The 56,078-nt window shown below is 28.3% G+C and carries 50 protein-coding genes, 1 tRNA gene and 4 pseudogenes; 48 read left to right on the forward strand and 7 right to left on the reverse strand.

Annotated elements, in window-relative coordinates; translation table 11 throughout:
- Positions 1–83 precede the first annotated feature (83 nt).
- The 6 genes from HMPREF0216_RS05715 (at position 84) to HMPREF0216_RS05740 (ending at position 7,062) form a co-directional block, all read left to right on the forward strand.
- A tRNA-Asn gene (locus tag HMPREF0216_RS05715) sits at positions 84–157 on the forward strand.
- Between the two features lie 242 nt (positions 158–399).
- Positions 400–1,764, forward strand: coding sequence for a Trk system potassium transporter TrkA (gene trkA, locus HMPREF0216_RS05720; RefSeq protein WP_005212311.1), 1,365 nt, complete (start codon positions 400–402; stop codon positions 1,762–1,764).
- Complete coding sequence (locus HMPREF0216_RS05725; protein WP_005212313.1) at positions 1,764–3,212, forward strand: TrkH family potassium uptake protein; 1,449 nt, start codon at positions 1,764–1,766, stop codon at positions 3,210–3,212. The genes trkA and HMPREF0216_RS05725 overlap by 1 nt, the downstream gene beginning before the upstream one ends.
- Positions 3,213–3,373: 161 nt before the next feature.
- Positions 3,374–4,753: a TldD/PmbA family protein gene (locus tag HMPREF0216_RS05730; RefSeq protein ID WP_005212315.1), complete on the forward strand. Its 1,380-nt coding sequence runs from the start codon at positions 3,374–3,376 to the stop codon at positions 4,751–4,753.
- Between the two features lie 12 nt (positions 4,754–4,765).
- Positions 4,766–6,118, forward strand: a complete 1,353-nt coding sequence (locus tag HMPREF0216_RS05735) for a TldD/PmbA family protein (RefSeq protein WP_005212317.1) — start codon at positions 4,766–4,768, stop codon at positions 6,116–6,118.
- Positions 6,118–7,062, forward strand: coding sequence for an NAD(P)/FAD-dependent oxidoreductase (locus HMPREF0216_RS05740; protein WP_005212320.1), 945 nt, complete (start codon positions 6,118–6,120; stop codon positions 7,060–7,062). Before HMPREF0216_RS05735 ends, HMPREF0216_RS05740 begins: the two co-directional genes overlap by 1 nt.
- A 125-nt stretch (positions 7,063–7,187) precedes the next feature.
- Here HMPREF0216_RS05740 and HMPREF0216_RS05745 read toward each other — a convergent pair whose 3' ends face one another.
- Both HMPREF0216_RS05745 and HMPREF0216_RS05750 read right to left on the reverse strand, forming a co-directional pair.
- Positions 7,188–7,760 (reverse strand): GDSL-type esterase/lipase family protein, encoded by a 573-nt coding sequence (locus tag HMPREF0216_RS05745; protein ID WP_005212325.1) that lies wholly within the window; start codon positions 7,758–7,760, stop codon positions 7,188–7,190.
- 14 nt (positions 7,761–7,774) lie between these two features.
- The gene (locus tag HMPREF0216_RS05750; protein ID WP_005212327.1) at positions 7,775–8,419 is read right to left on the reverse strand and encodes a RusA family crossover junction endodeoxyribonuclease; all 645 of its coding nucleotides are present in this window, start codon (positions 8,417–8,419) and stop codon (positions 7,775–7,777) included.
- 335 nt (positions 8,420–8,754) lie between these two features.
- On the opposite strand from HMPREF0216_RS05750, the gene tsaD reads away from it, so the two are divergent.
- From tsaD to HMPREF0216_RS05765, 3 genes are all read left to right on the forward strand, one after another.
- On the forward strand, positions 8,755–9,765 hold the full coding sequence (gene tsaD / locus HMPREF0216_RS05755; protein WP_005212329.1) for a tRNA (adenosine(37)-N6)-threonylcarbamoyltransferase complex transferase subunit TsaD: 1,011 nt from the start codon (positions 8,755–8,757) through the stop codon (positions 9,763–9,765).
- Positions 9,766–9,876: 111 nt separating this feature from the next.
- A complete protein-coding gene (locus HMPREF0216_RS05760) occupies positions 9,877–10,869 on the forward strand; it encodes an alpha/beta fold hydrolase (protein WP_005212330.1) in 993 nt (330 codons plus the stop codon).
- Positions 10,870–10,994: 125 nt separating this feature from the next.
- Positions 10,995–12,203 (forward strand): S1C family serine protease, encoded by a 1,209-nt coding sequence (locus HMPREF0216_RS05765; RefSeq protein ID WP_005212332.1) that lies wholly within the window; start codon positions 10,995–10,997, stop codon positions 12,201–12,203.
- 105 nt (positions 12,204–12,308) lie between these two features.
- Here HMPREF0216_RS05765 and HMPREF0216_RS05770 read toward each other — a convergent pair whose 3' ends face one another.
- Complete coding sequence (locus HMPREF0216_RS05770) at positions 12,309–13,412, reverse strand: glycosyltransferase family 4 protein (protein ID WP_005212333.1); 1,104 nt, start codon at positions 13,410–13,412, stop codon at positions 12,309–12,311.
- A gap of 124 nt (positions 13,413–13,536) precedes the next feature.
- On the opposite strand from HMPREF0216_RS05770, the gene HMPREF0216_RS05775 reads away from it, so the two are divergent.
- From HMPREF0216_RS05775 to HMPREF0216_RS05785, 3 genes are read left to right on the forward strand one after another with little or no spacing between them, the layout of a single operon-like run.
- Entirely contained in the window at positions 13,537–14,532 is a 996-nt protein-coding gene (locus HMPREF0216_RS05775) for a CotS family spore coat protein (protein ID WP_005212335.1), read from the forward strand.
- A 12-nt stretch (positions 14,533–14,544) separates the two neighbouring features.
- Positions 14,545–15,285, forward strand: a complete 741-nt coding sequence (locus HMPREF0216_RS05780; RefSeq protein ID WP_005212337.1) for a hypothetical protein — start codon at positions 14,545–14,547, stop codon at positions 15,283–15,285.
- An 11-nt stretch (positions 15,286–15,296) separates the two neighbouring features.
- Positions 15,297–16,325 carry a CotS family spore coat protein gene (locus HMPREF0216_RS05785; RefSeq protein ID WP_005212339.1) on the forward strand — a complete coding sequence of 343 codons (1,029 nt, stop codon included), beginning with the start codon at positions 15,297–15,299 and terminating at the stop codon, positions 16,323–16,325.
- 68 nt (positions 16,326–16,393) lie between these two features.
- Here the strand turns inward: HMPREF0216_RS05785 and HMPREF0216_RS05790 are convergent.
- Positions 16,394–17,517 (reverse strand): annotated as a pseudogene (locus HMPREF0216_RS05790) (glycosyltransferase family 4 protein).
- Positions 17,518–17,621: 104 nt separating this feature from the next.
- Here HMPREF0216_RS05790 and HMPREF0216_RS05795 point away from each other — a divergent pair.
- Positions 17,622–18,619, forward strand: a pseudogene (locus tag HMPREF0216_RS05795) (CotS family spore coat protein).
- 67 nt (positions 18,620–18,686) lie between these two features.
- Here HMPREF0216_RS05795 and yabG read toward each other — a convergent pair.
- Entirely contained in the window at positions 18,687–19,568 is an 882-nt protein-coding gene (gene yabG, locus HMPREF0216_RS05800) for a sporulation peptidase YabG (protein WP_040419094.1), read from the reverse strand.
- Between the two features lie 256 nt (positions 19,569–19,824).
- On the opposite strand from yabG, the gene HMPREF0216_RS05805 reads away from it, so the two are divergent.
- The 11 genes from HMPREF0216_RS05805 to rho all read left to right on the forward strand — a co-directional run bounded on the left by HMPREF0216_RS05805 (position 19,825) and on the right by rho (position 32,645).
- On the forward strand, positions 19,825–20,061 hold the full coding sequence (locus HMPREF0216_RS05805; RefSeq protein WP_040419106.1) for a Veg family protein: 237 nt from the start codon (positions 19,825–19,827) through the stop codon (positions 20,059–20,061).
- A gap of 377 nt (positions 20,062–20,438) precedes the next feature.
- Entirely contained in the window at positions 20,439–22,007 is a 1,569-nt protein-coding gene (locus HMPREF0216_RS05810) for a DUF3794 and LysM peptidoglycan-binding domain-containing protein (protein WP_005212359.1), read from the forward strand.
- A gap of 140 nt (positions 22,008–22,147) precedes the next feature.
- On the forward strand, positions 22,148–22,981 hold the full coding sequence (locus HMPREF0216_RS05815) for a cyanophycinase (RefSeq protein WP_005212360.1): 834 nt from the start codon (positions 22,148–22,150) through the stop codon (positions 22,979–22,981).
- The gene (cphA, locus tag HMPREF0216_RS05820) at positions 22,965–25,586 is read left to right on the forward strand and encodes a cyanophycin synthetase (protein WP_005212361.1); all 2,622 of its coding nucleotides are present in this window, start codon (positions 22,965–22,967) and stop codon (positions 25,584–25,586) included. The genes HMPREF0216_RS05815 and cphA overlap by 17 nt, the downstream gene beginning before the upstream one ends.
- A gap of 123 nt (positions 25,587–25,709) precedes the next feature.
- On the forward strand, positions 25,710–26,555 hold the full coding sequence (gene ispE / locus HMPREF0216_RS05825; protein WP_005212362.1) for a 4-(cytidine 5'-diphospho)-2-C-methyl-D-erythritol kinase: 846 nt from the start codon (positions 25,710–25,712) through the stop codon (positions 26,553–26,555).
- 69 nt (positions 26,556–26,624) lie between these two features.
- Entirely contained in the window at positions 26,625–27,263 is a 639-nt protein-coding gene (gene spoIIR, locus HMPREF0216_RS05830; protein ID WP_005212364.1) for a stage II sporulation protein R, read from the forward strand.
- A 19-nt stretch (positions 27,264–27,282) separates the two neighbouring features.
- On the forward strand, positions 27,283–28,272 hold the full coding sequence (locus HMPREF0216_RS05835) for a DUF814 domain-containing protein (protein WP_005212366.1): 990 nt from the start codon (positions 27,283–27,285) through the stop codon (positions 28,270–28,272).
- A gap of 8 nt (positions 28,273–28,280) precedes the next feature.
- Positions 28,281–28,697, forward strand: a complete 417-nt coding sequence (locus HMPREF0216_RS05840; protein WP_005212368.1) for a YwiB family protein — start codon at positions 28,281–28,283, stop codon at positions 28,695–28,697.
- Positions 28,698–28,826: 129 nt separating this feature from the next.
- Entirely contained in the window at positions 28,827–29,120 is a 294-nt protein-coding gene (locus HMPREF0216_RS05845; protein ID WP_005212369.1) for a hypothetical protein, read from the forward strand.
- Between the two features lie 146 nt (positions 29,121–29,266).
- Positions 29,267–30,865: a CTP synthase gene (locus tag HMPREF0216_RS05850; RefSeq protein ID WP_005212371.1), complete on the forward strand. Its 1,599-nt coding sequence runs from the start codon at positions 29,267–29,269 to the stop codon at positions 30,863–30,865.
- A 328-nt stretch (positions 30,866–31,193) separates the two neighbouring features.
- A complete protein-coding gene (gene rho, locus HMPREF0216_RS05855) occupies positions 31,194–32,645 on the forward strand; it encodes a transcription termination factor Rho (RefSeq protein WP_040419097.1) in 1,452 nt (483 codons plus the stop codon).
- Between the two features lie 154 nt (positions 32,646–32,799).
- On the opposite strand, the gene rpmE is transcribed toward rho, so the two are convergent.
- The gene (rpmE, locus tag HMPREF0216_RS05860; protein WP_005212373.1) at positions 32,800–33,006 is read right to left on the reverse strand and encodes a 50S ribosomal protein L31; all 207 of its coding nucleotides are present in this window, start codon (positions 33,004–33,006) and stop codon (positions 32,800–32,802) included.
- 188 nt (positions 33,007–33,194) lie between these two features.
- Here rpmE and HMPREF0216_RS05865 point away from each other — a divergent pair, with 188 nt between their 5' ends.
- The 24 genes and pseudogenes from HMPREF0216_RS05865 (at position 33,195) to mreB (ending at position 54,973) form a co-directional block, all read left to right on the forward strand.
- Positions 33,195–33,782, forward strand: a complete 588-nt coding sequence (locus tag HMPREF0216_RS05865; RefSeq protein WP_005212375.1) for a thymidine kinase — start codon at positions 33,195–33,197, stop codon at positions 33,780–33,782.
- A gap of 14 nt (positions 33,783–33,796) precedes the next feature.
- Positions 33,797–35,554 (forward strand): peptide chain release factor N(5)-glutamine methyltransferase, encoded by a 1,758-nt coding sequence (prmC, locus tag HMPREF0216_RS05870; RefSeq protein ID WP_005212377.1) that lies wholly within the window; start codon positions 33,797–33,799, stop codon positions 35,552–35,554.
- Between the two features lie 92 nt (positions 35,555–35,646).
- Positions 35,647–36,732, forward strand: coding sequence for a peptide chain release factor 1 (prfA, locus tag HMPREF0216_RS05875; protein ID WP_005212383.1), 1,086 nt, complete (start codon positions 35,647–35,649; stop codon positions 36,730–36,732).
- A gap of 212 nt (positions 36,733–36,944) precedes the next feature.
- Positions 36,945–37,370 carry a hypothetical protein gene (locus HMPREF0216_RS05880; RefSeq protein ID WP_242824715.1) on the forward strand — a complete coding sequence of 142 codons (426 nt, stop codon included), beginning with the start codon at positions 36,945–36,947 and terminating at the stop codon, positions 37,368–37,370.
- Between the two features lie 17 nt (positions 37,371–37,387).
- Positions 37,388–38,437, forward strand: coding sequence for an L-threonylcarbamoyladenylate synthase (locus HMPREF0216_RS05885; protein WP_005212387.1), 1,050 nt, complete (start codon positions 37,388–37,390; stop codon positions 38,435–38,437).
- Positions 38,438–38,501: 64 nt separating this feature from the next.
- Positions 38,502–38,951: a ribose 5-phosphate isomerase B gene (gene rpiB, locus HMPREF0216_RS05890; protein ID WP_005212389.1), complete on the forward strand. Its 450-nt coding sequence runs from the start codon at positions 38,502–38,504 to the stop codon at positions 38,949–38,951.
- Positions 38,952–39,020: 69 nt separating this feature from the next.
- Positions 39,021–39,650 carry a uracil phosphoribosyltransferase gene (gene upp / locus HMPREF0216_RS05895; RefSeq protein ID WP_005212391.1) on the forward strand — a complete coding sequence of 210 codons (630 nt, stop codon included), beginning with the start codon at positions 39,021–39,023 and terminating at the stop codon, positions 39,648–39,650.
- 222 nt (positions 39,651–39,872) lie between these two features.
- Positions 39,873–40,370: a deoxycytidylate deaminase gene (locus HMPREF0216_RS05900; protein ID WP_005212393.1), complete on the forward strand. Its 498-nt coding sequence runs from the start codon at positions 39,873–39,875 to the stop codon at positions 40,368–40,370.
- Between the two features lie 280 nt (positions 40,371–40,650).
- Positions 40,651–41,832 (forward strand): acetyl-CoA C-acetyltransferase, encoded by a 1,182-nt coding sequence (locus HMPREF0216_RS05905; protein WP_005212395.1) that lies wholly within the window; start codon positions 40,651–40,653, stop codon positions 41,830–41,832.
- Between the two features lie 633 nt (positions 41,833–42,465).
- Positions 42,466–42,837, forward strand: a complete 372-nt coding sequence (locus HMPREF0216_RS05910; RefSeq protein WP_005212397.1) for an ATP synthase subunit I — start codon at positions 42,466–42,468, stop codon at positions 42,835–42,837.
- Positions 42,838–43,521 carry a F0F1 ATP synthase subunit A gene (locus HMPREF0216_RS05915; protein WP_005212399.1) on the forward strand — a complete coding sequence of 228 codons (684 nt, stop codon included), beginning with the start codon at positions 42,838–42,840 and terminating at the stop codon, positions 43,519–43,521. It begins immediately after the preceding gene.
- Positions 43,522–43,534: 13 nt separating this feature from the next.
- Complete coding sequence (gene atpE / locus HMPREF0216_RS05920; protein ID WP_005212401.1) at positions 43,535–43,768, forward strand: ATP synthase F0 subunit C; 234 nt, start codon at positions 43,535–43,537, stop codon at positions 43,766–43,768.
- 34 nt (positions 43,769–43,802) lie between these two features.
- On the forward strand, positions 43,803–44,282 hold the full coding sequence (locus tag HMPREF0216_RS05925) for a F0F1 ATP synthase subunit B (protein ID WP_005212403.1): 480 nt from the start codon (positions 43,803–43,805) through the stop codon (positions 44,280–44,282).
- Between the two features lie 2 nt (positions 44,283–44,284).
- Positions 44,285–44,825, forward strand: a pseudogene (locus HMPREF0216_RS05930) (F0F1 ATP synthase subunit delta).
- 10 nt (positions 44,826–44,835) lie between these two features.
- On the forward strand, positions 44,836–46,350 hold the full coding sequence (atpA, locus tag HMPREF0216_RS05935) for a F0F1 ATP synthase subunit alpha (RefSeq protein ID WP_005212410.1): 1,515 nt from the start codon (positions 44,836–44,838) through the stop codon (positions 46,348–46,350).
- Between the two features lie 38 nt (positions 46,351–46,388).
- Entirely contained in the window at positions 46,389–47,237 is an 849-nt protein-coding gene (atpG, locus tag HMPREF0216_RS05940) for an ATP synthase F1 subunit gamma (RefSeq protein ID WP_005212412.1), read from the forward strand.
- A gap of 15 nt (positions 47,238–47,252) precedes the next feature.
- Positions 47,253–48,647 carry a F0F1 ATP synthase subunit beta gene (atpD, locus tag HMPREF0216_RS05945; protein ID WP_005212415.1) on the forward strand — a complete coding sequence of 465 codons (1,395 nt, stop codon included), beginning with the start codon at positions 47,253–47,255 and terminating at the stop codon, positions 48,645–48,647.
- Positions 48,648–48,657: 10 nt separating this feature from the next.
- Positions 48,658–49,053: an ATP synthase F1 subunit epsilon gene (gene atpC / locus HMPREF0216_RS05950; RefSeq protein ID WP_005212417.1), complete on the forward strand. Its 396-nt coding sequence runs from the start codon at positions 48,658–48,660 to the stop codon at positions 49,051–49,053.
- Positions 49,054–49,263: 210 nt separating this feature from the next.
- Positions 49,264–49,902: a hypothetical protein gene (locus HMPREF0216_RS05955; RefSeq protein ID WP_005212418.1), complete on the forward strand. Its 639-nt coding sequence runs from the start codon at positions 49,264–49,266 to the stop codon at positions 49,900–49,902.
- Between the two features lie 21 nt (positions 49,903–49,923).
- A complete protein-coding gene (gene murA / locus HMPREF0216_RS05960; protein ID WP_040419102.1) occupies positions 49,924–51,186 on the forward strand; it encodes a UDP-N-acetylglucosamine 1-carboxyvinyltransferase in 1,263 nt (420 codons plus the stop codon).
- Between the two features lie 208 nt (positions 51,187–51,394).
- Positions 51,395–52,447, forward strand: a complete 1,053-nt coding sequence (spoIID, locus tag HMPREF0216_RS05965; protein ID WP_005212421.1) for a stage II sporulation protein D — start codon at positions 51,395–51,397, stop codon at positions 52,445–52,447.
- A gap of 137 nt (positions 52,448–52,584) precedes the next feature.
- Positions 52,585–53,418: a M23 family metallopeptidase gene (locus tag HMPREF0216_RS05970; RefSeq protein WP_005212424.1), complete on the forward strand. Its 834-nt coding sequence runs from the start codon at positions 52,585–52,587 to the stop codon at positions 53,416–53,418.
- A 110-nt stretch (positions 53,419–53,528) separates the two neighbouring features.
- Positions 53,529–53,768, forward strand: a pseudogene (spoIIID, locus tag HMPREF0216_RS05975) (sporulation transcriptional regulator SpoIIID); the annotation flags it as partial.
- Between the two features lie 170 nt (positions 53,769–53,938).
- Entirely contained in the window at positions 53,939–54,973 is a 1,035-nt protein-coding gene (gene mreB, locus HMPREF0216_RS05980; RefSeq protein WP_005212427.1) for a rod shape-determining protein MreB, read from the forward strand.
- Positions 54,974–55,026: 53 nt separating this feature from the next.
- Here mreB and yyaC read toward each other — a convergent pair whose 3' ends face one another.
- Positions 55,027–55,557 (reverse strand): spore protease YyaC, encoded by a 531-nt coding sequence (gene yyaC, locus HMPREF0216_RS05985; RefSeq protein ID WP_005212429.1) that lies wholly within the window; start codon positions 55,555–55,557, stop codon positions 55,027–55,029.
- Positions 55,558–56,078 lie beyond the last annotated feature (521 nt).

Below are 56,078 nucleotides of genomic sequence, written 5' to 3' on the forward strand. Positions count from 1 at the left end.
GACTGATACTAATAGGTCGAGGGCTTGACCAAAATATAAAATAATTCATATGCAATTTTCAGAGAATAAATCTCTTAGAATAATCCGCGATAGCTCAATGGAGGAGCATTCGGCTGTTAACCGATAGGCTGGGGTTCGAGTCCTCTTCGCGGAGCCATATAAGTTAGAATTACAACTAAGTGATTCTAACTTATTTTTTGTTATTAATAAAAAATAAATATAAATTTTATATGAGGTTAGTAGATAAAACATAAATTTACTAATCTTTTTTGTTTATTTAAATAAATAATAACTATATTAAATAAAAATAGGTGAAAAAAATAATATTTTATCATATAATTGATTAATGTGACGATTAAATTAATTCAAATATATTATTACTAATGAGGGGTAAAAAAAATGGAAGTTATAATTATCGGAGCCGGTAAAGTTGGTTATACCTTGGCTAAATATCTTTCGGATGAAGGAGATAATATTACTGTAATTGATAGCAACATTAATGCATTAAATGCTATTATGGAAAAATTAGATGTAATGGGGCTAAAGGGCAACGGTACTAGTTTAAAAGTTCTTCATGAAGCTGGAATAAAAAAAGCTGATGTAGTAATTTCAGTTACAAATAGTGATGAAGTTAATATGTTATGCTCATTAACAGCTAAAAAACTAGGAGCAAAATATACAATTGCTAGAGTTAGAGCACCACAGTACTCTGAAGAAATAATTATGCTAAAGGATGAGTTAGGAATTGACTTAGTTATAAATCCAGAAAAAGAAGCAGCTTTGGAGATAGTAAAATTAATTAAGTTCCCATCTGTAAGAAGTGTAGATACTTTTGCAAAAGGAATGGTTGATTTAGTTGGATTTACTATACTAGAAAGTGATGGGCTAGATGGAAACGCTATATGTCAAATAAAAGCTCTTAAGGATTCTATATTAATATCAGGAGTTGAACGAAATGGTATAGTTTATATACCTACTGGGGATTTTATATTACGTAAAGATGATAAAATATATGTAATAGGTGAACATAAAAAAATAGAAACTTTCTTTAAAAAGCTAGGAAGATTTCAAGATAAAATAAAAAATCCTTTGATAATAGGTGGTGGAAGAATAACACATTATTTAGTTAATATAATAGATAAAATAGGTGTTACTCCTAAAATTATTGAATTTAATATAGAAAAATGTAGAGAGTTAAATGAATCATTACCTGATGCTATAGTAATTAATGGTGATGGAACTGATCATGAATTACTTTTATCAGAAAACCTAGAGTGTTCAGATGCTTTTATAGCATTAACTGGAAGAGATGAAGAGAATATAATAACATCATTATTTGCAATGAATAATAATGTTAAGAATGTAATTACTAAAATTACTAGATTTAATTATAATGTAATTGCTAAAAATGTTGGGTTAGATACTATAATAAGTCCTAAAACTATAACTGCTAATAAAATATTAAAATACATAAGATTTTTAAAGGATAGAAATAAGTGTTCTATTGAAAATGTTTATAAGATATTTGATGAAAAAGCTGAAGCAGTTGAATTATTGGTTAATAATAATGTTAGTTTTTTAAATAAAAAATTAAAAGATGTAAGCTTAATGAAAGATGTGATTATAGCTACTATAGTTAGAAATGATAAAATAATTATTCCATCTGGAGATGATAAAATAGAATTTGGAGATAGAATAATAATAATATCAAAAAAAGATAAAGTTAGTGGCATTAATGATTTAGTTTCTGGAGGATTTAGATAATGAATTTTCCAGTTATATTGAATATATTAGGCCACGTAATAAAGTATGAATTATTGTTATTATTAATACCATATTTTGTAGCAATTTATTATGGTCAAGGAGATGCAAGTGCATTTTTATATACGATATTATTAATGATTCCTATATCTTTAATTTTAACTAAAATAAAATCTAAAAGAAAAGAAATATATGCTAAGGAAGGTTTTTTAACAGTTGGATTAGCATGGATAGTAATTTCTATATTTGGAGCATTACCATTTATTTTTAGTGGAGCAATTCCATCTTTTATAGATGCATTTTTTGAGACAGCATCAGGATTTACAACAACAGGTGCATCTATATTAACAGAAATACAATCATTACCTAAGGGAATATTATTTTGGAGAAGTTTTACCCATTGGGTTGGAGGTATGGGATTTTTAATATTTATTTTAGCTCTAATGCCTTCTTTTGGTGGAAATACTATACATTTATTAAAGGCTGAAAGCCCAGGACCAACTCCAGGAAAAATAGTTCCTAAAATTAATCAAACAGCAAAAATATTATATGCAATTTATTTTGTATTGACTTTAATTGAAACTGGCTTTTTAAAGATTGCTGGTATGTCATGGTATGACTCTATAATTCATGCTTTAGGAACTGCTGGTACAGGTGGGTTTTCTAATATGAATGCAAGTGTTGCTGCTTTTAATAATCCTGCTGTAGAATGGATTATTACTGTATTCATGCTTTTATTTGGAGTAAATTTTGTTTTATACTTTCAAATTATAAGAGGAAATATAAAATCATTCTTTAAAAGCGAAGAATTAAAGTGGTATATAATTGCGGTAATGGCTTCAATAGCAATTATAACAGTGAATATAATACCATTTAATACAGGAGATGTAGTAAAATCTATAAGAGATTCATCTTTCCAAGTAGCATCCATAGTAACCACTACAGGATATGCAACAGCTGATTTTAATTTATGGCCAACACTTAGTAAAATGATTTTAGTTATGCTTATGTTTATGGGAGCAATGGCTGGTTCTACAGGTGGAGGTATTAAAACTGTAAGAATAGTAATAGTTTTTAAAGCAATAAGAAGAGAAATAGATAAAATATTACATCCTAGAAGAGTTAAGAGTGTAAAAATTGATGGAAATGTAGTAGAAGAAGAAACTATATCAGGTGTATTTTTATTTATATTTGCATATATAATCATAGCGCTTATAGCTATATTTATAGTATCTTTTGATAATTTTGATGTTACAACAACTGTTACATCAGTAATAGCTACACTAAGTAATATAGGTCCAGGACTTGAAATGGTAGGTCCTACAGGAAATTTTGCAGCATTTTCAGGATTAAGTAAGATAGTATTATCTTTCTGTATGCTTGCAGGTAGACTTGAGATATATCCAATGCTTATATTGTTTAGTCCATCATTATGGAAAAAGAAATACTAATATAAAAAATGATAGTTTATATAGAATAAGAGATACTAAATTATAATAGTATCTCTTATTTTTTTATTAAAAATCATAAGATATAAATTTATAGTAAATAATAGGATTTATGGTATATAATTAATAATATATAATTCATTATATAAAAGGAGGAGTGGCATATGTTATCTCGTGAAGTAGCACAAAGGGTGCTTGGAAGATGTTTAATAACTGGTGGAGATTTTGCTGAAATTTTTGAAGAAGATACTATAGATAATTCAATAAGTATACTAAATGGTAAGGTAGAAAATTCTGTAGGAGGAAGAGCTTACGGAATAGGTATAAGAATATTTAAAGGCTTGAAGAGCGTTTATGCATATACAAACAATAATAGTTTAACATCACTTTTAAATGTTGCCCAAAAAGCAGCATTAGCATTAGGTGAATTAAAGGAAGATAAAATGATAGTTTTAAATGAAAGAGAGACTATAAGCTTTAATCCTATAATAATTACTCCATCAACAGTAGAGTTAAATAAAAAAATTGGCGTGATGAAGGTTGCATATAATGCTGCTAAAAATTATCATAGTGAAATAGCTCAAGTTGGAGTAGGATACCTAGATAAAGACCAACATGTTTTAATTGCAAACACAGAAGGATTGTATACAGAAGACAGAAGAGTCAGAACTAGATTGACTGTAAATGCAATTGCATCAGCAAATGGGGAAAATCAAACAGGAACTGAGGGGCCTGGTAGACATATGGGATTTGAAATGTTTAAAGAAATAGATCCAGAGTATTATGGTAGAGAGGCTGCTAAACAAGCTTATACAATGCTACATGCAAAGAATTGTCCTGCAGGAAGAATGACTGTTGCTATAGATAACGGATTTGGAGGTGTTATATTCCATGAGGCATGTGGACATTCTTTAGAAGCTACATCTGTTGCAAAGGGCAATTCAGTGTTTACAGGAATGCTTGGAAAGCAAATAGCATCTACAAAAGTTACTGCTATTGATGATGGGACAATTCCAAATGCATGGGGATCATTAAATATTGATGATGAAGGAAATAAAACTCAGAAGAATGTACTTATTGAAAATGGAATATTAAAATCATATATGATTGATAAATTAAATGGGCGTAGAATGGGTATGGCGCCAACAGGAAGTGGTAGAAGACAAAGTTATAAATTTGCACCAACTTCTAGAATGACTAATACTTATATAGCTAATGGTGATGATAATCCAGAAGATATAATTAAGTCAATTAGTGATGGATTATATGCTAAAAAGATGGGCGGGGGTTCTGTAAATCCTGTAACAGGAGAATTTAACTTTGCTGTATCTGAAGGATATTTAGTTAAAAATGGGGTTATACAAGAGCCTGTTAGAGGAGCTAGCTTAATTGGAAAAGGTAGCGAAATATTAATGGATATTGATATGGTTGGTAATAATATGACTCAAGGTCAAGGTATGTGTGGTTCAGTATCAGGAAGTATTGCAGCAAACGTAGGTCAACCAATGATTAGAGTTAGAGAAATAACAGTTGGTGGAAGATAGGAGGGGATATATATGGAATTAGATGTATTTGTTAAGTCTCTATTTAAAAAGGCTAAAGAAGCAGGATTTTCTGAATATGAGGTTTACTATGTAGATAAAGAAAGCCTAAGTATAAGTGTATATAAGGGTGAAGTTGAAAAATATAATTTAAATAACTCATATGGTTTATCTTTTAGAGCAAAGCTTGGAGATAAAATAGGATATTCTTATACAGAAATATTAGATGAAGCTGCTATAGAAATGCTTGTAAATAGAGCTAAGGAAAATGTTTTAGCTATTGAAAGTGAAGATGTTCAGTTTATTTATGAAGGAGATAAAGAATATAAGGATATTAGTACGTATTCTGATGCCTTAGAAAATTTACCAGCAGATAAATTAATTAAAATTGCATTAGACATGGAAAATGAAGCTAAAAATTATTGTGATAAGGTTGAAAGTTTTAGTGGGTGTGCAGTTTCTTATAGCTCAGGTAAGTATGGAATTATTAACTCAAAAGGATTAAATTTACACAACAAATCTAATATATTAACAGCATATGTTGTTCCTGTAATTAAAGAAGGAAATAACATGATTGATGGATTTGGGTATGTTGTTGCAAAATCATTAGATGAAGTTGATGCTAAGAAAATAGCAAAAATGGGAGTTGATGAAGCTTTAAGTAAAATAGGAGCGACTTCTGTTAAATCAGGAAACTATAAGGTAATAATAAATAATGAAGCAATGGTTTCTCTTTTATCAACTTTTGCAGGAATATTTAGTGCAGATGCAGTACAAAAAGGATTAAGTCTTTTAAAAGGTAAAGAAGGAGAAGTTATTGCAGCAAATAATGTTAATTTAGTTGATGATCCACATTTAGTAGATGGATTAGCATCTGTTGCATTTGATGATGAAGGTGTTGCAACTAATAAAACTTACTTAATAAAAGAAGGAACTTTAGAAAGCTTACTTCACAATTTAAAGACTGCTAATAAGGCTGGAGTTAAATCAACTGGAAATGGATTTAAAAATTCATATGCATCACCAATATCAGTAAGTCCTACTAATTTTTATATTGAGCCAGGTTCTAAAAATATAGAAGAATTAATTAATTTAGTGGGAAATGGGTTAATGATAACTGATTTTGCAGGATTACACTCTGGAGCAAACTCAATAACAGGAGATTTTTCATTAGCGGCAAAAGGTTTTTATATAGAAAATGGAATTAAAGTTCATCCAGTAGAGCAAATAACAGTAGCAGGAAATTTCTTTAATTTATTAAAAGATATTAAGGAAATAGGAAGTGATTTAAAATTCCCTATGAGTAGTGTAGGAAGCCCTAGTATTGTGATACGAGAGCTTTCTGTTGCTGGAGAGGGGTCTAATTAATGGATAAATATGATTTAGTTGTAATTGGTTCAGGAGCATCGGGATTATCAGCAGCAGTTTCAGCTTTAAAGTCTGGAATTAAAAATGTTTTAATTTTGGAGAAAGAAGATGTCCTTGGCGGAAATCTAAATTTATTTATTAATAATGGCTTTGGAGAATATTACTTAAATGAAACTGTAACAGGTCCGGAACTTGGAAGTATATTAATCGAGAATTTTATTAGTTTAGGCGGTAAAGTTAAGATTAATACGAAAGTCTTAGAGGTAAATAGGGATAAGGTAATTACTTATGTTAATCCAAGTGAGGGAATTAAATCAATTGAAGCAGAGTCTATAGTTTTAGCTGCTGGTTGTAGAGAAAAATATACAGGAAATATTATAGTTCCAGTTGATAAATTTACAGGAATATTTACAACAGCTTCAGCACATAGATTAATTAATCTTACTGGATATTTACCAGGCAAAGAAGTTGTTATATGTGGAAATGACATATGGACACTTATATTAGCAAGAAGATTAGTAATTGAGGGCGCTAATATAAGAGGATTAATAACTGAAAGAAAGTGCTTTAATAGGGATGAATTAGATATTATTAATGGATTTAATATTCCAATAGTATATCAAAGTGAAGTAGTTGAAGTTGATGGTGAAGAGAGAGTCAACTTAGTTAAAGTAAATAATTTTGAAAAAAATGAAATAAGCACAATAGAATGTGACTCCTTAGTATTATCCATAGGATATTTGCCAGAAGTAGATTTCTTAAGAAAAATGAGTATTATGATGGATGGAGAAATGATTAATACTACAAATAGTGAAACTTCAGTTCAAGGGATATTTGTTTGTGGAACTATGGAGAATGGAATTGAATCATTATTTAATAGTGGAGAAAGTGGACTTAAGGTAGGGAAGATAGCTGCTGATTATTTAAATAAGGTTAAATATTAAATGTTTTAAATTATAAGAAGTGAATTAATATAGGGAGTAAGATGCTATTTATTTAATAGATTAGATAGTAAATTACTCCCTTTAATTAAAGAATAATATTTTTAATAAATAAAAATATTTTAATATTACATTAATATTAAATTTTCAGATTCCTTAAATAATATATCCTGTCCTTTAGGGGAAAAATGAATTCCATCTGAATAAATTTCTAGTTTATTTTTAGAACTTAAAATAGCACTGTAGAAATCTAAGTATGGTAATGAATATTTAGTGCAAAGAGCAATAAGATTAATTCTTAGCTGTGATAAATTTTTTTTACAATATTCATAAGTATCACATTTCATAAAAAGTTCATTTGCAACTTCAGGTATTATAGTTGGGGGAATACCTATTATTACAGAAATATTATTACATAAAGAATCCTTTATCATTAATTCAATATTAGAAATTATAGAATCTATGGATCTATTGGAAAGAAGATCATTAGTTCCACCCATTATAAATAATTTATTAGGATTTAAATCTAATACATCTTCCTGAAATCTAAAAAGCATATCTGTTGTAGTACTACCATTAACTCCTTTATTATAAATACATAAGTTATATTTTTGTTTTAATTTATTTACCCAATTTTCCTTGGGTTTTACACCATAACCAAAGGTTAAACTATCACCTAAAAATACGTAAGTATCATTCATATAATTTTCTCCTTTTAAAAAAGTTTATTAAAACAAGATTTACAAATTAATGTTTTGCCTTTATCGGCAGTTATAAAATTATTATCTTTTAATAAACTATTACATATTGAACATTTATTTTGGGTACTTAAGTTATTAGTAGAAGTTAAAGTTTTATTAGAATTGGTTTTTATTATTTCTTTATTTTTAGCAGTTGATTTTTTTAATGATGAATATAATCTTTGTTCATCCTTAACTTCTTTTTCATTTATAGAATAAGAAATAGAATATGAACTTTCTCCAAAGAGCTCCAATTCAAATCTTGGATTTTCTTTATCATAAAATTCCTCTACTATGATTCTTCTAATTTGAGCATCATTAACGATTAAACCACTTTTTTCAATACCATCAAAAATACTTTTGGTTATATTTGCAGTATCTGGGTGACGTTTTTCACTTTTATAATAAACCTTAAGTATGGCAATAAGTGATTCTTCTAAAATCACATCAGGATTTTGACTTCTAGCATAATAAGCTATTTCTTCCTCATAAAGCGCATATTTATCATGAGATTTTCCAGTATTATAAGGCAATATGGCTCTACCATCTTTATTATGTAATTTAAAATTTGATTTAGTTATAGGTGACCCTAAAACTATTACTTTCGCATAATCTTTCATAAATTTCTCCTGAAAATTTTATTAAAATATAAAAATAGATATAAATAAGATTGAAATTATTAAATAATTATTAATATACTTAAAAAAATATAAAATATAGTAAAAAATAATGAATAAAGTCTATTAAAGGTATATAATACACATAGTATATTAATAATTATATTGTAATACTTATTAATTATAGTATTAGTTGATTGTAATAATTATAAATTGTCAATTATATAAGTAAACTATACAGTAGCATATTGATATAAACAAGCAGTAATTGATTATGATTTATTATTAAGATATAATACAAATTGTTGTTAGAGACTATAAAAAAGAGGTAAAAATAAATGGAAAATAAATATATTTTGGCGATAGAATCAAGTTGTGATGAAACTTCAGCAGCTGTTGTTGTTAATGGAAGAGAGGTATTATCTAATGTAATTGCATCTCAAATAGATACTCATCAAAAGTTTGGTGGAGTAGTACCAGAGGTTGCATCAAGAATACATATAGAGGTTATTAGTGGAGTAGTAGAAGAAGCTCTTAAAGAGGCTAATGTTACTTTAGATAAAATAGATGCAATAGGAGTTACATATGGACCAGGATTAGTAGGTGCTTTATTGGTTGGACTACAATTTGCAAAAGGATTAGCATTTGCTAGTAAAAAACCTTTAGTTGGAGTAAATCATATCGAAGGACATATTAGTGCTAATTATATACAACATAAAGAACTAAAACCACCTTTTGTATCATTAGTTGTATCTGGAGGACATACATTTATAGTGCATGTTAAAAATTATGGTGAATATGAAGTAATAGGGCAAACAAGGGATGATGCTGCAGGTGAAGCTTATGATAAAGTAGCAAGAGCATTAGGACTTGGGTATCCAGGTGGACCTAAAATAGATAAGTTAGCAAAGGAAGGAAATCCAAAAGCAATAGTATTCCCAAAAGCTAATTTCCATGAAGAAACATTAGATTTTTCATTTAGTGGTGTGAAGTCGGCAGTTCTTAACTACTTAAATAAGTGTAAGATGCAAAATATTGAAGTTAATAAAGCTGATGTAGCAGCTTCTTTCCAATATGCTGTTATAGATGTATTAAAAGAAAATGTATTATCTACTTGTAAGAAGAAAAATGTTAAAACTATAGCTATTGCAGGTGGTGTTGCATCTAATTCAAGTTTAAGAGAAACACTTATTAAAGAGGCAAGTAAAAAAGGAATAGAAGTATTATTCCCAGCACCTGTTTTATGCACTGATAATGCAGCAATGATAGGAAGTGCAGCATATTTTAACTACATTAATGGAAAAATTAGTGATTTAAATTTAAATGCAAAACCAAATTTAAAGCTTTAATAAAACAATAAATACAGTTGAATATTACTAAAGGAATATTTGAGATGAATTAGAACTTTAATTTATTTTAAATATTCTTATGCAATAAAATTATAGGGAGAGAATAAAAAAATGAAGTTTTTACCGTATTCAAACGGAGTACGTAGAGCAAATTTAAAAAAGAAAAGAAGCCCTAAGGAAAAGGCAAAATTGTTTTGTATTATATTCATTAGTTTATTAGTTATAGGGATGATTTTTCAAAATATATCTAATTTTATTGATGGTGAAAGAATAAGGGAAAAGGTAGATTATACAACAGTAGATGATTTGAGAATGGATTATAGAATATCAGGAGAAGGAAAATATTCTATAGTATTTGACGGAGCTTTAGGTGCAACATTAGAAGCATGGTCACCTATAGTAGAGCAGTTAAAAGATGATGATGTTCAAACATTTGTATATAATAGAAGAGGATATGGATACAGTAATTCTGGAAGCAGAAGAACACCTGAGGAGCAAGCCCAAGATTTGAAGATATTACTAAGAAAATCAGGAATGTCAGAACCTTATATTTTAGTAGGGGAAGGCTATGGTTCTTTAGTATTAACTAGTTTTGCAGAGCAATTTAAAGATTCAGTAGAAGCTGTTATATTAATTGATCCAATTAATGAGGATACTATAAAATCAAAATCATATGCTAGAAGTCAAGGAATAACCAAATTTAGAAGATTTATAGAAAATATAGGATCTCAAATAGGTGTGACAGCTTTAATGGACAAGCTGAACTTAGATATTAATTTAACAGACTTAGAATCGGCACTGCCAGAAGATACTAAAGAAGAGTTTTTGGCATATAGAACAAAAAGTAAGTATACATCAGCGGTTTATAATGAATTAACTACTTTAACTAAAGGGGATAGTAATAGCCAAAAGGAAGGCGTTTTTTCAGGAATACCGTATTATTTAATAACGAAATTAGAAAATGATCCTTTAGCTAAATTGGGTAGTTCAGATTTAACTACTACTTATGTAACAAAGTGTGAAAAAGACTTTTTAGCTTTGAATGATCAAGATAACGTACTAAATGCAATAAGAGATATTATAAAGAAATTAAATAATAAATAGTAACGAAGGAAACTGTAATGCAGTTTCCTTTTTTAGTCATATTAATATCTAATATTGTCATATAGTTGACACATTAACAGGGTATATTATAACTATAGAATAAAGGTTGAGAAGGAGAGAAATATATGAATAATGATAATATTTATGATGTAGCTTATAGTGAAAGCAATGATGAGAACAGTTCCAGTACAAATGCTAATATTAATGGAGGAGTAGAGGTATATAAAAAACATAACGATAAGAAACCCAAAAATAATGGATTTGCAAAGTATGTAGCAACTGCAATGATATGTTCTTTAGTGGGAGGATTTGCAGGTTCAGGTTTTACTTATATGTTAGTTAAAGATTCAAATGGCGGAACTAATACTGGTAGCACAGCTTCAAATGTTCAAGCGGATCCAGTTTCATTTGCAACTACTTCTGGTGCATTAACGGCAAGCGAAATATATAATAAGGTTGCACCAGCAGTTGTAATAGTATCTACTAAATCAATTCAAAGCTATAATGGCTGGTTTTCACAAGAAGCTGAGGGGATTGGATCAGGATTTATTATCAATGAAGATGGATATATTTTAACAAATTATCATGTTGTTGAAGGTGCTAAAGAAGTAACTGTAACCTTAAGCGATAATAGGGAAGTTAAAGCAAGTATAGTTAATTATGATGAAGCACAAGATGTAGCTATGATAAAATTAAATGAAGATGTAGATGTTCCTGGGGTTGTAGAACTTGGTGATTCTGATGCATTACAACCAGGCGAAGAAGTTTTAGCATTAGGTACACCATTATCAAAGAATTTATCATTTACATTAACTAATGGTATAGTAAGTGCATTAAATAGAAATGTTGAAACAGAAACAGGAACAACTTTGAATTTAGTTCAAACTAATGCGGCTATAAATCCAGGTAACAGTGGTGGACCACTTATAAATACTAAAGGTGAAGTTGTAGGAATAAATACAATGAAGATTAGCGACGGTGCAGAGGGAATAGGATTTGCAATACCAATTAATGATGTAAAAACAAAGATAGATGCTTTATCAAAGCCAATATTAAATTTAGGTATCTCAATAAGAACTGTTGATGAAACATTATCAAAACAGTTAAATATGGAACAAGGGCTTTATATAGTTGAAGTCAATGAATTCTCACCAGCAGAAAAGGCAGGATTAAAAGCTGGAGACTTAATAATAAATGTTGATGGCAAAAGAGTTAAAACTTTTGATGAATTAAAAGAAATTAAGAACTCAAAAGAAGAAGGAGACACAATTAAGGTAGAATTTATAAGAGATGGACAGACAAAAACTACTGAAGTAACTTTAAGTGCAAATTAATATAAAGATAGGATATATCGAAATTTTGTTTATGTTTCGATATATCCTATCTTTTTAATTAATAGTTAAGTAATGATATTTTAAGTTAAATCAGATAATGCCTTTTTAATATGCATTAAGTGTTGCTTTCGCTGTTTTTGTCCAAGTAAATTCTAAACTATTTTTATAGCCTTTTTCACTATATTCCTCAAGAAGACTTGGTGAATTTAATAAAGAAAGAATAGCTGAAGCTAATTCATCTTTATTGAAAGGGTCTATTAATACAGCACAATCATTTGTTACTTCAGGTATAGAAGTTAAGTTTGAAGTAATTACTGGAGTCTTGCAACTCATTGCTTCAAGTGGAGGAAGTCCAAAACCTTCATATAGAGAAGGATATGCAAATAGATTAGAAGCATTATAAAAAATAGGTAAATCATAATCATTAATAAAACCAGTAAAAATAACTTTATCGTCTATAAATAATTCTTTACATAAGTCTTGAAGTTTAGCCCCTTCATCTTTAATAGAACCACATAAAACTAACTTATAATCATTGTTTAATGATTTATATATTTTATTAAATGCAAGTATTAATTCTTTTACATTTTTTCGAGTGCTGAAACCTCCGATATAAAGAATAAAAGGTGATTCAATATTATATTTATTCTTTATATAAGAAATACAATCAGATTTATTTAATGGCTTAAATGTATTATTTGCAGCAAGAGGAGTAACGAATATTTTATCTGAATTTATTGAAGGAAAAAATTTTAATATATCTTTTTTAGAGTAATTGGATACTGTCAATATTGCACTAGCGTTATTTATTATAATAGGCATGCATTTTAAAAATCTATCTAAGTAACCTATACCAACAGTCTCTGGTAATATATAAGGTATTAAATCATGAATAGTAACAATACAGGGAAAATTATAATCTTCATTTAAACCAATACCGTTTTGAGGTATATGGTGTAAGTCTATATTATTACTTTTTATATAACTAGGGTAATAATAATTTTCATAAAAGGCTCCATGCTTTTTTGAAGTAAAGACTATTTTAGAATTATTTTTTTTAAATTCCTTGTAATTATCTCCACACCAAAAAATAGTATAAGTATTTTCATTATCTATATTTAAAAGTTCTTTAAGTAAGTTTTCTGTATAAGTTCCAATACCAGAGCCTTTATATAGAGTTACTCCCCTAGCATCTATGGAAATATTCAAGCCTAGCGCCTCCTAAAAACACTATAATATTATAAATATTATAATACTTTAATTTATGTGATAAGAAACACAAAAAAATATGTAATTTCATATAATGAATGGAAGAAAAGTTTAGGAGTTAGCTATGGATATAGATAGACTAAAGGAAATCATAGAGAGCAATTATTGTATAGATATACACGATATTGAAAAAATTAAAAACACGTATAAGTTAAAAACAAAAGATTGTGACTATTGTATAAAAATAATAAAATACGATTTTCCACATTTCCTTTTTATCATATCAGCAATAAAATATTTACAAAAAAGAGGATTTAAGAGCATACCGCAAATATTGAAAACAAAAAATGATAGTGATTATATTAATTTAAATGAAAATTTTGCTTATTTAACTGAATGGATACCAGCTAGAGAAAGTAATTATGATAATCCAGTAGAATTAATACAAATATCAAAAAAGATAGGAGAGCTTCATACATTAAGTTCAGGGTTTAATTTAACTAGAGATATGAATCCAAGAATAGGATGGTATAAATGGATAAAAGTTTTTGAAACGAGATGTGATGAAATTTTAGATTTTAAAAAAAGAATCTCACAAAAGGCCAATAAATCAGAGTTTGACCATATATATTTAGAAAATATTAATAATGAAATTGAGAGAGGTCAAAAGGCTATTGAAGGTTTAAAAAGAAGCCATTATATAAGTCTTATGGATAAAGAAGTGCTAAAGATGGGGTTTTGCCATCATGATCTAGCACATCACAATATTTTAGTAGATAAGAATAACGAACTAAATATAATAGATTTTGATTATTGTATTTTAGATACTCATCTTCATGACTTAGCGTCACTACTTATACGAGTTATGAAAGATGGAAAATGGAGTACACAAAAGGCAAATTTAATTTTAAATGCATATTGTATAACTAATAATGTATTTGATGAAGAGTTAAGTTTAATTAAGGAGTTTATAAGATTTCCACAGGGGTTTTGGCAAATAGGACTTCAATATTATTGGGAAATGCAACCATGGGAAGAATCTGTTTTTATAAATAGAATAAAAAAATATATTGAGGATATTGGCTATAGGGAAGAATTCTTAAATGAATATTTTAGGTAAAGGGGAGAGTGGATGGACATATTGGAATTTTTAAATGACAATAGAGTTATAGTCGGAGAAAGTACATTTCCAAAAGAAAAAGCAAAGAAAAATATAATTAACACAAATGAGCAAATATCACTGGTTGTAGAAATTCAAAAAATATTAATAGGAAGAAAGACAACAATGCTTCCTAGAATAGAAAGCTCAATAGGAAAAGACATAGCTAATTTTATTGTACAAATAAAAAAGATTGAAAAAATGATTGAAATATTAGATGAAAAAAATAAAAAAAGCAATTTTGATTATTTTATTATAGAGGAAGGAAATAAAGTTTTAGACAGAGCAAAAAATTCTTTAAATAGCTTAAATGATAAAGAATATTTAGAGTTAATAATGAGGAGCATGAATAATTATGAGATATGCTTAGGAAGAGTGGATGAGGGAAACTTAATTAAGATTAATAATATAATTAATATAAGAACTATACGTTATTTATCTTATAATTTATTAGAAAATGATTGTTATAATTATATAAAAAGATTAAGAAAAAAGGGTATTGATATAAATACAGAAGAAATAATAAATTGTTTTTTAAATAAATGGAACTTAGATGATAAAAGTTTAAGATATATTAATGTATTAGCTAATTATCCCATAGAAAGTATGAAGTTATTATTAAAACTAAAATATGATAAAAGTAAATTCACTGAAGAGCAATGGATAGAGCAAATAAATCTATCAAAAAAAATTGATGGTAAAGAACTTTTATAGAGAGGGATTAAATGAATAAATTTAGGTATATAGATAAGAAGGTATTGTGTAGCTATGATTTAAGTGAAGAATTTTTTGAAAAGTTAGGAGTTAATGTTTATGATATTATTCCATTAAGAAAAGTATTTGTTTTATTTACAGACAAAGGGAAAAAAATATTAAAGAGCACCAATTCGACCAATGAAAGAATAAAATTTATAAGCAATGCTTTAGATATTATAAGGGAAACAGATCAGTGTGTATTGCAATATTGCAATAATTCACAGGGGGAAAAGATTACTAGATGGAGAGGAACTGGTTATGTATTATTAGATTTAATAGAAGGACGAGAAGCCAACTTTACAAATCCTATAGAAGTTGAATGGTGTACTAAGGCATTAGCAAATTTTCATAGGGCATCTATTGGAATAGTCGATAAGCTTGATTCTATAGAGATAGAAGAAAATAAGGGGAAAAATTTAATATATGAACAATTAAATAATTTATGTATTATTAATGAAATAGAAAGGGTAGTTAATAAATTTAATTATAAAAATGAGTTTGATTTATTATTTTTAGAAAATGTAGCAAAGGCAAAAAATGATTTAAATGTAAGTATAAATCTACTAACAAAAAGTAGTTATATAGACTTATATAAGGATGATAATAGTAAGGTTTTATGTCATTTAGATTTAGCACATCATAATTTTATTATAAATGATGAAATTGTAAATTTAATTGATTTTGACTATTGTAATATAAATTTAAAAATAATAGATTTATATAATTTTATGTCAAAAGTAATTAAAAATATAGCCTATGATAAAGAAATGCTGGATAATATATTAAAAACTTATAATAGTATAAATGAGATATCAGATGAAGAAATACAGGTACTTTATGCATTATTAAATTATCCTAGAGATTTTGTAGATATAACCATAGATTATTATTTAAAGCAAAAATCATGGGATGAAGAGGTATTTATAAGTAGGTTTAAAGATAAAATAGAAAATAATATATTTAAAAGTGAACTATTATTAAAATTAGAAAAAATCTGAAATTTTTAGAAATAAAAAAATATAAAGCAGAGACTAATAAAATACAGATTAGTTTCTGCTTTATATTTTTAGTTAGAGATTATAGATTCATAAGCCTTTATAGTGTTAATTGCAGTATTTTTCCACGTATATTTTAAGCTAGTTGATAAGCCTTTTTGAATCATTGAAAGTTTTAATAAGCTATCAGATAATACTTTTTCCATTGATAGAGACAATTCATCTATATCATTAGGATCTCTAGTAAGGCAGAATTACAACATACTTCAGGTAAAGAAGTTACATTGGAGGCTATAACAGGTGTTCCACAAGCCATAGCTTCTATTGGTGGCAAACCAAAACCTTCATAAAATGATGGATACACTAAAAATTCACAAGCATTATAGAAAATTGGTAAATCATCTAATGGAATAAAGTCAGTAAATATTACATCATCAGAGATTCCTAATTCAGAAGCTCTATTTATATATATATCATATGAAATTCCTTTTCTACCTGTAATAACCACTTTTAAATTGTGTCGCAAATGTGGATTTAATAAAGAAAAGGCTTCCATAATTCCAATAATATTTTTACGAGGACTATAGCCTCCAACATATAAAATAAAGTTATCTTCTATATTATACTTTTTCTTAATAAAAGATTTGCAATACGACCTACAAATAGGTTTATAAATATCCTCAGCTGCAAGTGGGGTTACAAAAATTTTATTTTTAGGAAAGTTAAATTCTTTAGCGATATCATCTTTTGAAAATTCAGAAACTGTAATTATACCATCACAATTATCCAATATTTTTGGAATTTCATTATTAAAAATTTTTAAATATCTTTCGCTAACAGTTTCAGGAAGTCTAAGTGGAATTATATCATGTAATGTAATAGTTTTAAGGCAATTAATATTATTGGAAAGGCCTACTCCATTTTGAGGAACGTGATATAGTTCTATACTATTATTATTTAAAAAGTTAGGAACTTTTACATCATCCCAAAAATTATTATTAATATTAGGAGATTCTTTAACATATTCTATAAAGAAGTTAGATTTTAAACTTAAATCAGAACCTTCAGGGATAAATGTAAGGTACTGATTGATATCATCGAATTTGCTTAAATTATTTATTAGCTGATAAGCATAGGTTCCTATGCCAGTTCCCCTATACCATTTGGCAGCTCGTCCATCAATACCAATTTTCATCATTTAATCCTTTCAAAATAGTTATAATTTATTATATTAATTTAAATAAAAAATGTTAATAAAAGAAAATATGTGTACATATAAATATAAGGGGGGTGAAGATTATGATGAGAGAATTTGAAATAGAAAGACAGTTTCAAATAAAAATAGATGTTATAAAAGCAAATAAAGGCATTTATTATTTAAAAACTAACAAGGGAGAACGCTGTCTTAAAAAAATAAACTATGGTCCGCAAAAACTTTTGTTTGTTTATGGAGCAAAAGGCATTTAATTAAAAATGGTTTTAAAGCAGTGGACAGATATTATTTGAACATAGATGGAGAGCCGTATGCATTAGTTAATGAAGATTTATATACTTTATCAGAATGGCTATATGGAAGAGAATGTGATTTTCATAACATAGAGGAAGTAAAAATAGCAGCGGCTACATTAGCAAAAATGCATGAAGCTTCAAAGGGATATGATCCACCAGAAAACTCAAAATTAAAAAGTGATTTAGGGCGTTGGCCTAGCTTAATGGAAAAAAGAATAAAATCACTTGATAAGATGAGAGATATGATAAGGAAAAAAGGAAATAAAAGTAACTTTGACTTATTATATTTAAAATCTATGGAATTTTATAAGGAAATGGGAAAGAAGGCATTAAAAACTTTAAATGAGTCAGAATATTACAACTTATGTGAAATAGCTGAGAGAGAGAAAGGATTCTGCCATCATGATTATACTTATCATAATATTATACTAGGTGATAATAATTCAGTAAGTATAATTGATTTTGATTACTGCAAAAGAGAAATAAGAGCTTTTGATATATCCAATTTTATGATTAAAGTTCTAAAGAGAAATAAATGGAATATAGAATTTGCAAATGCTATAATAGAAGCTTATAACGAAGTTTCTGCTTTAGATGAATCTGAATACAGAGTTTTATATGCATTTTTACAATTTCCTCAAAGATATTGGAGATTAGCAAACAGGTATTATTACAATGAGGTTAATTGGGGGCAAAATACATTTGATACTAAATTAGAAAGTATAATAAATGAAAAGCCTGAGTATTTTAATTTCTTGGATGAATTTAAAAAACAGTATAATGTATAAAAAAAAGTCAGCTTATAAAAGCTGGCTTTTATTTAGTTATTGGTCTTAATTACTAATTACCTGTTAATTATAGATATGGGGATTTGGGATAGCCCTCTCTGTATTTTCCGCGTGTTTGTAATCCACCTATACCCTTAATGCCTGTTATTGTATTTTCTAAAATATTAGTTATAGATAATACACTATCTATATTTGTATATGCTATTTTCTCACAGACAAATACAGGATCTAAACAATGAATTAGTACTCTATTTGGAGAACTTGCAAAATTAGCGCCAGCATCTAAAAGACATTCATAACAAGATTGACAGGCTCCAGCAAATATTACTAGTTCATCATAACTAGAATTATAATTTCTTAAAGCCTTTACTGCATCAATATAATATTTTGAATTTCTATAATTATTTAAGTCTAAATAGTCATCACTTTCTTTAAGTACGCTATCGTGACCGGTTAAAACAACTATATCAGGCTTAATTTCTTTAACTAAATCAACTACATATGTGCATTGATCTTTTTCAGATATAGCTCTACCAACGGCATCTAAAGATAATTGTTTATATACTTTAAGGCAAGTTTCTAGATACTCTTTATCTCCATCTATATGAAGTATTTTTCCGGGTCGCCCAAATGCTAATTCGTTTATAGCTGGATGCTTAGATGATTTACTACCTCTAAAATTTATTTTTTCTTTTTGTAATCTGTTAGCTCTAGTTGATATAGCATTTTTTATAGCATTATTAACACGTGTATTTAAAATTTTTTCTTTTTCGCCTATAAAAGAAATATCAACAGGTTCTAAGTCATCTGCAGGGGAATCAGCAATAATTCTTATACTTATACCTTTTAAGATGTAGATAATAGTACCATTATCCTCTTTTATATCAATTATTTTAAATGTGATGTCTTTATCATAAGATTTTCTAACAACAGTATCACCAATTACCATTTTTTTCTCCAAAATCATTAATTACATTTTATAATATGAAATATTAAATAGCTTTGCTAATATTTAAGACTATTACTTTTACAATTTAAGAATAAAAAATAGATAATAATGCCATAATAAATATTAGATGATTAAATAGCAGAGAAAAAGTAAAAGTTTACATTGACAAAGCAAGCCAAAGGTGATAAAATAATTGGTTTTATTTGACAAAAATTCAAAAAAGTATTATAATTATAATTGGAAAGAGGGTGTTTATATGGAAAAGAATAAGACCTTAGCCACCATTAAAAAAGATATAGAGAGTCACGTTGGAGAAAAAGTTACATTAAAAGCAAACGGAGGAAGAAAAAAAATACTAGTTAATGATGGAGTTATAGAAAGCGTACATCCTAGTATTTTTGTTGTTAGATTAGAAAGTGATGCTCAAAGAACAGTAACCTATAGTTACTCAGATGTACTGACTAAAACTGTATTGTTATATTATGCAGTATAAATAAAAGCTTCGATATAATATCGAAGCTTTTATTTATACTAGAATTAATTATAAATTAAATAAAAAAAAGAAAGATGGCGGGTATCCATCTTTCAACTATGGTATAAAAGGGTATTGAGAATTTATGAGAGGTTATATGGTCAATAACCATCTTTATAATACGACATATTTACATATAAGTCAACAATTTATTTAAAAAAAATTAAAAAAAAAATTAGTATGCACCAAAATTCGACATATAAATGTATTTAAATGTAATTTGATGAAAAAAATGATGAATACAATAGATAAAAAATAGTAAACACTTATTAATAATTAGAATAAATATATACTTAGAGAAATATATATTATAGTAGTTATACTATAGGGGGGATAAGATGTCACAGATAGATGTTATTAAAGAAAATGTTCAATATGAAGAATTGCTTAGAGAAAGTACTACTAACAACATTTTGAAGGGAGAATATCTAATAAGAGATTCTCATCCGGATGTACATGAGATATTAGGAGTAGAAGCAAAGGCAACTATTACCAATAAAGAAACTTTAGCAGATAAAGTTATGATAGAAGGACAAATAGCATACTCTGTTATCTATTTATCAGAGGACGAAAGCAAAATTACTAGCATTAATTCAGTAGACTTATCAGAGAAATTTACAGACTATCTTGAACTAGGTGCTGAAGAACATAAAGTCCTTTGTGATGTAGAGTGTGTTATGGAACATATTCAAGCTAGTATTATGAACGAACGTAAAATTGCTATTGACGGTATTAGAGAAACTAAGTGGCAATTATATAAAGTAGGGGAATTTGAATTTGTTAAGGATATTGAAGGAAAAGAAGATATACAAATAAAGAAAAAAAATGAAGAGATAAACCAATGTAAGGGTGAAAAGAACGTTGAATTAATGGGAAAATCTATGATAAAGGTAACGATGGATAAACCTGAAATTGAAGAAATTTTAAAATGTTCATTAAATCTTCATAAAAAGGAAGTTAAGCTTGGAGAAGGAAAAATATATTTTGGATGCTATTGCAAGGTAGAGGTATTATATAAGGGAAAAGATTGCGATGATATATTAGTTTTACAAGATGATGTATATTTATCAAAGGAAGAAGAGTTAGTTGGAGTAAATAGTGATATGATGACAACAAACGATGTAGACATTGTAAACTATGATAGTATAGTTACTCCAGATGATTTAGGAGAAAATAGAATAGTTAATATTGAATTCGTAGTAAAGGGAAATATTAGGGTCTTATCAAAAGAAATAGTTGAATTTATAAAAGATGCGTACTCACCATCATATGCTATAGATTTAGTTAAAAAGAATTATGAAGTAGGTATTACACAAGGTGTAGTTTCTACAGAGATTATTCTTAAAGATAACCTATATTTAAAAAATGAAAATGATAAGATAGGATATATATTACTTGCTTATGGTTCACCTGTAATAACTGATAAAAATGTAGAAGAAGATAGAATTAAGGTTGAAGGAAATATAAAAGTATCAGTATTATATAAGACCTCTGATGACGATAGCAAGATTGATATGTGTAGTGGAGAAATTCCTTTTTCAACAACAGTTGATTTAAAGGGAACTAAACCAAATATGAGTGCTATATGTAAAGTTCATTTAGAAAGTTTAGATGCAACTATAGAAGCAAATACTATAGCTATTAGAGCAACTTTATCATTAAATGTTAAAGTTTGCTATAAAATCAATAAAGATTGGATTGTTGATATAGTTGAAAATAATGAAGAAAAGGTTAGTAAAAAAGCATCTGTAACTATTTACGTTGTAAATAAAGGTGATACCTTATGGGATTTAGCTAAAAAGTATAGCACTACAATAGATTTATTAACTGAAATAAATGAATTAGATAGTTCAGAAAGTTTAACACAAGGACAAAAACTTATAATACCTGGAAAATGTAAATTTTAATAATGCTTAATTTTATAGGGTTGTGCATATTGCACAACCCTTTTTTATATTTAAATTAGGAATTGTGGTAAAAATTAATATTATGAATAAGTTTTTACGTTAGTGGATAAAATAGAAAATGCATGATTTGAGGTGAAGTTATGACTGAAAAAATAAGTGGAAATTTAATAATTATAGGCGGTGCAGAAGACAAAAAGGAAGATAAGGAAATATTAAAAAGAGTAGTAAAATACCTTGATAAGGATAATGAAAAAATATTAATAGCTACAATAGCAACAGAATATCCAGAAAAGAGTTATGAAAATTACTATGAGGTCTTCACAGGCTTAGGAGTTAAAAATATAAGTCAATTGGATATAAGCAGTAGAGAGGATGCATTTAAAGAGGAAAATATTAATTTAATTTCAGAATCAAATTTATTATTTTTTACAGGAGGAGACCAATTAAGGATAACTAGTATGTTAGGTGGTACTCCTATTTATGATGAAATAAAAAAATTATGTGATAGAAATGGATTAATTGCAGGAACATCAGCAGGAGCATCTGTTATGAGTGACACTATGATAGTTCAAGGAGAAGATGATGAATCTCCAAGAAAATGTACAGTAAAAATGTCACCAGGATTAGGGTTAGTAAATAATATAATAATTGATCAACATTTTGCTCAAAGGGGAAGGATAGGAAGGTTACTTACTGCTATAGCACAAAATCCAGAGGTATTAGGAATTGGTATAGATGAAGATACAGCAATAATAGTAAGTGATAAGGGTGTTGCAGAAGTAATTGGTTCTGGAGCTGTTTATTTTGTAGATGGAAGTTCAATTATATATAGTAATGTATCAGAACAATATAGCAATGAAGTTTTAAGCATGTTTAATGTGAAATTACATGTATTAAAAGAAGGAAATAGATTTAACCTTTTAAAAAAGGTACCTTTTGAGGAGGATATAGATTTTTATGAAAATCATAGATAGTACTGTTTATGAGGGAAGAAACATTCATTCTCATAAAAAATGTATAGAGCTTGTAGTAAATTTAGAAGGATATTCAGAAATTCCAAGTAAAGATATTAAGAATTTTAATGAACAATTAATAGAGATGATTCCAGAGCTAAAAACACATAGGTGCGGTATAGATGAGGAAGGTGGATTCGTAAAAAGGCTAAAGGAAGGAACTTATTTAGCTCATATTTGTGAGCATATGACACTTGCTATTCAAAATATACTTGGAATTGATGTAGCTTATGGAAAAGCTAGAGAAATTAAAGGAGATTTATATATTATAGTATATCAATATGAATATGATAGAGTCGGCGTTGAAAGTGCTAGGTTAGCGGTAGACATAATAAATGCACTTATTAAAAATAATAATATAAATTTTAAAGAAAGAATAGTTATATTAAAAGATATACTAAAAAAGGAAATGATAGGTCCTAGTACATTAGAAATATGTAATACTGCAAAGCAAATAGGATTGCCAGTTTTAAAGATTGGCAATAGTGGATTTTATCAAATAGGATATGGAAAACAAGGAAAAATTATTGAAGCTTCTATATCTAATAATACAAGTTGTGTATCAGCTGATATATCTTGTGATAAATTAATAACTAAGGAGTTATTAAGAATTCAAAATCTTCCTATTGCATACGGTGAAAAGGTATTTAACGTAATACAATTGTTAAAATGTGCTGAAGATATAGGATATCCAGTCGTTTTAAAGCCACAATTTGGAAGTAAAGGGAAGGGAATAATACTTAAAATAAAAAATGAAAAAGAGTTGGTTAGAGCTTATCAAAAGTTGAGCAATGAATATGAAGATTTAATTTTAGAGGAATATTGTGAAGGAGAGGATTATAGAGTCTGTGTAGTAAACTATGAGGTTGTTGCAGTATCTAAAAGAATACCTCCATATATTAAAGGAAATGGCAAAATGACCGTAAAAGAGCTAATTGAGAAAATAAATGAAGATCAGCTTAGAGGTGAAGATCACGAGAAACCTTTGACAAAAATAAAAATAGATGAAGAGGTTAAAGAATGCATTTATGAAGAAGGATATTTATTTGAATCAATATTAGAAGATAAAAAAGTACTTTATTTAAGAAGAAATGCTAATTTATCAACTGGGGGTATAGCAATAGATTGTACAGATGATATATCAGAAGAGAATAAAGAGTTATGTATAAGAGCTGCAAAAGCTATAGGACTCGATATATGTGGAGTAGATATATGTACAAAAGATATTAGAAAACCTTTAAAAGAAAATGGGGTAATCTTAGAAGTAAATACAGCTCCAGGACTTAGAATGCATTTGTACCCTAAAGAAGGTAAATATAGAAATATAGGCTTAAATATAGTTAATATGATGTATAATAATAATCCTATAAATATTCCTGTTGTTTCAATAACAGGGACTAATGGAAAAACTACAACTACTAGAATTATAAATAGCACATTAAGTAGAATGGGATATTGCGTTGGAATGACTAGCACGGATGGAATTTATATAAATGGAAAATGTATAGATAAGAGAGACGATACTGGAGCAGATAGTGCAAAATGTGTTTTAATGAATAGAGATGTTGATATTGCAGTTTTGGAAACGGCTAGAGGTGGAATAATAAAAAAAGGATTAGCCTATGATTTAGCTGATGTAGCGGTTATAACTAATATAACAGAAGATCACTTAGGAGTAGATAACATTGAAGATATGGAAGATTTATGCAAAGTGAAATCGCTAGTTGCAGAGGCTGTAAAGAAGGATGGATATGTAGTTATTAATGCTGATGATGAGTATAGTAAAAAGATAATAAATAGAATAACAAGTAACATAATATATTATTCTTTAGACAAGAATAATGAATTAATAATAAAAAATATAAAAGAAGGAAAAATAGCAGTATATATAAAGGATAACTATTTAGTAGTAAATAATTTAGGAAGAGAATATAGAGTTATAAAAGTTAAGGATATACCTATAACTTTAAAGGGGAGTTTAAAGTTTAACATTGAAAATTCTATGGCAGCATGTGCAGCATTAGTAGGTTTAAAAGTAGACTATAGCATGATTAAAATAGGGTTATTGAATTTTAAGCTGAATTCTGTTGAAAACTCTGGTAGATTTAATATGTATGATTATAATGGAATTAATGTTATTTTAGATTATGGTCATAATATAGAAGGATACAGAAGTGTTTTATCGTCACTTAAAAATATAGCTAATAATAAAGTTATCGGTGTTATTGGCGTGCCAGGTGATAGAAGTGATTATGTTGCAAAAAGTATTGGAAGAATAAGTTCAGAGTTTTTAGATAAAATAATTATAAAAGAAGACAAAGATAAGCGTGGTAGAAAAAATGGAGAGGTAGCACAGTTAATTAAAGAAGGTATTTTATCAAACAATAAAAATATTCCTTTTAAAGTAATATTAGATGAAGTGGAAGCATTAAAGGAAGCTATAAATCAATCAGACTCTGGTGACACAATTATAGTTTTCTTTGAAAAAATTAATAGATTAATAGAAGTTCTAGAAAATGAAAAATCCAACAATGAAAAACTAGGTAATGTTGTTAATTCAAATTAAAGAATACAAGAATGACATATTTACTAAAAATAAAATACTATATATAATAATACTTATAAGTTCAGGGGATATCCCTGAACTTTAATTAACACATAAGTACTTTCGTTGAAGGGATTTGAGTATATGAAAATAAAAGCTTATGCAAAAATTAATATTTCTTTAGATATAATAGGAAAAAGGGAAACAGATGGATATCATTTATTAAGAATGATAATGCAAAATATAGATTTGTATGATGAAATAGATATAAATAAGCAGGAGTCCGGAATAACCTTAACTTGTAATAAGAGTTATGTTCCAACAGATATTAAAAATTTAGCATATAAAGCAGCTTTATTATTTAAGGAAAGATATGATATAAAAGAAGGCGTAAATATTAATATAACAAAAAATATTCCAGTATCTGCAGGACTTGCAGGGGGGAGTACAGATGGAGCAGCTGTTTTAGTTGCTATGAATAAGTTATTTAATGTTAATGCTTCTGATGAAGAACTTATGGAACTTGGAGTAAGTTTAGGAGCTGATATACCTTATTGTATTAAAGGTGGCACTGCACTTTGTGAAGGAATTGGGGAAGAGGTAACTTCACTAAAACCATTTAAAGATAAAATAATTGTTTTGGTTAAACCAGGGTTTGGTGTATCTACAAAAGAAGTATATAAGTCATTTGATATGGACAAAGCAAGAATACATCCTAGAACTGAAGAGTTAATAACTGCTATGGCAAATGATGATTTAGAATATGTAGCAAATAATATGAAAAATTTATTAGAAAATGTTACATTAAGAAAGCATAAGGTTTTAATTAAAATAAAAGAAGATATGATTAGACTTGGAGCTATAGGTTCTATGATGAGCGGAAGTGGTCCAAGTGTATTTGCCTTCTTTGATGATATGTTAAAGGCCCAAAGATGCTTTGAGAAGATGAAAGAAAATTATAAAGAAGTATTTTTAACTAGAACTATTTAAAAAAATTTAATATTAATGAATAAACCCCTTTATATTGTCAATACTTAAGGATAGAAAGGGGTTGGAATTATGAGGAAATATATATCAATTTTATTAGTAGTATTTTTTATTAGTGGTATTTTAAATGGATGTGAACTAAAATCTTATAATATAGAGGATGGAAGTTTAGAACTTGAGGAATTAGATTATGATGAAATTAAAGACAAGCTAATTAGATTTCATGTTATTGCTAATAGCGATACGGAAGAAGACCAAGCTTTGAAGTTAAAGGTTAGAGATAGAGTAATTGATGAATTAAGTTATAAATTAAATGAAGCTGAATCTGTAGAGGAAGCAAAAGAAATTCTTGAAACTAACATTGATTTTGTTAATGAAATTGCAAAAGAAGTAATTAGTGAAAATAATTATAATTATGAAGTTAACACAATGTTATCATATGAAAATTTTCCAGATAAAGTTTATGGAGATTATATATTTCCACAAGGGACTTATGAAGCATTTAGAATTATAATAGGAACAGGTGAAGGTCAAAATTGGTGGTGTGTTATGTTTCCACCTTTATGTTTCATTGATGAGACTAAGAATTCTGTAGATTCAAAGGAATTGAAAGAAAATATTGAAGATATAACAAGTAAAGAAGATAAAGCAAAAAAAGATGTAGTGTTTAAATCTAAAATATTAGAAATAGTAAATAATTTATTTGACTAGAAAATAGGAGGACTTTAAAATGGCAAGAGCTTTAGCAATGGTATCTGGTGGACTAGATAGTATATTAGCAGCTAAATTAATTAAGGAGCAGGGAATAGAGGTAATAGGAATTTGTTTTAGATCATATTTCTTTAGTGAAGAAAGCGCAATAAAAATGACTAAACAAGTAGATATTCCATTAGTTGTTGTGGATTTTTCACCAGAACATTTAGATTTAGTTAAAAATCCAAAACATGGAAGAGGTAAAAATATGAATCCATGTATAGATTGTCATGCTATGATGATGAATTATGCGGGAAAGTTATTAGAGGAATATAATGCTGATTTTATAATAACTGGAGAAGTTTTAAATCAAAGACCTATGTCACAAAATAGACAAGCTCTAAATATAGTAAAGAAGGAATCAGGATTTGCAAATAAAATACTAAGACCTTTATGTGCTAAAAATATTGAGCCAACAGAAATGGAATTAAATGGGCTTGTAGATAGAGAACAATTATTAGGAATATCAGGAAGAAGCAGAAAGCCACAAATGGAATTAGCAGAAAAGTGGGGTATAACTGAATATCCATCACCTGCTGGAGGATGTAAATTAACAGAGCCAAACTATGCATTAAGATTAAAAGATTTATTAGATTTTAAAGAAGAAGTAGAAGAAAATGAATTAAGTCTTTTAAGATATGGTAGACACTTTAGAACTGAAGATAATAATAAAATAATAGTTGCAAGAACTAAAGAAGAAAGTGAAAACATAAAAAAATATGTAAATTCTGAATACTATTCATTCCATACTACAGATTTTTCAGGTGCATTAGTATTGTTAGAAAATAAAGGTACGGAAAGAGACATAGAATTAGCAGCAAGAATTTCGGGAAGATATAGTAAAGGAAGAGAAGAGAAAGTATTAAAGGTTAAATATGGACAATACGGAACTAAACTTGAAAATGTAATAGAAGTTAGTCCAATAAATGATGAAGAATTAGATAAATATATGATATCTGTAAGATAGGAGGAAATATGGAAAAAGACGCAATTATTTATGTACAAAGCTTTTCGGACTTAACACCAGGTGAGCCTATTGAAGTTGTAACTCCAGGAAAATTTATAAAAACAGATGATGGTTTTAAGGCTATATATGAAGAGTCAAAGTTATCTGGTATGGAAGGAACTACAACTACTTTAAATATAAAAAATGATTCTATGATATTAGAAAGATTGGGTTCAACAACTACTAATATGGAATTTAAAGAAGGTGAAGTAGCTATATCACTATACAATACACCTTACGGAATGATGGATTTAAATGTTGATACTAAAAAATTAGATATTGATATTGATGATAATGGTGGAGTTATTTATTCTAAATACATATTAGGTGTTCAAGGTGAAGCTGGAGTTACAACAGAATTAAAAGTTAAGATTAGAGTTAATTAACAAACTAGAAATAAGACTATACTTTTGTATGGTCTTATTTTTATTTATTAAAAATGTAATTATAGAATAATAAATTGAATAAACAGCTAGTTAAGGGTAATAATTGTAAATAAAAAGTGATGGTGTCATATGGATAAATATAATATTATAATTTTAAATTTATGTAAATATTATGGGATAGAATTTAAAGAATTAGATTTATTATTGAGGGATAGGGAAAAGAGATTAATTTTTTTATTATTAATAAAAAATTTTAGATGCTTAGATGTAAATAAGACGATAGATATGACAAGATATATAAATGAAAAAAATATAAAAGTAAACTTAAAAAAAGCTGAGGAAAAGGTTCTTATAAATAAGCAATTTAGAGAAGATTACTTCGAGATAGAGGAAAAAATAAAGAAAAATTTTAAAAATGCATAAAAAACACTAGTCAAATTTAAACTAATGTGTTACTATAATGATTATGATTTTAAAGACACTTATGTATAAAGTGAGGTAATTTATATTATACTAATAAAAAAGTCAAGTGTCAATAAGAATTTTGAATTTTTTTAGGGGGAATTACGATGAACACTAAGTTTGTTTTTGTTACAGGTGGAGTTGTATCAGGATTAGGAAAAGGAATAACAGCAGCATCATTAGGAAGATTATTAAAGAATAGAGGATTAAAGGTTTCAATACAAAAATTTGATCCTTATTTAAATGTAGATCCAGGAACTATGAGTCCATATCAACATGGAGAAGTTTTTGTAACTGATGATGGAGCAGAGACAGATTTAGATTTAGGTCATTATGAAAGATTTATCGATGAAAATTTAACTCAAAATAGCAATATTACATCTGGTAAAGTTTATTGGTCAGTTATTTCAAAAGAAAGAAGAGGAGAATATTTAGGGGGAACTGTTCAAGTAATACCACATATAACTAATGCAATTAAAGAAAAAGTTCATAGTGTTGCTAAAGAGCAAGATGTAGATGTAGTTATAACAGAGATTGGAGGAACTGTTGGAGATATAGAATCACAACCGTTTTTAGAAGCAATAAGACAAATAAAGTATGATGTTGGAAGAGAAAATGTATGCTTTATTCATGTAACATTAGTGCCATACTTAGGTAAGTCTGGAGAATTAAAAACTAAGCCAACCCAACATTCAGTTAAAGAATTAAGAAGTATAGGAATACAGCCAGATATTATAGTATGTAGATCAGAAAAAGAAATAAGTGAAGATTTAAAAAATAAGATAGGTCTTTTCTGTAATTTAGAAGGAAAATGTGTAATACAAAATTTAGATGCAGATCACTTATATGAAGTGCCATTAATGCTACACAAAGAAGGTTTAGATAGATTAGTTATTGAAAAATTAGAACTTGGATGTAGAGATATTGAAAATAATGAATGGGTATCTATGGTTCAAAAAATAAAATCGCTTAAAGAAAATGTAAACATAGCTTTAGTTGGTAAGTATGTAGAACTACATGATGCTTATATTTCTGTAGTTGAAGCATTAAATCATGGTGGATTAGCAAATGATTCAAAAGTAAGTATAAAATGGATTAATGCTGAAGAAGTAACAATGGAAGGGGCTAGTAAGATATTTGAAGATATAGATGGAATTCTAGTTCCAGGAGGATTTGGAGATAGAGGAGTAGAAGGGAAGATAGAAGCTATAAGATATGCAAGAGAAAACAATATACCTTTCTTAGGAATATGTTTAGGAATGCAAACGGCAGTTATAGAATTTGCAAGAAATGTATTAGGCTATGAAGGGGCTAATAGTTCTGAAATAGATCCAGAAACTAAATATCCAGTAATAGATCTAATGTTAGAACAAGAAGGAATTGAAGACTTAGGTGGAACAATGAGATTGGGTGCATATCCATGTAAATTAAATAAAGAATCAAACTCTTACAAGGTATATCAAAGTGAAATTATTTCAGAAAGACATAGACATAGATATGAGTTTAATAATGAATTTAGAAAAGAAATTATAGAAGCAGGAATGAGTATAGTGGGAACTAGTCCTGATGAAAGATTAGTTGAAATTGTAGAGATTAAAGAACATCCTTGGTTTGTAGCAGTACAATTCCATCCAGAATTAAAATCAAGACCGAATAATCCACATCCATTATTTATAGGATTTATAAAAGCAGCTTTAGAAAATTAAAAAATAAGATATTGATTTAAATAAGAGTTTAAGATAGCGATTATGAGTAAGTCCTATCTTTTACTCTTAATTTTTTTGCTTTATAAATAATAGTTTGTTATAAAAAAATATAATGTGGATAAGCTTATAGTATAAGTTAGTATTGAATTTTAATAATTATTAGTTCATAATTATATATAAATTTAGGTAAAATTAATTTTAAAAAGTATATTTTTATTATACAAAAGATTATTCAAATAATGAGATTTAATTTCATTTCAATATATCAAATCTTACATTTTAATGCTTAATTATCCCAAATTAATTTTAAACTATTGGAGGTGTCATTTTGACAAGAGAAGCATACTCTGAGATGACTTTAGCAGACCTTAAAAATAAAGCTAAAGAACTTGGAATAAAAAACATAAGCAAATTAAAGAAGAGTGAATTAATAGATGAATTATTAAATGTTAATTCAAGTAAAGTAGAAGAGAGTAAATCTACTCCTAATGTTATAGAAAGAAATGGTGTTATATTAACTGAGAGAATAGCTCCAAAGACTCGTGAACAACAAAATACTACTTATAATAATTATCAATCAAGAGAAGTAAATACATTATCAGAAGAAGAAAGAGAAGAAAAGAAAGAAAGATTAAAGACTATGATAAATGAGTCTGGATCTGCAAAGGGAGTACTAGAAGTACAAGAAAATAATAATTTTGGATTTTTAAGATGTGATAATTATTTAACTGGAGAAAATGATATATATGTATCTCCTTCTCAAATAAGAAGATTTAATTTAAGAACTGGTGATGAGGTTCAAGGTAAAGTAAGGGAAGCAAAAGACGGCGAAAAGTTTAAAGCTCTGTTATTTGTTGAAAAAGTAAATGGAGATAGTCCGGAAAAAGCCATAGGAAGAAAGAGTTTTGAAACCTTAACACCAATTTATCCTAATGAAAGACTACATTTAGAAACTAGTAATGAAAAAGATTTATCATCTAGATTGATGGACATAATTTGTCCAATAGGAAAAGGGCAAAGAGGAGTAATTGTAGCACCTCCAAAGGCAGGTAAAACTACATTGCTAAAAAAGATTGCTCAAAATATTACAATAAATCATCCAGAGGTTAAACTTATAGTTCTTTTAATTGATGAAAGACCAGAAGAAGTTACTGATATGAAGAGGTCTATAAAAGGAGATGTCATTTATTCCACATTTGATGAAGAACCACAAAACCATGCAAAGGTTTCTCAAATGGTTTTAGAGAGAGCTAAGAGGATGGTAGAACAAGGTAAGGATGTAGTTATATTATTAGATAGTATTACTAGATTATCTAGAGCGTATAATTTAACGATTACTCCAACAGGAAGAACATTATCAGGGGGATTAGATCCAGGCGCTTTAATAATGCCTAAGAAATTCTTTGGTGCAGCAAGAAATATTGAAGAAGGTGGAAGCTTAACAATACTTGCAACTGCTTTAGTTGAAACAGGATCTAGAATGGATGATATGATATTTGAAGAATTTAAAGGTACTGGTAATATGGAGGTACATTTAGATAGAAGGCTTCAAGAAAGAAGAATATTCCCTGCTATAGATATTTATAAATCAGGAACAAGAAAAGAAGATTTACTATTAACAGAAGAAGAAAAAGAAGTAGCATTTGCAATTAGAAAGGTAATGTATAAAGATGGAAATATAGAAAATATTACTGAAAATCTAATTAATATGTTATCTAAGACTAAAAATAATAAAGAATTCATAGAAGTATTTCCTAAAAATGAATCTTTTAAGAAATAAATAAAATAATCAAAAAAAGTTATGGTTAAATATTAAAATTAAACCATAACTTTTTTGTTGTTATATTGTTGTATTAAGTAAACTTTTAATATTTAATATTAAAAGAAAAAAATGAGAAAGAATCATATTCCTTCTCATAAATTCAAATATAATCTTATTTGTTAAGACCGAATTTCTTGTTGAACTTATCAACTCTACCGCCGATATCAACGATTTTTTGCTTACCAGTGAAGAATGGGTGGCATTTAGCACATATATCAACTTTTAACTCTTCTTTAACAGAACCAGTTGTAAAAGTATTTCCACATGCGCACTTAACCACAGCATCGTGATGGTATTCTGGATGTATGCCTTGTTTCATTTAATTCACCTCTTTCAAAATAAACGATTCATTAGCGATTTACTAATGACCATATCGAGTAAATCACATTAAAAAAAGCCAGTCAAGGTAATGCTAAAATAAAAAACATATTATAATATCTTATAATATGTAGATTAAAATGTTATAATCAAAAGAGATAAATTACTTAAAGATGAGGAGCGTTAATAATGAGTAAATTATATTTTAGATATGGAGCTATGAATTCTGGAAAATCAACTAACCTTATGCAAGTTGCTTATAATTACGAAGAACGTGGAATGAAGGTTCTTTTAATAAAACCATCTACAGATAAAAAAGGTGGAGATAAATTACTTTCAAGACTTGGCGTACAACGTAAAGTTGATTTATTAATAGAAGATGAGCAAAATATTTATGATGAAGTTAATAGATGGCAAGAAACGAAATATAATATAGATTGTATTTTAGTAGATGAAGTTCAATTTTTAAAATCTCATCAAATAGATGAATTATTTAAAATTGCTGTAGTTTTAAATATTCCAGTTATTTGCTATGGGTTAAGAACAGATTTTAAAATGCAAGGATTTGAAGGTAGTACAAGATTATTATTATTAGCTCATAGTATAGAGGAGCTTAAGACTATTTGTAAGTGTGGTAGAAAAGCAGTTTTAAATGGAAGAAAGATTAATGGGAAATTTGTTTTTGAAGGAAAACAAGTCGCTATTGATAACGTAGATAATGTAGAGTATGAATCTTTATGTGGTCATTGTTATTTTAAGTATAAAAATGAGAATTAAGAGAGTGTGATTATATGAGAAAATGCGATGTTGGGGGTCAAGCTATAATTGAAGGAGTTATGATGCGTGGTTCAAAGGGATTGGCAACTGCTGTTAGAACTCCAAGTGGAAAAATTGAAGTTAAAGTTGATAGAGTTAAGCCTATAACAAAAAGATTTAAAGTTTTAAATATACCTATTATTAGAGGGGCTGTAATTTTAATAGATTCATTAATAGTTGGAATAAAAACTTTAAACTATTCAGCAAGTTTTTTTGAAGATGATGAAGAAGAATCAAAATTTGATATATGGCTTAAAAATAAATTTGGTGATAAAGGTGCAAATGATTTATTAGTTACAATAACTATGATGATTTCTCTTTTAATGGCAGCTGGTATATTTTTGGGAATTCCTACAGCTATTGCATCAGTGTTTAAAAATACTGGGATTTCACCAATTTTATTAAATTTAATTGAAGCTATTATTAGAATAGTTATATTAATTTCTTATATGTTTTTAATTAGTAAGTTAGATGATATTTATAGAGTTTTTCAGTATCATGGGGCAGAGCATAAAACAATTTTTTGTTATGAAGCAGAGGAAAAACTAACAGTAGAAAATGTTAAAAAGTTTGGAAGATTACATCCGAGATGTGGAACTAATTTCTTGTTTTTAACTATGCTCGTTAGTGTTATTATATTTACATTAACAGGATGGGGTAGTTTCTGGCAAAGGCTTATATTAAGAATAGTGTTAACACCACTAGTTGCAGGAATTACTTATGAATTAATAAAATGGCTTGGAAGGACGGAAAGTGCTTTGGGAAAAATAATTGCATATCCAGGATTGAAGTTACAAGAACTTACAACAAAAGAACCAGATGATTCACAAATAGAAGTAGCAATAGAATCTTTATTAGCAGCTGAGGGAATAGAATATAAAAAAACCATAGGTGAACTTTTAATATATGGAAATAAAGAGTTAAAGGAGGCTAATATAGATACATATATATTAGACACTCAACTTTTACTTGGAGAAGTATTAAAAAAGGATAAGCTTTATTTAATTACTCATAAAGAAGAGGAAGTTATTAAATCTGTGACTAAAGCGTTTTATTTATTAATAGAAAAGAGAAAAAATAAAATGCCAATAAAATATATATTAAAAAATACTGAGTTTATGGGCTTGGATTTCTATGTAGAAGAAGGTGTATTAATACCTAGAGGCGATACAGAGATACTAGTTGAGGAAGCACTTAAATTTATTGATGAAGATAAAGAATATGAAATTTGTGATTTATGTTGTGGAAGTGGTGCTATAGGTATATCTATAGCAGCTTTAAGAGAAAATACTAAGGTAGATTTAATAGATTACTATGAAATACCAGAAAGGGTAACAAAGAGAAATATAAGAAATCATAAATTGGGAGATAGAACATCATTTATAAAAAGTGACTTATTAGAAGAGCCAATAGCTAATGGTAAGAAATATGATATTTTAATATCTAATCCTCCATATATTAAGGAAGAAGTTATAGAAGAATTAATGGAGGATGTAAAGAACTATGAGCCACATACTGCATTAAGTGGTGGGAAAGATGGATTATATTTCTATAGAAGAATTGTTGAAGATAGTGATAAAATTTTAAAAGAAAATGGTATATTAGCATTTGAAATTGGCCATGATCAAGGAGAAGAAGTTAAGGGACTTATGACAGAAAAGGGATATAATAATGTAAGGGTTATTAAAGACTTAGCTGGACTTGACAGAGTAGTTATAGGGAATTTAAATTAGTTAATATAGCAATAAATTGTTGTATCTTGATTAATATTTAGTTGATGTGATATAATAATTCAATATGAAAAAATACAGTACGGAGTGATACTATGTTATTAGATAAATTAGCATTTACAGAAAATAAGTATGAAGAACTATCAGTAAAGATATCAGATCCTTCAATAATGGCTAACCAAAAAGAATGGAGAAAGCTATGTAAGGAGCATGCTGACTTAGAAGTTATAGTAACAGCATATAGAGAATACAAAAAGGTTGTTGAGGATTTAGAAGCAAACAAAGAAATGTTAGAAGAAGAATCAGATAAAGAAATGAGAGAAATGTTATCTGAAGAAATTTCTATGCTTAAAGAACAAGAAGAAGAATTAGAAAATAAAATTCAAATTCTTTTATTACCTAAGGATCCTAATGATGATAAGAACGTATTTGTTGAAATTAGAGGTGGAGCTGGTGGTGATGAAGCAGCTCTATTTGCAGCAAATCTTTTCAGAATGTACACAAGATATGCAGAATCTCAAAGATGGTCAGTTGAAATGATGAGTTCAAATGAAAATGATCTTGGTGGATTTAAAGAAGTTGTATTCATGATTAAAGGTAATGGAGCTTATTCAAAGCTAAAGTATGAAAGTGGAGTACATAGAGTTCAAAGAGTTCCTGATACAGAGAGTTCTGGTAGAATTCATACATCAACAGCTACAGTTGCGGTATTACCAGAAGTTGATGATGTTGAAATAGAAATAAATGATAAAGATTTAAGAATTGATGTTTACAGATCTTCAGGGAATGGAGGACAATGCGTTAATACAACAGATTCAGCTGTTAGAATAACACATATTCCAACAGGAACAGTTGTTGCATGTCAAGATGAAAAGTCACAGTTAAAAAATAAAGAAAAAGCTATGAAAGTATTAAGAGCTAGACTTTACGAAGCTGCAGAAGCTGAAAGAATGGCTGGAATTGCAGAAGATAGAAAGAGCCAAGTTGGTACTGGGGATAGAAGTGAAAGAATAAGAACTTACAACTATCCACAAGGAAGAATTACAGACCATAGAATTGGATTAACATTATATAAATTAGATAGTTTTATGAATGGAGATATTGAAGAAGTTATTAATGCTTTAATCACTGCTGACCAAGCAGAAAAGATGAAAGCAATGGGAAATACAGATTCAATGTAATTTTAAAAGCCTTGCATTTAAATATGTAAGGCTTTTAAAATAGGTGACAATATGAAAATAGATAAGCATTAAAGAAACAAAAAAAATATAAAGGATTATTTTTTGCTTTTATGTTTTTTTTAGCAATAATACTACCTATTATAACTTATTTATCATATATGAAATCACTATATATAATGTTTTTTTTAGCTATAATAGAGATATTAATTTTTTTGGCTATTATTAGTAAAATGAATTATTATGAGCTTAAGTTTAGTTTTTATAATAATAAATTAAAGTTTAGAAGTGGATTATTTTCTAAAGAGAGCGTAATACTTTGTGATAAAGTTGCTGTAGTTCACACTAATAAAAGTAAAGAAGATATAGAGATTATTATTATAACTAGAAATAAATTTAAAAATAAAAAACTTAGACCTTTAACTAAAGTAATATTAGATAAATATCCTGAAATAGAAAAAGAAATTGAAAAACTTAAAAAAATAGATAATAATCATGTATATTATTTTCAGGTTATTAAGCGAGGGGCTTTAAGAAAATATTTATTATTAGATAATATATATAGAAATTGTGTTAATTCAATTTATACATATTCAGCTATTGAAAATATTAAAATAGCAAGAGGACAAAATGAAATTTAAGAAAGAAGGTACGCTTTGTGGAAACTAAAGTTGCCATAGTTAAAGATATTAGTAGAGATATAGAATATATCGAAGAGGCAGGAAAGGTCATAAGAGAAGGGGGAACAGTAGCGTTTCCAACAGAAACTGTTTATGGATTGGGGGCTGATGCCCTTAATGAGGATGCCGTAAAAAAGATATTTATTGCAAAAGGAAGGCCACAAGACAATCCATTAATAGTTCATGTAGCATCAAAGGATATATCTGATTTAGTAAAAGAAGTTCCAAAGATAGCACAAGAGTTAATGAATAAATTTTGGCCAGGACCGTTAACTATTATTCTAGAAAAAAAAGATATAATACCAAATGTAACAAGTGCAAATCTTAGTACTATTGGAATAAGAATGCCTAGTTCTAAAATTGCTCTTAAGCTTATAGAACTTTCAGGAAGGCCAATAGCAGCACCATCAGCTAATATATCTGGAAGACCAAGTCCTACTGAAGTTGAAAGATGTGTTGAAGATTTAAATGGAAGAGTTGATTATATAATTGGTGGAGAAAGTAGCAATATTGGAGTTGAATCTACAATTATTGATTGTACAGTAAATCCACCATTAGTACTTAGACCAGGCGGAATTACTTTGGAGATGCTTAAGGAAATTAATAGTGAAATAGAAATAGATAAGGCATTAATGAGCAAACCAAGTGATGATTTAAAGCCTAAAGCCCCAGGTATGAAGTATAGACATTATGCCCCAAAGGCGAGTTTAAAAATAATTAGTGGTAAAAATGAAAAAACTATTGAAATTATTAATCAAATGATGGAAAATTATATAGAAAAAAATAATACAGTAGCGATACTAACAACTGATGAAAATTTAAATAAATTTAATAAGGGTGAAGTTATATCACTAGGTAGCGAAAATAATTTATACGAAATTGCAAAAAATTTATTTGAATCATTAAGAAAATGCGATGATTTAGGAGTAGATTATATTTTATGTCAAGGCTTTGAAGAGTATGGAGTTGGACTTGCAATTATGAATAGATTAAATAAGGCTGCAGGATATGATATCATATATGTATAATAAAGGAGGATGGGGGAACCTATTCTCCTTTTTTTATAAATAAATAAAGAGGAAGGATGATTTTATGAAGATTGCATTAGGTTGTGACCATGGTGGATTAAATTTAAAAGAAGAGATAGCTAATTACTTAAAATCTGAAAATATAGAATTTAAAGATTTTGGTACATACACAGAAGAGTCTTGTGATTATGCTGACATAGCATTACCAGTGGCTGAAGCAGTTGTAGCTAAAGAGTTTGATTTTGGTATTTTAATATGTGGTACTGGAATTGGAATAGGAATTGCAGCAAACAAGGTTCCGGGGATAAGAGCAGCGCTTTGCTCAGATACATTTAGTGCTCATGCAACAAGAGAGCATAATAATGCTAACATTTTAACTATGGGAGAAAGAGTTATTGGTAAAGGATTAGCTATTGATATAGTTAAAGCTTTTTTAGGGGCTGAATTTGAAGGCGATAGACATATAAGAAGACTAAATAAAATAACTGAAATTGAAAAAAAATATTCTAAATAAATATTAATAATTAATAGGTAAATTGGAATATAATAAATATAATTTGTTTAATTTGGGAGGAATAATACAATGAGTAAAGTAACAGAAATGAAACATCCTTTAATATCACATAAACTTGCATACATAAGAAGCAAAGATACAGGTTCTAAATACTTTAGAGAGTTAGTAGAAGAAGTATCTATGTTAATGGCATATGAAGAAACTAGAGATTTAGAAACAGAAGAAGTAGAAGTTGAAACTCCAATATGTACTACTAAGTGTCAAATGTTAGCTGGTAAAAAGATGGCTATAGTTCCAATCTTAAGAGCTGGACTTGGTATGGTTGATGGAATATTAAATTTAATACCAGCAGCTAAAGTTGGTCATATAGGATTATATAGAGATGAAGAAACACTACAACCAGTAGAGTATTTCTGTAAACTTCCTCAAGATATAGCGGAAAGAGATGTTATAGTTGTTGATCCAATGTTAGCTACAGGTGGTTCAGCAGCCGATGCTATAACATTATTAAAGCAAAGAGGAGCTAAAAAAATAAGATTAAGCACATTAATATCTTCACCAGAAGGAATTAAATTAGTAGAAGAACAACATCCAGATGTTGATATCTATGTTGCTGCTATAGATGAAAAATTAAATGAAAAAGGATATATAGTACCAGGTCTTGGAGATGCTGGAGATAGACTTTTTGGAACTAAGTAATATTGTAAAAGCGAAGACTAGTGTCTTCGCTTTTATAATAGAATGATAACTAGATTAGATAATTTAATTATTAGTAGTCATAAATTGAAGCTTAACTCCTTTACAAATTTATAAGAATATATTAAAAAATTAATTATACATGAATTTTAACCACAAATCATAAGGTAGAATCGGGGGTGAAGCAAAATTTATATAAATGTATTAGATAAGGAGAATGATTTTATGTCAAAAAGAAAAGAATATTTATCTTGGGATGATTATTTTATGGCAGTTGCATTATTGTCGGCTAAAAGAAGTAAGGATCCTAATACACAAGTTGGAGCTTGTATTGTGAATAAAAATAATATAATTGAGAGCATAGGATACAATGGACTTCCAAAGGGATGTTCAGATGATGAATTTCCATGGGGAAATGAAGGTGATGCATTAGACACAAAATATCCATTTGTAGTTCATGCAGAGTTAAATGCTATTTTAAATGCAAAAGGAAAAGATTTATCAAATTGTAGAATATATGTTGCATTATTCCCTTGTAATGAATGTGCTAAAGCTATAATACAATCGGGAATAAATGAAGTAGTATATTTGAGTGATAAATATGCTAATACAGATTCAGTAAAGGCATCTAAAAGAATGTTTAAGGCTGCAGGAGTAAATTTGAAACAAATAGAGTCAGCTCATGAAAAAATAGATTTATCATTAAATATAAAAGATGTTTAAAATATTGATAATCAAATAACAATTAGTTAAAATTCATCATCAATTTTATGATTAAAATGTTATTTGAATTAATTTAAATGTTGTATTTTTTTTATTAAATTACAAAGAGAATTTACATAGATAGAAAAAATTTTTTAAAATATATAAAAAGGTAAAATATTTTAAATATTAGTTGATATTGGAAAAAATAAAGTGGTATAATAATAGTGTTAATTGTTTAACAATTTAAACAATTAGCACTATTATGATTTAAGGGTTAAAAACGAGGGAGGATTTTTTTATGAGAGATGTAGTAATAGTTAGTGCGGTAAGAACTGCTATAGGTTCATTTGGAGGATCGCTTAAGGATGTTCCAGCAGCAGATTTAGGAGCATTAGTAATTAAAGAAGCTGTAAATAGAGCTGGTGTAAAGCCAGAATTAGTTGAAGAAGTAATAATGGGTAATGTTATACAAGCTGGGCAAGGTCAAAATGTAGCTAGACAAGCATCTGTTAAAGCAGGGCTACCAGTTGAAGTTCCAGCAATGACAATAAATAAAGTTTGTGGATCAGGTTTAAGATCAGTAGCATTAGCAGCTCAAATGATTAAAGCAGGAGATTGTGATGTAGTTGTAGCTGGTGGTATGGAAAATATGTCTGCAGCACCTTATGCAATTCCAGGAGCTAGATGGGGACAAAGAATGGGCGATGGAAAAATGGTTGATACTATGATAAAGGATGCATTATGGGATGCATTTAATGATTATCATATGGGAGTAACAGCTGAAAATATAGCTACAGAATGGAACTTAACTAGAGAAATGCAAGATGAATTTGCTGTGCAATCACAAATTAAAGCTGAAAGAGCTATAAAAGAAGGAAGATTTAAAGATGAAATAGTTCCAGTAGTTATTCCACAAAGAAAAGGTGAACCAAAAGTATTTGATACAGATGAATTCCCAAGATTCGGAGCTACTATAGAAGCTATGGCTAAATTAAGACCTGCATTCGTAAAAAATGGAACAGTAACTGCAGCAAATGCATCAGGAATTAATGATGGTGCAGCAGCATTTGTAGTTATGAGTGCAGAAAAAGCAGAAGAGTTAGGGTTAAAGCCAATGGCTAAAATACTTTCTTATGGAAGCAAGGGATTAGAGCCATCAATCATGGGATATGGACCATTCCATGCAACTAAGAAAGCTTTAGAAGGAACTGGATTAACAGTCGAAGATTTAGATTTAATAGAAGCAAATGAAGCATTCGCAGCTCAAAGCTTAGCTGTGGCTAAAGATTTAAACTTTGATATGAGTAAGGTTAATGTTAATGGTGGAGCTATAGCACTTGGACATCCGGTAGGAGCTTCAGGAGCAAGAATATTAGTTACATTACTTCATGAAATGGAAAAAAGAGATGCTAAGAAAGGTTTAGCAACACTTTGCATTGGCGGAGGAATGGGAACTGCTTTAATAGTTGAGAGAATATAAGAAAAATGGATAAAAGGAGCTTTTAATAGCTCCTTTTATCATTATGGAGCTATATAAAAATATTTAATAATAATCATAAGAATAAAAAATAAATTAAAAGGAAAAAATAATGAATAAGCTAGAGTGAAATTATTCAAAAAATATAATTTTAAGTTTTTACAACGATTAAGGAAAATTTTAGAAAACTATAAAAATATATAAAAAATTTAAAAATTAATAATAAATTTTAGTAAAACTAAAAAAAAAAGAATTATTAAACGTTGCCAAAAAAAAGGCTTAACAAATCTGAAAATTATGAAAATTTTAAAAAAATAAAGTTTAAAAAAATATCTTGCAAAAAAAAGAGAAATTGATAAAAAGAGGCTTTTGAGTAAGTATTTAAGCAATAACATTTAATAATAGCTTAATTTAGGGTTAAATTGTAAAAAATAATGAAAAATGAAGTTTTAATTAATTATTGAGTAGGTATATAATTACCTCAGCTAACGGGGATAGCAAGATACTAGATAACTAAGTATTCCTATATAAGAGCTCATAAAACAAAATATATAACTATAAAATATAGTTAGTTTTTATATAGGAATAACGTAAAGTCACTAGCTCCCAAAATAAGTTATTTATTAGGAGAAAAAAATGCCTAAAGACCTAAAGAATATTATAAAATCTGTAGCAAACAATAATTTAATAAGTGGAATTGTTGTGTTCTTGATATTAGTGTTATTAAAACAATATAATATTGGCTTAATAATATTAATTGGATTAATAGTTTCAATGTTAAATTTTATTGTATCAGCTATTATAACTAGTATGTATTTAAGCAAACTTAAAAAAAATAAGGCAATTTTATTTCCCTTAAGCTATTTAATTAGAATAGTAATTATAGTTGCTATAGCAGTAGTTTTTTCTAATAGAATTGAAAATTTATTAGCTTTTCTATTAGGGTTCATTATACATTATGTGATATTAGGAATAACTACTATAAAAGTACAGAAGGGAAGTGGATAGATGGAATCATCAAAGGCTATATTTTCTTTTTATTTAGGTAAAATAGTAATTGATATAAAACCAGAATCAATAATACAACTTATAATTGTTTTATTAATTTTATTATTAGCTTGGTGGTCTACAAGGAAACTTGAAATAAGGCCAAGTAAAAAACAAACAGTTGTTGAATGGATTTATACAATGTTAAACAATGTTGTAATAAGTAACGTTGGAGAAAGTTTTACTAGTATTGTTCCTTTTGTAGGAACTCTAGGGATATTTGTTCTTGTAATGAATTTAACAGGACTAGTAGGAATTTCACCACCAACAAAGAATTTCAGTGTTACATTAACTTTGGCATTAATATCATTTGTAATGGTACAAGGATATGCTATTAAAAGAAATGGCATTGGAAGTTATTTTAAGGGATATTTAGAACCAGTATCATTTATATTACCTATTACAATATTAGAAAGAATAATGTTACCAATATCATTATCTTTAAGACTATTTGGTAATATGTTGGCTGCTACTTTTATTATAGAACTTATTTATGAGAACTTAGAAAAGTTAGCGTGGGCTGCACAGCTTGTTATACCAATACCATTACATTTATATTTTGATATATTTGATGGAGGTATACAAGCTGTAATATTTGTTATGTTAACAATGATAAACATTAAGATAGTATCTGAACACAATTAAGGAGGATTTTAAAATGAGTGAAATAGGAATGAGAGCATTAGGAGCAGGAATTGCAGTATTAGTAGGTTTAGGAGCTGGTATTGGTATAGGAAATGCTACAGGAAAAGCTGTGGAAGGTGTTGCTAGAAATCCAGAATCAACAGGAAAAATAACAACTACTTTAGTTATAGGTTCAGCATTTGCAGAAGCAACAGCTATTTATGGATTATTAGTATCAATATTATTAATATTTGTAGGAGTAAAATAATATTTTAATGACTCCAAAGGGGGTAGAATAAGTAATGGAATTTAATCTTGGTATTATGTTAGCCACAGTAGTAAATTTTTTAATTCTATTATTTGGATTAAAATATTTCTTTTTTGAAAAGGTAAGATTAATAATTGAAGCAAGAGAAAATGAAATAGTCGATAAGCTAGATAATGCTGATGAAGGGTTAGAAAAAGCAAGGACTCTTGCAATAAATAATGAGAGATTATTAAGTAAAGCAAGAGAAGAAGGTAAAGCAATCACAGAAGAACATAAGAGAAGAGCTGAAAAAATATATGAAGAAATAGTTGATGAAGCAAAATCAGAAGCTAATTTAATCATTGAAAGAGCTAAAGTTGAAATAGAAAGAGAAAAGGAAAAAGCGGAATTCCAATTAAAGAAGGAAGCCATAGACTTAGCTGTAGAATTATCTAAGAAGGTAATTGAAAAAAATATTGATGAAGAAAAAAATAGACAATTAATTGATGAGTTTATTTCTGAGGTGGGTAATTAAATATGTATGAATATTTAGACCGAAGATATGCCCTTGCATTGTATGAGGTTGCAGAAAAAAAAGGGAAGGTAGATGAATACCTAGGCGATTTAAGAGAAATATGTAGTCTTATTGACGATAATAGTGATTTTTTAGAAGTAATAAAACATCCACAAATAGGAACAAAACAAAAGAAGAAAACATTTATTAATTATATTTAAAGGAAAAATAGATGAAGAGTTATTATCCTTTTTATTAATACTAATAGAAAAAGATAGAATACTATTTCTAAAAGAAAAATTAAGAGAAATGGAAAAAATACATTTAGATAAGTTAAATGTATTGCAAGGAATTGTAAAGACTACTATACCATTAGAGGAATATGAATATAATTCGTTGGTAGATAAGCTTGAAAAGAAATATAAGAAAGAAATTATATTAAAAAAAATAGTTGATCCTGAAATTTTAGGCGGAATTTATGTAAGAATAGGAAATGATGTCTTAGATGGATCTGTAAAAACAAGGTTAGATGATTTAGAAAAGCTAATGCTTACTACGGAATAGAGGTGATGGCATGAATATAAAACCAGAAGAAATAACATCTATCATAAAAAAAGAAATACAAAGATATGAGAATCAAATCAAAACTTCAGATTCAGGAACTATAATTCAAATTGGTGATGGAATAGCAAGAGTTTATGGGTTAGATGATTGTATGCAAGGTGAACTTTTAGAATTTCCAAATGGAGTATTTGGAATGGCTTTAAACTTAGAGCAAGATAACGTTGGATGCGTTTTATTAGGCTCAGAGGAAGGAATAAAAGAAGGAGATATAGTTAAAAGAACTAATAAAATAGTTGAAGTGCCAGTAGGTGAAGGACTTTTAGGAAGAGTTGTTAATTCACTAGGTGAAGAAATAGATGGAAAAGGACCTATAAATTATGCAGGGACTAGACCTATAGAAGTACCAGCACCAAGTATAATAGATAGATCTTCAGTAAATGAACCAATGCAAACTGGTATAAAAGCTATAGATTCCATGATTCCAATAGGTAAAGGACAAAGAGAACTTATCATAGGTGATAGACAAACAGGAAAAACAGCAATTGCAGTTGATACAATATTAAATCAAAAAGGTAAGAATGTTATATGTATATATGTTGCAATTGGTCAAAAACAATCAACAGTAGCACATATAGTTAATACACTTGAAGAAATGGGAGCTTTAGACTACTCAATAGTAGTAGCAGGAACTGCATCAGAAACTGCACCACTACAATATCTAGCACCATATGCTGGTTGTAGTATGGGTGAATATTTTATGCATAAGGGCAAAGATGTTCTTATAATATATGATGATTTGTCTAAGCATGCAGTGGCATATAGAACTATGTCATTACTACTTAGAAGACCGCCAGGAAGAGAAGCATATCCAGGAGATGTATTCTATATTCATTCAAGATTATTAGAAAGAGCGGCAAAGCTTTCTAAAGAGCACGGTGGAGGTTCTTTAACAGCACTTCCAATAATAGAAACATTAGCTGGAGATGTAACAGCATATATTCCTACAAATGTAATATCAATTACTGATGGGCAAATATTCCTAGAAACTGAATTGTTTAATTCAGGACAAAGACCTGCAGTTAATGCTGGTATATCTGTTTCAAGAGTTGGAGGTAATGCTCAAATTAAGGCTATGAAACAGGTTTCAGGAACATTAAGATTAGAACTTGCACAATATAGAGAACTTGCGGCCTTTTCACAATTTGGATCTGATTTAGACTTAGATTCAAAGAGAAGATTGGAAAAGGGTAGAAGAATAGTCGAGATATTAAAGCAAGATCAATATAAGCCAATGGATGTTGAAAAGCAAATAGTAATATTATATGCAGCTGTTAATGACTTTTTATCAGATGTAAAAGTAACTGATATAAGAAAGTTTGAAGAAGAGTTCTTGGAGTATATGGATACTCATCATAGAGATATTTTAAAACAAATAGTTACTGAAAAAGAATTGACAAAAGAATTAAAAGAAAACATTGAAAAATGTATTATTGAATTTAAAAAGATGTTTTTACAAGATGCATAGCTTTATAAGCTATGCAATTCTTTAGGAGGTAATATACAGTGGGAGCAGCTGGACTTATAGAAATAAAAAGAAGAATAAAGTCTGTTGAAAGCACTAGAAAAATAACTAAAGCTATGGGGCTTGTTGCCACTTCTAAATTGAGGAAAGTAAGAAAAGAACTTATAGCTAATGAGCAATATTCAAATATGTGTAAAGAAGTTATAAATGAAGTGATTTCTAGTATTCCAGAAGGTTATGAATCAATTTATTTTAATGAAAATAATGGAGATAAACTATATATTGTATTAACTTCAGACACAGGGTTATGTGCAGGATATAACAATAACGTAGCATTAATCTTAAGTAATAGATTGATAAAAGAAAGCAATGAATCTAAGGTTTTAGTTGTAGGAAGTAAAGGAATTTCTTACTTATCACGTTATGGCGTAGATACATTTAATGAATATGTAGATTTGCCTGATATACCAGCAACTAAAGATATAAATAAAATATATAATGATGCCATATATTTATATGAAAAAGGTGAAGTTTCTGAAGTAAATATAGTATATACAAAGTTTATATCACCAGTTAAGCAAGAAGTTCTAATAGAAAAGATTCTACCAATAAAAAAGGATAGAAATTTAGGAACAGAATATATAATAGAACCGAGTGTAGAAGAAGTTTTAAAAAATTCTATGGATATGTATTTAAAGAGTCAACTTAAGACTTGCATGCTTAGTGCTAAAGCAAGTGAGCATAGTGCAAGAATGACAGCTATGGATGGAGCAACAGAAAATGCAAATGACTTATTACAAGAATTAAGTATTAAATTCAATAGAATTAGACAGGGAATTATAACTCAAGAAATTTCAGAAATTGTTGGTGGAGCTGAAGCTCAAAAGTAGCAAGGAGGAAGAGGTATGGCTGATAGCAAAATTGGAAAAGTAGTTCAAGTAATTGGACCGGTAGTTGATATAAAGTTTGATGCAGAATGTTTACCAAACATATACAATGAAATTAAAATTGATATGGGAGATAGAGAATTAGTTACAGAAGTTGAACAACATATAGGAGATGATATTGTTAGAACAATATCAATGGAATCAACAGATGGATTAAAGAGAGGAATGAAGGCTTTAGATACAGGAAAGCCGATCTCAGTTCCAGTAGGAGAGAATGTATTAGGAAGATTGTTTAATGTATTAGGTACTCCTATTGATAATAAAGGTCCAGTAAAAACTGAAGAAAGTTATCCTATACATAGACCAGCGCCAAGTTTTAAGGAGCAATCATTAGAGCCAGAGATGTTTGAAACTGGAATAAAGGTTATAGACCTTATAGCTCCATATCAAAAAGGTGGTAAAATAGGTCTATTTGGAGGAGCTGGAGTTGGTAAGACTGTTTTAATCCAAGAATTAATTAATAATATTGCTAAAGAGCATGGTGGACTTTCAGTATTTACAGGAGTAGGGGAAAGATCAAGAGAAGGTAATGATCTTTATCATGAAATGATAGATTCAGGAGTAATTAATAAAACAGCTCTTGTATTTGGTCAGATGAATGAATCACCGGGTGCTAGAATGAGAGTATCATTAACAGGTCTTACTATGGCTGAATATTTTAGAGATAAAGGGCAAGATGTATTATTATTTATAGATAATATATTTAGATTTACCCAAGCAGGTTCAGAAGTATCTGCACTACTTGGAAGAATTCCTTCAGCAGTTGGATATCAACCAACACTTGCTACAGAAATGGGTGCTCTTCAAGAAAGGATAACTTCTACTAAGAATGGTTCAATAACATCAGTTCAAGCTGTATATGTGCCTGCTGATGATTTAACTGACCCAGCACCAGCAACTACATTTACTCACTTAGATGCAACAACAGTTTTATCAAGATCTATTTCAGAGCTAGGTATTTATCCAGCTGTAGATCCACTAGAATCATCATCTAGAATACTTGATCCAAGAGTAGTTGGTAAGGAACATTATGAAGTTGCAACAGAAGTTAAAAATATACTTGAAAGATATAAAGAGTTACAAGATATAATAGCTATATTAGGTGTAGATGAATTATCAGATGAAGATAAAGCTGTAGTTGCAAGAGCTAGAAGAATTCAAAGATTTTTATCACAACCATTTACTGTTGCAGAGCAATTTACAGGTATGCAAGGAAGGTATGTGCCAGTAAAAGAAACTGTTAGAGGATTTAAGGAAATATTAGAAGGAAAATATGATGATTTACCAGAATCAGCATTTTTATTTGCAGGTACAATAGAAGAGGTTGTAGAAAAAGCAAATAGCATGAAATAGGAGTAGTATTATGGCAAAGTCAATGAAATTAAATATTATAACGCCAGGTAGGGAAGTTATAAAAGAAGATATAATAAGCCTAATAACATCTGAAAGTGATGGGAAGATTGAAATATTAGCTAATCACGTACCTATTATTGCATCTACAATTCCTACAATAAGTAGTTATAAAACAGAAGATGGACAGATTAAAAAGTTTTTTACATCTCAAGGAATTATATATATAAAAAATAATGAATTGAATTTTTGTTGTGATTCTTTAAATTTTAAGGAAGAAATAGATATAGAGAGAGCCGAGAAATCTAGAGATAGAGCTATTGAAAGGTTAAAATCAAAAAAAGATATAGATGTAGAGAGAGCTAAAAGGTCTCTGGCGAGAGCTTTAGCTAGATTGGAATTAAAGTAATATTATAAAAAGAACTAATACGTAAATGTATTAGTTCTTTTTTTGTATGTAAAATTTTATTGAAATTAGTACAAATAATAGTGTTTTATAAAAATTTTAGAGTAAAGAGAACTATTAAGGGGGATGTTTAATATATTATAATATACTATTTATTTAGTATAAAAAAAGAATAGTTGGACAATAATTTAGAGGAAAGGCAGGGGAGTTTATATGAAAAAAAGCTTTTATATATTTCTTTTAATCTTTTCTCTATTATCTATTAATGGAAGAGAATATAGATGTGAAATTGAGAATTATTCTTTTAATATTATTGAAAAATACTTTATGGAAGAGTGTGATTTTATTCAAAATGGTCTTAAGGTAGAATACACTACAAGAGAATCAAGAGTAAATGAATATCAAAGAATACTTGAAGCGTTGTTTAAAGATAATTTATATGTAAAAGAAGAAAAAAACAGTATTTCTGCTTATAGTGAAAATATTAATTATAGTGTTAAATTTGTACAAGATAATGAAATATTAAAAGTAGAGATTGTAATTTTAAACACGGATAAAACAGTTAATAAAATAAATTTAGAAAAGCTAGTAAAAAATATAAAGAGTAGTGAAACTATAGATGAAAGATATTTTTCGTTTATTAAGGGTAAGATAAGTAATGATAGTAATGATATATTTAATAAAATAGAAGAAAATTTATATGAAGATTCAATTAAAGTTGCAGAAATTAATAATGGATACTCTATAAAGGCAACTATGAAGGATAATGAAATGATAAATATTGGAAAGGTTAATTACGATACAGGTTCATATTTAATTATTGGAACCCCGATAATTTTCATAACATACTAACAATAAATTATGGAGGATAATATGGAAAAGATTATAGTTAAAGGTGGAAGAGAGCTTCATGGTGAAGTTGATATAAGTATTGCGAAAAATTCAGTATTACCAATAATAGTTGCGACTATTTTAAATCCGACAGAGATTACATTAAATAAGGTACCAGTGTTAGAGGACGTAATAGTTTTAATAAATTTATTAAGAGAATTACAATGTGAAGTAGATTTTTCGCCTATAACAGGGGAATTAAGAATAAATACATCTAATTTAAAAGAATTAGATCCTAATAGTGAATTGATAAGAAAGATGAGAGCTTCATTTTTAATTATGGGGCCAATGTTAGCTAGATTTGGAAGATGTAAAATATCTATGCCAGGAGGATGCAACATAGGAAGTAGACCGATAGACTTACATTTAAAAGGATTTAAAAACTTAGGAATAGAATCAGAAATAGGATATGGATATGTTGAAGCTAAAACAGAGAGAATTGTAGGCAATAGAATATATTTAGATTTTCCTTCAGTTGGAGCTACAGAAAATATAATGATGGCAGCAGTATTAGCAGATGGAGATACAATAATAGAAAATGCAGCTGAAGAACCAGAAATATGGGATTTAGCTAGATTTTTAAATAGCATGGGGGCTAAAATTGAAGGCGCTGGATATGGGAAAATAACTATTCATGGAGTTAATGAATTAAAGAGACCTAAGCCATTCACACCTATATTTGATAGAATTGAAGCTGGAACATTTATGGTTGCAGCTGCAATAACAAATAGCAAAATAACCATTAATGGTGTTAATGAAGAACATTTAATGCCTACTCTTGAAAAATTAAAGGAAATAGGGGTGCAATGTACAATAACAGGAGAAAAAATGTTTGTTGATGGGACATTAAGAAAAAATTCTGTAGATATAAAAACTATGCCATATCCAGGATTTCCAACAGATATGCAACCACAAATAATGGCGTTATTGTCATTAACTAAAGGGGTTAGTGTAATAACAGAAACAGTATTTGAAAATAGATTTATGCATGTTGGAGAATTAGGAAGATTAGGTGCAAATATAAAGATAGATGGAAGAGTAGCTATTGTAGATGGAGTAAGTAACCTTACTGGATGTGAAGTTAAAGCTACAGATTTAAGGGCTGGAGCAGCTATGATTTTAGCTGGGCTTGCAGCTAATGGTCAAACAGAGATAGGAGATATTTATCATATAGATAGAGGATATACAAATATAGAAGAAAAATTTAGAAATTTAGGGGCAGATATTTATAGGGTTCATAGGTAAAATATTTACTTAAAGATAATAAAGAGTTGTTAAAAGGCTGGATCGAAATTAAATATGAAGTAATATTATTTATAAGTTTTAATAAATAATATTACTTCATATGGTATTTTGATACAGTCTTTATCTATGGATTTTAATATGTATAAAATTAGAATTATTTAACAGATTAAAACATATATATAGATGTATAAATGTCTTAGGAGGGGCTATGAAAAAAAATAATAAATATATAAATAAGTTTAATCCATTAATATATACAACAATATTAATATTAATTTTTATGATTATAATACCTATGATGATAATGGGAAATAACTCAGTAAGTGCTGGGAAAATTGAAGTTGCAAATGGAGATGACGCAATTCAAACTATGGAAAGTAATGAAACAAAAGTATCTATAAATTCAAAAAATACAGTATCAATATACATAACTTTAGAAGATAGAATAGAAGAGGTTGATTTAGAAGACTATGTCTGTGGAGTTATTGCAAATGAAATGCCAGTAAGTTTTAATGTTGAGGCATTAAAAGCTCAAGCAATTGCTAGTAGAACTTATGTAGTTAGTAAAATGATAAATAAATGCTCTATTGGAAATGGTGCAGATATTTGTGATTCTACGCATTGTCAAGTGTATTCATCAAAGGAAAAGGTTTTTCAAAAATGGGGAGAGATAAATTCAGATGAATATTGGAACAAAATAAAAGAGGCAGTTGATGAGACTAAAGGAAAGGTATTAACATATAATAATGAGTTGGTTTTATATCCTCAATTCTTTTCAACTAGTTCTGGAAAGACCGAAAGTTCTGTAGATGTTAATGGAAATGACATACCATATCTTAAATCAGTAGATAGCTTAGGGGAAGAAATAGCACCTAAGTTTACCAGTGTAAAGGAAGTTGCTATACAAGAATTAATATCAACAATAAACTCTAAATATCCTAATAGTGGTTTGAATGAAAGTAATGTTGCTGACAGTATAGAAGTTTTATCTAGAAGTGATGCTGGTGGAGTTATTGAGATTGAATTAGGAAATCAAAAAGTAAGGGGAAGTGAATTTAGATTTTTGGTTGGATTAAACTCAACTAATTTTGATTATTCAATAGATGGAAATAAAATAATATTTAATTGTAAGGGGTATGGCCATGGAATTGGTATGAGCCAGTGGGGCGCTAATGTGATGGGCAAGAATGGTAGTACTTATGAAGAAATATTAAAACACTACTATACAGGTGTAGAAATAAATGACTTAACATTTAACTAATAATATAAATTATGAAAGATCTCTATTTATATAGAGGTCTTTTTGTTTTTTTATGGCGAAATTTGATGCAAAAAAATAAATGAATATATGAATTAAATTATATAACAAGGCAAGAATACAAGAAAGGAGGTGTTTAAATGGATAAAAATAATAAAGTAAAGGACTTTTTTAGAAGGGAGGGCTTTTACTTAGTTCTATTTATTTGTTTATGTATTGTTGCTACTGTAGCTGCTTTTACAATTAAAAATAATTCAACAGCTAAGGAGCAAAGCCAATCAAATAATGAATTTACAATGAATACAGAAGAGGCTACTTCAGATGAGTCTTTTGAGTTTCAAAAGAGAAATGCAGAGAGAGTTGAAAATAATGATGCTTTAGTTGAAGAAAACAACACTGAAGAAAATGAAGTAGCAGAAAATACTAATGAGGTAGAAGAAATTACTGATGAAGTAGCAGAAGTTAATGAAACAGAGGAAAATGGGGAAATAGCAGAAGTTGAAAGTGAAGATGAATATGTTGATGTATCATCAACAACAGATGTTATGTTTGCATTACCTATAGATGTTAATGCAGATGCTATTTCAAGAAAGTTTGGAACTATGGTAAGAACATATGAGGATGAAAGTAGAACAGAGGATAATACTAGAAGAGGAATTGATTTAAATGCAGCTGTAGGAACTGTTGTAAAAGCAGCAGCAGAAGGTAAGGTTGAAGAAGTATCAAAGAATACAACTGATGGAAATTATATTGTTATTTCACACGCAAATGGATTAAAAACAAAATATGCAAATTTAAGTGATGAAGTATATGTTGCAGTTGGAGATACAGTAGAAGAAGGTACTGAAATAGGTACAGTTGGAAATAGTTCAGGTATATTTACAGCTCAAATTTGTGGAGATGTATTAAATCTTCAAGTTCAAGATGCAAATGGTAATGATGTAGATCCTGAAGCATATTTTAATTTTCAATAATATTTAATATTAGTGTTAGGAGGGGGATAAACTCCTAACACTAATAAAATGTTTTTATAATGATATTTTAATTTAATAATAAAATAGATAAGATATGAGGAGGTAGCGTATTGAAAGACTATATAGAGGAAAGAGTATTAGAGGTAGCTCAATATATAATAGATTCAAAAGCTACAATAAGGAAAACTGCCAAAGTATTTGGGGTAAGTAAAAGTACAATTCATAAAGATATGACCGAGAGATTGCCTAAAATTAATCCAGCTATTGCAGAACAAACTCATCTAATATTAGAGCTTAATAAGTCAGAGAGACATATTAGAGGTGGAAAAGCAACTAAAATGAAATATAAGGTTGAAAACTTAAAAGATCAAATGGAAAATAAAATGGAAAAAGCGGAAAATGAAGGTGATTTAAAATATAAAGCTATTGAATGATATTTCCAATACATATATAATGAGAGAGTAATAAATTGTAGAAAAATTGATTATTTTGAAATTATTATATGTTGTAGGAGGATAAGATGTGGTTTTGGAGAAGTAGTAATGACATTGGAATAGATTTAGGTACAGCAACGGTTCTTGTTTATGTTAAAGGTAAAGGGATTTTATTAAAGGAGCCATCAGTTGTAGCTATAAATAAAAGTAATAACAAAATTTTAGCTGTTGGAGAAGAGGCTAGAAAAATGATAGGAAGAACACCAGGAAATATAGTGGCTGTTCGTCCACTTAGAGATGGAGTTATATCAGATTATGATGTTACAGAAAAAATGCTTAAAGAATTTATAAAAAAAGCATGTGGTAAAGGAAGAGTTATTGCGCCTAATGTTATGGTTTGTGTTCCTTCTCAAGCTACTGAAGTAGAAAAGAGAGCTGTAATAGATGCTACAATGAACTCAGGAGCAAAAAAAGTACATCTTATTGAAGAACCTTTAGCGGCTGCAATTGGAGCTGGTTTAGATATAACCAAGCCTAATGGCCATATGATAGTTGATATCGGTGGTGGAACAACAGATATAGCTGTAATATCATTAGGTGGAGTAGTTATTAGAGAATCCATTAAAATAGCTGGAGATAAATTTGATGAGGCTATAATTAGATATGTAAGAAATAAGTATAAAATTTTGATTGGTGAGAAAACAGCTGAAGATCTAAAGGTTTCAGTTGGATCTGTATTTAAAGGATCAAGAAATCTTTCTACATCAATAAAGGGTAGAAACTTAATTACAGGATTACCAGATGAAAAAATTATAGCAACAGAAGAATTAAGAGAAGCTTTATTAGAACCAGTATCAATAATTGTAGAAGGTGTAAAGACAGTATTAGAAAAGACGCCACCAGAATTATCTGCTGATATAATAGAAAGAGGAATATTAATGACAGGTGGAGGATCGCTTTTAGATGGGCTTGATAAGCTTATAGAATTCAATACAGGTATAAATGTTAATATTGCTAATAATTCTATAGAAGCTGTTGCTCTTGGAACAGGTCAAGTATTAACTTATATAGGAAAATTAGATAGTAAAAATATAAATGGTGAAATATCATTAATAGATTAAAATATAATAAATATTTACAAATAAAAAAAGCTAGAAAACAAAATGTTCTAGCTTTATTTTATTATAGTATTTAAGTAATAAGCATGAATTAAGCCATGAGATATAACTTTAGCCATTTCAAAAACTAAGTGAAGTCGAATACTTCTAGAAGTAAAGAATTCAGCATTATCACTTGAATCAATAATACCAATTATAGAAGCAACACCGACATCAGGAAGAGATTTTCCAACACCTTTTCCAGGGTGAATAGGATAATCCCGTGTATGAATTTCACCTATAGATTTTGCGTCACCCAAGCAAGCATCAATACCAATAATTGAAGAGGTAGGATGAAGTTTATTTATTTCAGCTAATCTTTTATCTAAATTTAATGCGTGAATAGGGTTTTGTAGCGTTCCATAAATTGGCAATGGGAAATTATGATCTTCTAAAAAGGTACCTACTAAAGGACCAAGGCAATCACCAACACATTTATCAGTGCCAATACAAACTATAATACTATCATTATTAATATATTTTCTCATAAATTCAGCAATCTCATAATATGCTAAATTAGATTTATAGTTAAATTTTCTTTTTATCAAATAATTCCCCCCTTGATCACTATATAGTTTAAAGAAATAAGTAGTAATGCTTAGTATATAAAACTTAAGTGATAGTAATATTGATAAATTAAATTAAATTAAATGTTGTTGATGTTAAATATATAGAATGATACTTCCATTAATATATATGATTATATGATGAAGAATATAATTTTAAATGAATAAAATATTTCTTTATTAATAAAATAAGAAATACTAACACAAAATGTTACTAATTAAATTAAGTATATTAAATGAATTATTATAGAAAGTTACATTTATATTTTAAATTTAATTATGATAAGCAAAATAAAATAAGAAAAACACATTAAATAAGAGTAAATAAAAGAAAAACGTAGAAAATGAAAAATAAAATCGATAAACAATAAAATTTAGGAGTTGAAAAAACAAGATAATGACTATATACTAGTCTTTGTCAGTTCGGTAACACGAAGTTAAAGGACGACAAGTTATTAATTATATAAAGTTTAAATGGGGGAGTTCCCGAGTGGCCAAAGGGG

This window comes from Clostridium celatum DSM 1785 (genome assembly GCF_000320405.1).
GTDB classification, from domain to species: domain Bacteria; phylum Bacillota; class Clostridia; order Clostridiales; family Clostridiaceae; genus Clostridium; species Clostridium celatum.

Coding starts and splice junctions, on each gene's coding strand:
- HMPREF0216_RS05785 (WP_005212339.1), top strand. CDS start 15,297: ATGAATAAATTTAGGTATATAGATAAGAAGGTATTGTGTAGCTATGAT.
- HMPREF0216_RS05810 (WP_005212359.1), top strand. CDS start 20,439: ATGTCACAGATAGATGTTATTAAAGAAAATGTTCAATATGAAGAATTG.
- murA (WP_040419102.1), top strand. CDS start 49,924: ATGGAAAAGATTATAGTTAAAGGTGGAAGAGAGCTTCATGGTGAAGTT.
- HMPREF0216_RS05775 (WP_005212335.1), top strand. CDS start 13,537: ATGGATATAGATAGACTAAAGGAAATCATAGAGAGCAATTATTGTATA.
- HMPREF0216_RS05750 (WP_005212327.1), bottom strand. CDS start 8,419: ATGAAAGATTATGCGAAAGTAATAGTTTTAGGGTCACCTATAACTAAA.
- atpC (WP_005212417.1), top strand. CDS start 48,658: ATGGCAAAGTCAATGAAATTAAATATTATAACGCCAGGTAGGGAAGTT.
- HMPREF0216_RS05735 (WP_005212317.1), top strand. CDS start 4,766: ATGGAATTAGATGTATTTGTTAAGTCTCTATTTAAAAAGGCTAAAGAA.
- rpiB (WP_005212389.1), top strand. CDS start 38,502: ATGAAGATTGCATTAGGTTGTGACCATGGTGGATTAAATTTAAAAGAA.
- upp (WP_005212391.1), top strand. CDS start 39,021: ATGAGTAAAGTAACAGAAATGAAACATCCTTTAATATCACATAAACTT.
- HMPREF0216_RS05740 (WP_005212320.1), top strand. CDS start 6,118: ATGGATAAATATGATTTAGTTGTAATTGGTTCAGGAGCATCGGGATTA.
- HMPREF0216_RS05835 (WP_005212366.1), top strand. CDS start 27,283: ATGGCAAGAGCTTTAGCAATGGTATCTGGTGGACTAGATAGTATATTA.
- HMPREF0216_RS05925 (WP_005212403.1), top strand. CDS start 43,803: ATGGAATTTAATCTTGGTATTATGTTAGCCACAGTAGTAAATTTTTTA.
- HMPREF0216_RS05955 (WP_005212418.1), top strand. CDS start 49,264: ATGAAAAAAAGCTTTTATATATTTCTTTTAATCTTTTCTCTATTATCT.
- HMPREF0216_RS05765 (WP_005212332.1), top strand. CDS start 10,995: ATGAATAATGATAATATTTATGATGTAGCTTATAGTGAAAGCAATGAT.
- mreB (WP_005212427.1), top strand. CDS start 53,939: ATGTGGTTTTGGAGAAGTAGTAATGACATTGGAATAGATTTAGGTACA.
- HMPREF0216_RS05845 (WP_005212369.1), top strand. CDS start 28,827: ATGGATAAATATAATATTATAATTTTAAATTTATGTAAATATTATGGG.
- cphA (WP_005212361.1), top strand. CDS start 22,965: ATGAAAATCATAGATAGTACTGTTTATGAGGGAAGAAACATTCATTCT.
- HMPREF0216_RS05805 (WP_040419106.1), top strand. CDS start 19,825: ATGGAAAAGAATAAGACCTTAGCCACCATTAAAAAAGATATAGAGAGT.
- HMPREF0216_RS05900 (WP_005212393.1), top strand. CDS start 39,873: ATGTCAAAAAGAAAAGAATATTTATCTTGGGATGATTATTTTATGGCA.
- prfA (WP_005212383.1), top strand. CDS start 35,647: ATGTTATTAGATAAATTAGCATTTACAGAAAATAAGTATGAAGAACTA.
- trkA (WP_005212311.1), top strand. CDS start 400: ATGGAAGTTATAATTATCGGAGCCGGTAAAGTTGGTTATACCTTGGCT.
- HMPREF0216_RS05905 (WP_005212395.1), top strand. CDS start 40,651: ATGAGAGATGTAGTAATAGTTAGTGCGGTAAGAACTGCTATAGGTTCA.
- HMPREF0216_RS05970 (WP_005212424.1), top strand. CDS start 52,585: ATGGATAAAAATAATAAAGTAAAGGACTTTTTTAGAAGGGAGGGCTTT.
- HMPREF0216_RS05725 (WP_005212313.1), top strand. CDS start 1,764: ATGAATTTTCCAGTTATATTGAATATATTAGGCCACGTAATAAAGTAT.
- HMPREF0216_RS05915 (WP_005212399.1), top strand. CDS start 42,838: ATGGAATCATCAAAGGCTATATTTTCTTTTTATTTAGGTAAAATAGTA.
- HMPREF0216_RS05730 (WP_005212315.1), top strand. CDS start 3,374: ATGTTATCTCGTGAAGTAGCACAAAGGGTGCTTGGAAGATGTTTAATA.
- atpA (WP_005212410.1), top strand. CDS start 44,836: ATGAATATAAAACCAGAAGAAATAACATCTATCATAAAAAAAGAAATA.
- prmC (WP_005212377.1), top strand. CDS start 33,797: ATGAGAAAATGCGATGTTGGGGGTCAAGCTATAATTGAAGGAGTTATG.
- HMPREF0216_RS05850 (WP_005212371.1), top strand. CDS start 29,267: ATGAACACTAAGTTTGTTTTTGTTACAGGTGGAGTTGTATCAGGATTA.
- spoIID (WP_005212421.1), top strand. CDS start 51,395: ATGAAAAAAAATAATAAATATATAAATAAGTTTAATCCATTAATATAT.
- HMPREF0216_RS05745 (WP_005212325.1), bottom strand. CDS start 7,760: ATGAATGATACTTACGTATTTTTAGGTGATAGTTTAACCTTTGGTTAT.
- HMPREF0216_RS05780 (WP_005212337.1), top strand. CDS start 14,545: ATGGACATATTGGAATTTTTAAATGACAATAGAGTTATAGTCGGAGAA.
- HMPREF0216_RS05760 (WP_005212330.1), top strand. CDS start 9,877: ATGAAGTTTTTACCGTATTCAAACGGAGTACGTAGAGCAAATTTAAAA.
- HMPREF0216_RS05815 (WP_005212360.1), top strand. CDS start 22,148: ATGACTGAAAAAATAAGTGGAAATTTAATAATTATAGGCGGTGCAGAA.
- spoIIR (WP_005212364.1), top strand. CDS start 26,625: ATGAGGAAATATATATCAATTTTATTAGTAGTATTTTTTATTAGTGGT.
- rpmE (WP_005212373.1), bottom strand. CDS start 33,006: ATGAAACAAGGCATACATCCAGAATACCATCACGATGCTGTGGTTAAG.
- HMPREF0216_RS05865 (WP_005212375.1), top strand. CDS start 33,195: ATGAGTAAATTATATTTTAGATATGGAGCTATGAATTCTGGAAAATCA.
- HMPREF0216_RS05910 (WP_005212397.1), top strand. CDS start 42,466: ATGCCTAAAGACCTAAAGAATATTATAAAATCTGTAGCAAACAATAAT.
- ispE (WP_005212362.1), top strand. CDS start 25,710: ATGAAAATAAAAGCTTATGCAAAAATTAATATTTCTTTAGATATAATA.
- atpE (WP_005212401.1), top strand. CDS start 43,535: ATGAGTGAAATAGGAATGAGAGCATTAGGAGCAGGAATTGCAGTATTA.
- HMPREF0216_RS05840 (WP_005212368.1), top strand. CDS start 28,281: ATGGAAAAAGACGCAATTATTTATGTACAAAGCTTTTCGGACTTAACA.
- atpD (WP_005212415.1), top strand. CDS start 47,253: ATGGCTGATAGCAAAATTGGAAAAGTAGTTCAAGTAATTGGACCGGTA.
- tsaD (WP_005212329.1), top strand. CDS start 8,755: ATGGAAAATAAATATATTTTGGCGATAGAATCAAGTTGTGATGAAACT.
- yabG (WP_040419094.1), bottom strand. CDS start 19,568: ATGGTAATTGGTGATACTGTTGTTAGAAAATCTTATGATAAAGACATC.